Genomic DNA, 55176 nt, shown 5'->3' with positions numbered 1-55176 from the left:
GCTTCCGACGGCCAAGCGAGACGGCTTCAACCTCAAGATCTCGGGTGATGCCTCCACCGTGGCCGACGTCGGCCAGTTATCGGTGCGGGGTGATTATAAGGCAGCGACTTGGGCCGATCTTTTTGAGCGCATAGCAGTCAGCAACCCCTGCATTCACTTCATCGTAACCCCCAGTCGGCGCGAACTGACGTTTACGTCCCGAGATGCAGTCAAGCAGTGCCGCGCCGGGCGGGCGGTTTGTGCCGCAAACTCGTGCTGATGAACTTGACGAGAAAAATGCACGTGAGGACAGAACTGAAGGATCAGGGGTTCTGCTGTGCGCCCGTGGCTGCCGCGCCCAAGCTATGAGCAAATGTTGGTCACTAAGAGTACGAGCCAGCGATCCGGCGGGTCGCTGTCTCAAGGTGATTTAGAAGTACGATTCGCATAAGGAGCAATCGACCTTCCCGATCAGGATATCATATCCGGTCGAGCTGAGGCGGAACATAATACACTCTCCGTCTATCTTTCGGCACTTGCTCTGAGGCTTAGGCGGAGTTCGGGGCTTCACAACTGCCATGGTCTCCATTGCACCTGCCATCATGCTGGAAAGTGCTTTGTTTGCGCGGGACGCTCCCTTCTTCTTAGCCTTCTTGACGGTCTTTGTTGTGGGCCTCTTTGCCTGCTTCCCGGTCTTCTTGGCAGCCTTTTTGGCGGACCGCGCTTTCGATCCCCTCGGGTTGCTCTTCTTCGCAGCTCTTGCCATGTCACTCTCCCTTTAGCGCAGAGGACCGCGAACTGAATTTGCGACTGCAGCGCCAATTCGCGATGCCAATGCGGCATCAGACATGCCGCGTGACGGGCCGGCTGCTCCCTTCCTGGGACCGGTTGCGACGACGTCGGTCGGGCCTAGAGAAATAGTCAAGGTATGCACGCGATTGCGGCTCGCTGACAGAAACGGGCTGCTTGGATTCACGGTCGCGTTTACGAGTTTCCAGGTCGGAGTGAGGTCGCCTCCGGAGGTTATTTCGAACTTCACCTCGTGCGTTAGCACTTTGTCCTTAGACGTGAACGTCGAAAACTCCGAGCTGTTGGTATCTCTTCCGAGAAGGGCGCTGACCAGCCAATCGTAGAGCTTCAGATCATTTTGGAGCAGCCACGGCCCCCCACGGCGCTGTGCGGGAAGGCAAGGCCCGTCAGCTCTGAATTCGGCAACGGTTTTGAAGGATTCAATGGAGTCGGTGCGGGTCGCCTCGGCGGAGCCATTGACGCCCAGACTGGCCGTAAAGATCGCAGTTGCTGGACTGGCCGGCATCAGATCCGCGCTCGGCGCCACCGAGCTTTTCTCGGATACCTGCAGATTGAGAAGCGTGTCCACTCCCCAGTGGTCGAGATAGGTCGGTCCTTTACCCGTCGTTCTGTAAAAGTGCGCGACAGCATCTCTGACTTCGCACTTGATGTTGATCAATATCGAGGCGACCAGCTCGTCGCTATCAACAGCGTTACCTGGAAACTCTGCGATCTCCGGAACGTAGGTGCCGCATCCGCTCAGAAAGGCCGTCAGAGCCACTGGCAAAAGAAGATGCTTCGCGGACATGAGGCCTCACAAAAAAAACTGAATCAAAAATCAGTTGCCATTTTGAGCATAGTACGACCTAAAATAGCAACAAGTGGATGCATGTTGATTGCAAAAGGCGTATTGCGACGCCACAAAAAGTGTCATTCGCGGCTGGCGGGATCGGGTTGACGAACGGTCAGGCCTGGGAGGCAACGGAGCGTTTCCCCGCGTTTGAAAACTAGAGAATGTACGCGAGGACAAAATTGTTGACGACGCACCCGCAATGGAAGAGAGCAATTGTTCGTCTTCCCGCCCAACTAGATAGGATCGACCGCTCCGGCGGAGAGGACAGGATCTGCGAAGCAATTTTCGCGGTGTGGAAGTCACTAGCCTGCGCGCCTTCGCCCATTAAGCACTTATACTCCAATATACCGGAGTCCGATATCTCGGCGACTGCCGCGGCGTGCGACGTCAATTTTCCGAACTTTGGACTTGCTTTCGACGGGAGTGAAGGAGACGCCGATCTTGTTCGAAAGCTTGGGGGATGCCTTCGGGCGCTCGAGAACGAATTTGTGGCGGAGCACTTGGGCGCGCATGGTTGGCGAAGCGATCCCAACGATTGGAAAGTCGGAGGCGGAGCTGCTCATTTCATTCCGATGGGGCGTTTGGGCTGGCGTCCACCCAAGGATCCAGCTGGAGATCGACGGCCGTTCGACCAGCGGGGTTTGCTCCGAGTTCGAATAATTCCGGCCATTGTCGATGGTGCCACTGTTCGTCTCGAACGCCCGGACCATCTTCTGTCGCCCGACGCTGCAAACTTTGGTGCCGTGCTGTTTCCAGGCGCGAAGTTCGACTCCAAAGAGACGACGTCGACATTCTTCATCGAGGCGGTCGAGCTTCCCAAAGGGCGTCAGATTATCGCGACTGCATGCGAGGGGGCGCACCAGCAGTGCTGTCGAGCCGTGGTGTTCCCGGAGCTGACGATCGACCACGGATCTCGCGATTTCATACAGCAGCAACTTCGGAAGAAGCCGTGGGCGAAGGGTGCCCTGCCACCCAGCCCTCATTTCGTGGTCGCCGGCTCATGGCACCAGTTCGAGGGAAGTCATCGATACAACGTCGCCACGGTTTTCGATGGTCACGGTGTCCAGCTGTTCACGCAGCGGAAGCGCTTGGTCTACAAGGATCCCGAAGGACGGGCCGAGGATATCCAACCTGGCAATGAGTTCGTGATCCTCATTCTCGGCGATGCGCTCTACGGCTTCGGTATCTGTCTCGACCTCTGCAACAGGTGCTATGATACCCCTTACGGAGAGCTCGACGTCGATTTTGTGGTCGTTCCCTCCTGCGGGGACGCCAAGACCATGACCAGCCACATGGACGCGGCCAAAGACCTCAACTTTCGCCGAAAAACACGTACTTTCGTGGTCCAACAGGCCTATCCTGCGATCTCCCGAGCGGCCGGCTTTGTCTTGGCGCCGGATGGAAAGCCCGGCGAAGTGCCGGTCAACAAGCTCAAAGTAGCCAAGTCCTGGTCCACCTTCAGCGCCTAGTCATTTTACAACCATTGACTTGTTGCTAATCAATGCCAATGTAAAATGACAACAAACGATGTCCCTGGATAACTCGAATGCCGCCCCCCAGCCGCAAGGCGCTTGAGAGCGCCCTCGATGAAATCGCGCGTGGCGATGCCACCCCGTCAGAGGCCGCGGCCATCATTCGACGTGCGCTGGCTATCGAGCCTCCGCTCGTCCATCGGGTTTATGACGCGCTGCGCGATGTAACTTGGCGCACCCTGACGTCCCGATCGTTCGGCGACGAACTTCGAGATTGGTTCGAGCTCTTTCGACACGCCTCCGCGCTTATTGGCGACGGATCGGCCGTCGCAGAGAAGATTCGAGCATTGGCAGACCTGCTGTCGCAGTCGTCGAGATTTTCCGAGTATCAGCCTCTGGAGGAGGTTCTTGGGCGAAAGCACTCCAAGTCTGTTTTGAAAGCACTGGGCACCGCAGGTAAGGCGCTCAAGAAGAGTGCGCTGAAGAACTTGCTTGGTCTCGAAGATGCAAATCTCTCTCGCGTGACGGGCGCTCTTCAGGGCAGTGGATTGATCGAACGTTCATCGTCCGGGAAGGAGGCAAGCTTCCTCCTGACTGAACTCGGTGAACGATGGGTGCGAAAGTCCAATCTCCTTGTTGAATCGGGCAGTACGAGCAGCGATGGTTGGTGGCTCAAGAGCCCGTTTCCGCTTGCTGTCTGGGATACCGACGGCTCTCCGGTAGGAGCGAATGAAGCTTTCCGATCATTGACCACTCAGAATGCCGAGGGTGATCTCCCGCCTCTTTCGGATTGGCGCCTCGATCTCACCAAGACGGCGAGAGACGAGCGACGAATCTCTGGCAACACGTGGCAGGTAGAGGTTGGCGAAGGCAAGTGGCTCCAGTTCGTCCAGAAGGTGATGGCAGACGGCAGGTACTGCACTCTCGCAGATGATATTTCCGCTCAGATGGAGCTCATACGTAGCCTGGAACACCAGCTCAGGATAGCAGCCGGAGCACAGGCCAGCCTGCAGCAGGAACTCACCGATTCCGAGCGAAGATTGCAGGCATTCCGATCGGCGACGCAAGAGATCAAGGAAGGGCTGGTCAAGGTAGCGGCATCATCGAATGAGCGAATTCGCAATCTGCTGCAGAACTTTGCGCATTCGCCGGGCCAGGCGAGAGTGCCACAGGAGCTGCAAGAGGTGGGTCGGAGCCTTGACGCAATCCAGTATGCAGTTGGCAACGTTATGGCGCCAGTCGACATCGTTAGGCGTGAAGGCCTCCACGTTGGGTGGATGAATGTCGGTCTGACTATACGGCAGAGCGTCAATGCCGCTAACGTGATGTGCGCTGGAGAGATGAAGTATAAAGGGGACAATATTCTGGACGCTCAATCTATTCATGGCCCAGTGTCATCCATGCGAGTTGCTATGGGTCATCTCATATTGGTAGGGGCCAGTCACGGTGGGCAGCTAGTGGATGCCGGCATATCGGGGAAAAAGTTTTTCGCCACTTTGAAGGCCGTGCGACCTGCGGGCCAAGACGCAGTTACCTCCTTCAACTTGAGCTACTGCAAGGAAGTGGCGGACCGAATGGGCGGTTCTCTCATCGTACAAGGTTCGGACAGCGATCGCGAAGTGCTGCTAAAGCTTAATTGTCCCGTCGACAAGGCAGAAGCCCGAGCTAAGACGTAACGGCAGCGACTTTGCTCGCGTGGCGGGGCTATCGGGAGTTTTTCTCAGTAAGCCCTACGGTATCGGACCGCGAAGCAAGGGCGACATACCGCTATGCGAACAGATGGCCGGACGGCGTCAGCAATGAATGCGGCTATGGGACCTTGGTAGGGCGGATCTGCCCAGCCCCGGACAGCTTCCGCGCTAAGATCGACAAGCCGGCCATCGGTGCCTTTGCTCGTTCGAACATGGACGGGATTCTCGGCGATCCATTGCGCCACTTCTCAGGCTCGCAACTCATTCGTTCTGCGCCGTGATATTGTACCCGTCATCGCCCATAACAAGCACTCGGGAGCAGATCGAGCACCTTCTTCGGTGAAGTTCATCGAAGAACGCCGATTGGCGCTCTGCCATCCGGAACGTTGATCAAGCCGCCTGAGCCGAAAATGACCCGCGCGCGGACTTCGCCGGATGCTTACACGGCAAGCAAGAGCGAGCCTGTTTAAGTAGCTCGGCTTGCGCGGCTGCGTTCCCTGTCTGGTTTTGAACGGGCTCCCGACAGGGCGCGCGCCGCAAGCAATCCCTATGGGGCAGGGGGCGGGTCAAAAAGGCCCAGAACGGTCAACCCAAAAACCGACCGGGTGGTTCACGCGCACTCCCGCAATTAAAAGTTTTCAAAAAAACCAGGATTCAATCGATGCCACGAGCACGAACACCGCTCATGAAGGCCGCGGCTACTGGCCGAACCGCTCATGACCCTAAGCGGTTCAAGCTGAGACGCGAACCGGTGGTCACGCAACCTCTCGGCTCGCCACCGAAGTGGATGAAGGGGAAGGGTCAGATTGAAGCATGGAATACGTTCTCGAAGGACCTTCCGTGGCTCAACCGGAGTCACCGCGCATTCGTTTCGATCGCCGCAGAAATGCAGGGCCGCATTATCGCTGGGGAAGAACTTCCAGTTTCTGGCTACAATCTTTTGCGGATTTGCCTCGGGCAGCTCGGAGCTACGCCGACCGATTCAAGTAAGGTGTCTATGCCGCACGACGATTCGACTGGCGAAGACCCCTCCAAGAAGTATTTCTAACTCAACTTAACAACTTCCTTCACCATTTCCGCGGGTACCCCCGACGCCATTGGTGGGCGCGAATAACGACAGGAAGCATCTCTGTCGTGTCGTAAATGGCGTCAATCCAGCGACTATCAAGTTTGGTTCCGCCCCGACAAGTGTGACTGATGGCATCAGCCTGGACGGAGCGAGCGCGGTTGGTGGACAGGGCGGCAGCATTTGGTACCGCGAGTTGGATGCGTCAATCGATGCGATTTTCGCATGGTCGACACTGGGTACGACCGTCAGTGTTGCGCAGAGGACGTGAGTTATGACCCCGAAGCAGAAAGCCGCGCTCGCATACTGGCGCTATGAAGCGGGGACCAACCACGGCGGGCAACTGGAAGAGCAGTTTCGTAATTAGCGCATGTGTCCTAGTGAAATGCCGAGCTTCAGCGCTTTTTGCCGCAGCGACCCCTCGGAGCGCTTTGTAAGCTTTGCAATTCGTGCCACGGGCGTTTTCGCCTTGGAATGAGCGCGAAGCTCTTTGACGTCTGACGTTGTGTACTCACGGCGGACGATCTTTTTAGCTTTCTTGGCCATTACTGCTCCATTGGTTGGAGCGGCGCTTCTACCCGCTAAGCGGGCTTACTTCAACTCATTGATTATCAGAAAGATAGAAACGGATGGAAGGCGATATCGTTCGCAGGGTAACAATCACTGCGACCGGAGAAGGCATCGACAGCACAACGCGTTCTGTTGAGTCACTTGGCGACGCGGTTGGAAGCGTTTCGTCTGCAACCGACTTACTCTCTACTGCACTGGCCGGTTTTGGTGTGCTTGGAACAGCAGCGGGCTTTCTTGCCTACGTTGCGAATGCCAATAAAGAGCTTGCCGACATGGCGACCACGGCTGCGCAAGCTGGGTTGTCAGTTCGCGATTCAGTCGGCGGCGTTCGGAGGGCAGGTAAATGGCCTGAGTCTGGAACAGGTCAACTCCGGACTATCGAAATCAGCTCAGTTGCTGAACGATGCCCAACGCAATGCAAATGCTCTGTCCAAAGAATTTGATGCGAACGGTATCAGCATCAAGAACGCGAACGGGCAACTGATCAGCGAAACGCAGTTGCTGCAGATCGCGGGCGATCTTGTGCGGCGGGCGCAAACGCCACAAGACCAAATCGCGATTGCTCAGATGCTTGGCTATACCAAGGAATGGATTCCGCTCCTTGAGCAAGCCTCACACGGCTTCGACGGCATCAGGGATGCCGCGGAAAGTGCCGGCGCTATCATCAGCGACGAAACGATTGATAAGGCTAAAGAGTTCGACGAACGTTGGCGCAAGTCAAGCGTCGAATGGTCGACTTATATGAAGGCCGCTATTTCTGAGCTTCTGCCGGAAGTCGACAAGTATATTGATAAGGCAGCATCCTTCATTAAGGACGTGCGAGAGCGCTCTAAGGGATCGTCCGATGCGGCTGGTACGGTTGCTCACTCCGCGGCAAGCGAGGCTTTGAAGGCGGCCGGCGTCGACCCCCAGAAGGGAATCGTTATCGACACAAAAGCGCTGACCAAGGCGCAAAAGGACTTTCAGGACTCGTCTATTTTCGCGACCGATACATGGACACCGTTCGGCAAAGCGCTGTGGAACGGCTTTGGCTATATGAGCAAAGAAGAGGCATCCGACCGCATAAAGGGCGTTGCCTCTGGCATGGTGAATGAACCGCGCTATCCGACAGCATCAGAGATGGATGCGGCGTTTGACAAGGCTAATCCGCCAGACCCCGGCTCTAGATCGAAACCGTATCCGGGTCTTTCAGCTTCTGACTACGAGTCGGCCATTCCGTCAAAGGTCGCATCGAAGGATGTTCCAAACAACGCCATCGAAAGGGCCACCGAGTCGATAACGAAGTACTCAAAAACCACGTTAGCAGCGGCAGAATCTGTCGGGACGACCGCGGACAATATCGAACGCCTTAAAGCAATGGCATTGCTTGAGGCTGCAGCCGAGAAGGAAGGTATTGAAGTCACTGGCCAGCGAGCGACGGCATTCCAAGAGCTGGCCCGACAGGCCGGTGACGCAGCATTGGCCTTAGAGAAGGCCAAGGTTGCCAATCAGATCAGTTTCGCCGGACGTACGGCGATGCTATCACCGCAAGATGCGCAAATAGCTGCGACCCTTCAAAAAACCTACCCTGATGTAACTGCCGCCTTGAACAGCACTGAGGCCGCACAAATACGATTGAACAATTCCGTGAAGGAATTCGCTTCTACATCTCAGGACGCGGCGCGAGGTTTCGCACTCGATTTTCAGCACGCTATGGCGCAAGGAAAGAGTTTCTGGGATTCGTTTGCCGCGGCGGGAACTAACGCGCTGAATAAAATAGCAGACAAGCTTACCTCAATGGCCGTCGACAATCTTTGGTCAAAGGCCATGGGCGGCGGCGGTGGCGGGGGCCTTATGGGGTTGTTCGGCGGCGGTGGCGGCGTTAATGCCAACGGATCAATCTCCGGAGCCGTGGGGCCAACGTCTGTTGGCGGGCACCGCTTGTAGGTGCGTTTGCTGGCGGCACTGACGACCATCCCGGTGGTTGGTCGATCGTTGGCGAGAACGGTCCTGAACTGAAATACATTGAGAAGGGCGCGAAGATTCTTCCAAACGGCGTGATGCCGGATGGCGGCTCTATCTCTGCACCCGTGGCAGTCAACATTGACGCAACGGGCGCAGATGCCGCGGGCTTGGCTCGCGTGCAACAGCAGATCGCGGACCTTAAGGCGTCATTGCCGGGAACGATCGTCAGCACGGTGAAGACAGCAAAGCAAAGGCGTGCACTCTAATGGCGATTGAAGAACGGGCGGCAGATTTCGATCAGCCCTAGCAGATGACGAGTTCACAAAATGGCGCTGCCTGAGATGGAGCGCGTCGGGTGACGCCGATGATGCGTAGATTGCGCGCCAATAACGCAGATCGGTCTTGCCGGGGTGGTCTAACCTGACTACCCTATCTGTATTGCTTCAATGGGAGACGGACGTGGCGACGGGTGTTGTAAAATGGTTCAATGCGACCAAGGGATTCGGCTTCATTCAGCCGGATGACGGCGGCCAAGATGTTTTTGTGCACATAAGCGCTGTCGAGCGCGCTGGCCTCTCTGACCTGCGCGAAGGGCAGACAGTCTCTTATGAGGTTAAGGTCGACCCGAAGCGTGGCAAGAGCAGCGCGGAAAATCTGCGTGTCTGATTTGATGTTGTAGGCGCCTGACCCTCAGCCCCCAGCCCAAGTCTGGCGCTTACCTCGGGACGACCCCAGCCGCGTTACGCACTGGGTCGTTTCATTTCTCGCCACTTTTCGACGTTTCGTCCGGTCCGACAGTGGCGTTGTCAGCGTCGGGCGCTTGTCGGTTTCTTTGAACCGCCCAGCCAACCATTCCTGCCAGCACAAAGATGGCTCCTGCCAACATCAACCAATGAGGATAGGACGGTAGCATCGTTATTCCCGCTACTGCCCAACGCTCACCTTCACTGCCCAACGCTCACCTTCGCGCCGCAGCGGCTGGGTAGGCAACCATTTTTAAGGGCAATGGTTTCTGCGACTGCGGGCCTTTGAATCTGAAAGTGCGTCGTCGCTAACCATAGCACTCCGGCAATGCAGAGAGTCGTTAATGCGGAACCTACGACGCTGATCGCGCCTCGCACGAGCAACTGCCCAAATGAGCGCAACATGGTACCTCGCATAGCTGGAAATACTTAATGAATGCTGCAATCGACGAGGGCGGGATAGGTAGTTGCCGGCCCTTCTGATCGCGAACACGCAGCAGTCTCGCCAGATTGGTGCGGCGGTTGAGAGTCTTCGGAACGTGGTCGCATCGGTGAATGGGTGTGCGGAGCCGGCGATAAAGATGATTGAGAGGGGGTGAAGTCGGACTGGGCCCGCTTGACGTTCCATGATGTTCATGTTATGTTCCGTTTTGCCTCTTGGTTGAATCACCAAGTTTCTGCTACTTCGTCTGCATCGGCGTGGTGGGGGGACGGATGGGTCTTTTAGACGAGAGTGTTCTCAATGGCATTTCAATCCAAAGGATGATTTTTCATATCGTCGGCCCGGCCGACGAAGATTTCCAATTGATGGATGAAATAGACGCTGGAGGTTTCGAGAGCTTTTTTCTTGAGCGCATTAGGGAGACCAACATCGGCAACCGGTTCAGATTCATCGGAGAAGACGCTGGAGTACGTCCCTCGCTACGCAGCGTGTCCCAGGACGGCGGCAAGTTCGTCCAGCGCTCCAAGGACCTAACCGAGATGTTCCAAAATGGTCACAAGGGTGCGCCACTCTCGTCCAAAGGGGCGTTCATAGTGGCCCAACTTGGTGGGCTGTCTTCGCCTGCCTTTGCTCTGATCAAGTTCGATGATCAGAAGGTGCTCCGATATCAGCAGACAACGACGGGCGGCCGGGTACGTGCCAAAGTCACAGAGGTCGACAACACGTTTATTGAAGACCGTAAAGCTATGCAGAAGTCAGCACTGATAGTGCTTGATGGCACGGGAGGGAATTTAGCGGTCTATGACAGGGCGAATAAGCGGAACGTCACCGAGTACTTCAAAACATTTTTGGGTGTGAAGAGGCTCTGGACACCTGCTGACGCCACTGAACGCCTAATCAAGTCTCTTTCGGCCAGCGCTGCTCTTTTCAAGCAGTCGATGCCTGAGGAAGTAAAACGGAACTGGAGACGGAATTTACATGACGTGACCCGCTCTCGGGATTCCATCGAGCCGGGTGAGGATCTGAATGTTTTTGGCGGCCAGATTTTCGGTCCGTTTTGGCAGGATCAAAACTTCCGAAAGGACGTGGAGCGAGAGCTCCATAAAAACCGCATATCCGGTGAGACGATTGAGATCGACAAGAGCCGGATTAGATCACCGCAGGTAAGGCGTCTTAGAACTCGCGAAAATATTTGGGTCATCTACCCAAAGCAACTTGATGACGCAGGCACAGCCGTTGTGAAAGTCGACAGAGGTTCCGACGGAAGCGCCACGATAACGATCAGGACGCAGGGCATTATTGATGACGAACTCTCGAACGAAAGTCCTGATGGAGGGGCTGCGCGAACACGCGGAAGGTCCTCCGAATGAAACCTGCGATATATATCAGCAGAATATCTTCGTAAGCGGTCAGCCCTTTTGGCATGCTTTGAAGGACGCGCGGGCGCACTCGGAAGTCATGGGGGTGACCGTCAGTGTTACAGACAGCGATCCGTCTGATGATTACGAGTGGCTTGACGAGGAGATTGATGACTTTTCGGGTCGGTCATTTTCGATCCGGATTGTGAAGATTCCGAATCCTGAGATGTTGAAGTTTTTTTCTGTCGATGGTTTCGAACGTGCGATCGTGGCGGAACCAAATAGATTTGAGGCTGTAAATACAGTAGTTGTCGCCGAGCTTGATTTCCAATGTAAGAGTGCGGGGCTAACGGTCGGACCTTGGTTGGATTCATCCGCAATTGTTTTACCTAAGGGCGACAATCCAACATCTCCTAGGCGTTTGGTCAACGACATGTCCGGAAAGGGGCTAGTGCCAACCGCTGTTGGTACTTGGATCGTGGACGACGCGAGCACGTGGCTGCGTGAGCGGTTTTCGGTGGCGGCGAGCCATCGACTGTCCCTCTGTTTGCCCGATGCCGTGTCCATCGATGCTGAAGGTAACACAATCGCGCACCTGCGCAGCGGTCGCAAGGTGCTCGCTCGCGTCGGCCTGCTCTCGAACTGGAACGATGCTGAGCTTCTTACCACGTTGGAAGAAGTTTGCAGTTGGATATACTTGGAAGGTCGCGATTCAGAAACTCGCCACAGCCTGTTGTCAGCCGAACTAGTTCGGCTTTGGCAGGTTGATGCTACTTGGCAAGACGGTTTGAAAGAAAGCTTAGAGGGAGCTTTTGCCGCGGCCAGAACCGCCTATCGTCTTCATGTCCAATCAAAGGGCGTTGACGCATTCAAGTTAATGTCCGATTTGCGGAAGGGATTAGCCGATGATGTTCGCTCTTTGGCCACGAACACCTCATCCTTGTCGTCTGGTCTTTGGCGGGATGCTGCGGTTGCCTTTGGGGTCATTGCAGTTCGCCTTGCAAATACCGCGGTCGGCGATTGGCTTCTTTGGATGGCCGCAGCGTATCTGCTAGCAAGTTGCGTCTTCTCGTGCGTCGCTGCATCCAGTGCAGTGAATGGAATCATTGAGAACGAAAAAAGCTTCCGGTCCCGCCTGTATGGTCCGTTGCTGCTCGATAAGGAATACGATGAACTTGCAGGCAAGCACTATCGCAAAGCTGAAAGCAACTTCCGTTGGTATCGTCGCTTCATCATCCTAGCGTACCTAATCGCCGTCGCAGTGTTGGTTGGTATCGCACGCTACGGATTGCATCCTGCAGATAATTTCTTCCATTTTGTAGCGGCGCGTTGAGAGAGACGCCCGATGCGTAGCGAAGAGAACACCAGCCGCTCTAGAGCGGCGCGCATCGCTGCTAACTAGAGCCGGCAAGCCCCGTGTGTTCATGCTGGCGACATAAGCGCTCAGAAGATTAGCGATTTGAGCGACACCTCGGGTCTTGTTCGGCGACTTTTGTTCGATCAATCTGTTTCCTGCCGATTCCGGCAACGCGGCAAGCGCAAGGTGCCCACTTCAGATGGTGGCGTCATAGCGACTAGCAGCGTTTACACCGATCGCCTCCGCCCGCGGCCGGCGGCTTTTGCCAAGGCGATAAGCGAAGGCACGGCCTCGGCTCAGGCGGCCATGCAGGCGGGCTACCGCGGATCTCGCATGGCCGCCTCGCGCCTGATGCGCGATCAGCGCGTGCTGGACGAGATCGAGCGATTGAAATTCGTGGTCGCGGAAGTACCGGCCACGTCAGCGGCAGGCCTGCCCGCGACTACCACGGGCGGGCCTGTCCGCCTCAACTCGAGGAGAAGGAAATGACGAGACCGCTTATCGACCTGGGCGCGCTCCAGTCGGCGCTCTTGACCGCTCGCGAAACACACCAGGCCAACGCCAAGATGCTGGCGAAGGCACAGGAGGCGCACGCTCGATCGAAACGAGCCCTCGACGACGCGGCTGCGGCGCTCGACGCCTCGTCGCGTTGCGTGCTCACTAATGGTTAGGGCTCGCACCACCCAGCGGAGGGGAACTGTCCTGAGCACTGTCGTCACCGAACTTCAAAGTGATGCGGACACCTCCAGCGCCGATCAATTCTCGTCGGCGATGGATCGCGGCGGCGACGACCCGACCTGATCCCCGAATGCGAGAAAGCACAGAGGCACAATGACCACTCCAGACAAGAAGACCACCGCAATCATCGCCGCGATCACGGAGGACGGCTCCTGATGAGCGCAAACCCGATCGATCTTATTGGCGGGCTCGCCAGCACGGCCAACGTCTCGAAGACCGATTTCGTCGCGTGGGCCAAGGCGCGCGTTCCGACCGTCATGGCGAGCGTGTCGGAGGTCCGCAATACCGCTCTCTTAGGCCAGATCGTCTTCAAGCTGAAGACCACCGGGGCCTCGTATTATCTCGATACGTCCGACACCACGACGGCGGATGACGGCGTGAGCTGCATCGTTTCGGCGGATGGCTGGCGCTTCAAGATCCAGACCGGCGTGCTGACGCCGTGGCTGACGGCGCTGGGCGGCGTGTTCGCGAAGGCGCCGATTGCTCATCAATTCGTGACCGGTCTCGACGTCACCGGCGCCCTGCAGACGGCACAGCCCGCGCTGGCTGACCTGTCTGACGGCCTCAGCATGGATACGGACGGCACCCTTGCCGCGAACAGCGACACCCGGATTCCGTCGCAAAAGGCTGTCAAGACCTTCCTTGCGGCGCTTGCGGTTAGGCCGGAGGATTATGGAGCGAAGGGCGACGGCGTGGTCTACGCCTCCGGCATGGCGATATCGTCCGGGTCGCACAATCTCGCAATTTCCGGCTACACGCTGGTCCGACGTTCACCCATAACGGCCCGACTTATTTTGCCGTGCGCGACCTGGTCTACGATGGCAATCGAACACGGCGCATTAGTTCCGGGGCGATCTCGGCCGCGGTCTACAGCGAGGCAGGCTTCCTGTGCCTTGGCTGCCAGTTCTTCGAGTTCCGCAACTGCATTGTCAGAAACGCAACGGCGGACGGTTTCTATGTCGGCGGTGATAACGTGACCGGGCGGTCCAGTTCATTCTTTGCCTTTTACAACTGTGTCGCAGAACTGGTCGGGCGCAACGGTTTGCGGTCGTCGGCGCCTCCTATGGCAGCTTCACCGGGTGCGTGGCTCAAAACATCACCTTCGGCGCGGCGCATTCCAACATCAGCACCGGATGGGATTTCGAGCCGGATGGAGCGAGCACCAGCAATGCCAACATCACCTGTAGCCAGTGTATCGCGTCGAACTGCACCAATGTGGGCTTCAACTGCTCGGCTGGCGGCGGCGCCAACAATGGCATCGTTTGGGGCAGCTGCAGGTCTGAGGCATGCGGCATCGGGTTCGCAACCGACAATTCGGCTGGAACGAAAGTCTTTGCAGCGGGCTATGCCGGCAACACGACGAACTTCAGCGGTCTGAGCGAGAAGATCTCTGGCTTCTAAGCCGAGGCGTCATCGCACGCCGAATTGCTTTTCCCTGAGATCGCTGGAGCCACCCACATGCTCGACCTGCGAAAGCACGATAACGGCTGGTGGCCATGCGTGTGATGGAAAGCGCAACTGCTCGTGCTACGGCAATGAAGCCTGCCAGCGTAACCGCGACGCCTCTGGCGGCGGTCCGGCCAGTGGGCGTCGTCGGTGAGCTGAGTTCTTCAGCCCCGCAACGGAGCGGTTTGGAAGGTCCGCTTCTTCAGTGCTCCGAATTGGCTCTCTCAGGGGCAGTGCCGCATTTCGGAAAAGTCCCTCAGCTCGATCGTTGAAGAGCTTCTTACGCCAGAGCGAGCCATTGCCAGAACGCGGCAATGCGCTGGCCAAAGCTAAGGTCGGAGGATCGAACTTTTGTACAGGCCTCGGTGAAGGCCTTTTGTTCTTCCGCGGTTCGTCGATGGACCGGCGTGTTAGCTGCCTTCTTGAGGACATCCGATGCGAAGTCGGAGATCAACGTCGCATCGTTTCCTCGTTGTCGGTAGTATCGTTTTATCGTCGGCATTTTGAGATCGCGATCTGATGCGGGGATGCACCCATGGGTTCAATACTGCTTGCCACAAAAATTGTTATCTCAGCTTCCTGAAACCAGTAAAATTTGAATGATCGCCAATTGTATTCGGCCGCGTGCCTGAGGGTCTTCGCGCCTGGCGCGGCGGACCGGTCGATCACATCGGTTACAAACCTGCGATGATCTTGAAGGCACTGGGCTGTGTAATGATCATGGCTGGCCTGAAGCTGATCGGAGTTTATGAGAACTGTCCACTCCCCTCAGGACGGCGGCGGTTCAATTTCGTTGCGAAGGGTGTCGCGCCTATTGATCAATTCGCGGAGATATTCAGCAGTGCTTTTTCGTGCGATCTGCCAGTTTTCGTGGTCCTCGCGGGTCCAGTTCGGCATCTCCCGCTGCCTCCGCTGCTCATCAATCCGCTCGGCTTCAAGATGGTCGGCAATTTCGCGCTCAACCTGATCGTGCTGCTCTTGGGCCGTCTTCGTCATCATTCCTCCTGCTGGTTCTATGGAAGTAGGCGTCCGGCCATAGCAGAGGTCGTATTTGACTAGGCGTCACGAAGTTGCGAGCCGTCCACTCCCTCAGGGAGGGTGAGGCGCATGCGGGCAGTCGCATCGAGCCGCTTATGCTCGGAGGCCAAGGCGAAATCGCGCCTCGATCGTCCCATGTGACGGGAGTTACTCTTTAGTCGAAGTTCATTTAGCGATCTCGGCGACGGCTTTTACAAAACTGATCATGTCGCCAAACACACGGTCTATCTTATCGTATTCGTGGAGGAGATCCTGAATCGTGAAAGTGACCACCCGTTTAGCTGTTGTCTTGTGGAGTTCGAATCTGCTCTTCGCCGATGATTCCACTTCGACGACTTTGACGATCCTACCGCCGTCGGTTTTCACCCTGATCTGGACGGGCGGAGAGATCTGAACCGGCCGCGCGTGGGCGATCTGGCCACGAACATCAGAGGCGTCCTTGATCCGTCTGAGGATATCCGGGAGGGCTATCCAGGGCGCACCCTTTAAGCCAGTCGCAGCCGCTGCGATGATTTGCAATCGCCGATCCGTTCCTCTCACTGAAGCAAAAATGGCGCTGGATCGTTCACCTGGTCCGCCAAGCACTGCTGCGAAGAGGTCCTCAAGATAATCTTCTACGTGCTGATACCGCAGCACGCAGTGCCCGACTGTCGCGTAAAACTTGCGTTGCGCGCTTAGCAACTCGGTAAGCTCTGTTTCTGAGGGGCCGTCGGTCATCGGCGAAACGATCTCCGGATTGTTGACATGTTGCCCTGAAGTCTTACGCCGCGCCGCCTAGGTAAATCCGATCCGGTAGGGCTTCTCTTCCAGTTTGGGCACTTCGACAAACATCACCGACATCTGGGTGTGGTGCTGCAGCAGTTGCATCGATCGCCCGTCTTGGTCGACACCGTTGAAAATCAGAATGTCCGGATTGGAGACGGTGATCGATCGTAGATGAAAAGCGCCGGCGTTGCCGACTACAAGCAACCCGACCTCGGCCTCATCGGATATTTTCTTTTGAAAGAGCGTCAGCTGGGTACGCAATCGCTCAAGCATGTAGCCAGCGGGGTTGTTCCGCTTTCGCAAGCGATCGTCCATGTCGCGCATTGCTCCCATCATGTCGGGGATTTCAGGCACTTGTGTTCTCCTGATTAGGCCGATCTACGGTCCCACCTGCGTCGCGTCTGCTGCGCAGGTGTCGAAGAATGAACAGCAGCGCGAGAGAGATTGCGAGAACTGCCACTGCGACCTGGCCAAAAAAATATAAACGCTCTTCCTGTTGGGCTTTGCGCTTTGTCTCCTGAACCACAGCGAGGAACATCTCCGGCGTAGGACGAGGACGATCAGCCACCGGCGACAGAATATTCCTGACCACATGGATTTGCTCAATTGTATCTTTTTGATCGCCGTACCGAAGAGCGAACGTGAAGTGTAATTCGACCCCTGGCGTCAAACTATCCGACTTGCCGTCGGTTACTCCGGCCAAGACACCAGTGAGTTTCGCCGTACCTTTCGGGGCGATGGAGCCCATCGATTGGAGGTCGAGCGTAGACGACAGCTTATCGATACTCTGCTGGCGCGTGGAGAGATAAAGTTCGCCGGCGTCAATGGAAGGTTCGACGCGCATGCTGCGTGGAAAGATGTTTGTTTCAGATCGGTTAAGTATCGAGAGCGCGAAGGCCGCCGCGGAAGCACCGCGAGGGGTGATCTGCAGGTCGAAAAGCGGTTGCTTCTCCTGAACCTCCCGTAGCTCTTTGGTGACGCCAAAATCATATGAGAGCTTCGCGACGTAGAGACTGCCTCCCGAAACAATAATGGCGATCGCGGACAGTATGCCAGCGTAATGATCAAGCGCGAATTTTTGCCACCGGTTCAACTGTTTCAACTCCCCTCACTCAGTAATCGTCCTCGTAACGGTGTTCGGCCTGCTGAACGATGGTCTCAACTTGGCGGCCAACTCCAGAGTTTTAGAGGCATGTGCGGCGCGCCTCCCGCCATCATCCCCTTCAGCGTCTTTCCGTACATGCAACGCCATCCATCATCGGTGATGCGCCAACCGCGTTCGTCATAGTACCGCTTTGAAGGACCAGTCTCGGCCAAGCCGAGATCGACCAGCGTTTGCAAGGTGAGAGCTCCAACACCGACCAACTGCCCCTTGATGAGAAAGTCGCGCTGATCCTCGCTGAGCTTTTCGAGGGCTCTGCGCTCGCGTGGTGTGAGGACGTGGCTCATCCAATCCGTCTCTTTTTGTGACGTGTGCTCTGTAGCCCAAATCTAAAGATTGAAGTTTCTCTCTCTGAGTTGCTCGCAAGCACCGTCCAGACCGGGAAACATCGATCCGGCAGTAATGCCCATCAAACTGAGCTCTTGCATGATCTGCGGGCGCTCAGCCACCGGCAGGTCAATCACTTCGAGGTACGGGGTTTTGGAAGAACCTTCGTGGTATTCGATAAAATCCTCGATGTCGTGGACATTGGCGACGATCGAAAGGGCTTGCTGAGGCACCATTCGGAGGTTGTTGATCGCCAGCGGGTTCAGGAAAGAAAAGTGAGGGAGGCAACAGCTTACAAGTTGAGAACGTGGAATGTTTCTTTGCCACTCGCGCTGATCGAAAACGAAGATGCGGGCGAATTCGCCGACGGCCCGCTTTTTGCGGAACGCAAAGTAAGCCGCGATAAAGGGAGACCATGTCCAGTCCAACAGCGGGGTCGGGTATCCATGGTGTTGCACCAGGCTGTAGAACGCGGCATTCTCCAGATTGTTGTCCAGGTTGAACTGGTGCTGCGTGAGACTCGACAGTTGCGCATGCAGCAGGCCGATGTCGCGAGTTACGAATTTGAAAAGATCCGCACGCCCGGCGCGATGAAAAAACGTTCGTAGCCGCCACGCGTTGCTTTCCTGGCCACGAAACACATAACGCTGAGGATCGAGACTGAGTGCGTAGTCTTTGAAGCTTGCCCAACTACTGATCGTCGCCTTCGGTGTTCTCGTCGGCGGTCTGTCTCCGTTCGAAATGCTGAGCAGCGCTTTTCCGGGGCCGCCGGACTTACTTGAGTAGTTGATTTGCAGATGGCCGGCCGCCAAGTCAAACGAGAACGCGGCGTCAAGAGTCGGATCAACGACGACGCCGGGATGGTGCTCCTTAACAGCGTTCCATGGCAGTAGGATGCCCCGCTGCCGATCGACCACGTCAACCTTCAGCTGAAGCGAAAAGTTTGACGATCGGTCGACCGTTCTGATGGCAGCACCAACCGCCGGAAACTGAGGGTCATTCGGAAAGCAGTAAGCCATGCCTTCGAAATGGTCCCCGATATCGTCCAATTCGATTGTAACGGTGCCTTCGTTGTTGCCCTTATAGCTACCCAGCCACTGCCCCTGCATCACTGCCACATTCTGTTCGAATCGAAATCGAGCTCTGCCGCCTTCAGCTCCTTCACGAGCTGCAGCTTCCATCCTTCACCTGGATCGAGCTCTTTGTAGATGACGCCATACAGATCTGAAGGAATCTCGACGTCGCCCTTCCTCAGCAGACAGGTTCGGCCGCGACCAAGCTTGCCGGCGAAATAGCCGAGTTCGAATATTACGTTCTGCCGTGCGCGCATTGCCGATGCGGGCGAGTTGGCTGTCCCCGCAACATCGTCAGGCGTGAGCAGAACCACCGCGAATCCGACCTCACCGGCATAGTGCTCAAACTTTTCGATGATCGTTCTTCCGCCGTCAGGCTGTTCGCTGAGGACGATCGCCTGCAGCTGCAATTGTTCTAAGAAGCGAGCGACAGCGTGGAGCGCAGACCCATCATGACCGTGCACGACGAAGATTGCATTCTTCTGCGGGCTCGGAGCTGGGAGTTCACCCACGACAGGTTCGCCGGCTTCTTCCGGGGGGCGTTCTTCGGAGAGGCTTCGCACTGCCTGGTCGAGAAGGGCAATCGCGCGGTCTTTGCGCTCAGCTATCCCTTGTTGCAACTCACCAACATCATCACTTTGCCTCGACCCATGGTACCCGCCGCGAGCGCCGATCCAATCCGAGCTCACAGTAATCGTCTGGAGTGGCTCAAGGTTTACGGCGGCCCGGTATCGACCAAATTTCGGCGTTTCTTGCCCGAAAATCGACGCGAGAGTGTCCTCAATGCTTGTCTGAAGACTGACGATTTGAGGCGATCGATAGGTGGTGATCGACTGAGGATCGAGCTCCTTCAGCTCTTGGATGCGCTTATTAAGACGTTCGATGCCTTTGCGGGTTTCAGCTGGGCTGAGGTAACGGTCCTCAGGTGCCACTGGAGTTTTCCGACGTGCCATGTCTTTTCCTGCGATTCGCGATTCGGCGCGAGGATGACACGCTGGCGTTGCGCTGCCGATGGATCAGCTAGTTATCCCGACTATTCACAGGCGCTGCGGGCGTGCGAAAGCCGCCCCGAGGGGCTTGGCAATCGATCGCAAATCAGTGAATCATGTCCGTGGGCCTTAGAACCCGGACCTTGAGAAGCACAGAACCGCTTGGCGGCGGATTGTGCTGCGCGATGAGCCTTGGCGGGCTCGGAGCGCAATGGCGGCGCCTTGGCGGGCGCGCTGACCTGGCTGTGACGTATCACGGCCGGGGTGGCGTAGCAATGCCGTAGGCCGCCAAGCCCACGGCTGATGTCCAAGGGGAAACCCCAAAGGCTGCGCCGTGAGTCCTCAAGGCTCATTCTAAGACCCCGGCTTTGCCGTCCGACACGGCAATCGGCCCTTAGAAGCCAAACCTTGAGAGCCCATCTCCATGACCATTGAACGCCCCATGTTCCCGCCTCGGGAAACTGTACCCGCGCGGCACAGTTTCCTCGCTCCCGTCATCGTCAATGCCCGTGGAGCGGCTGCCACACCGCCAAAGCCGGCCCAGATTGCCAGGCGAGGCGTCTTGTGCGGCCTCGTCGCCGTCGCTTCACTGCCGAGCCCGGCCGCTGCGGGCGCGCCTGTGGGCCGCCCCCGCGAGCCCGATCCGGTGTTTGCCGCGATCGAGACATACCGCCAGGCCGAATTGGCTTTCGACCAGGTAACGGCCCACGCTGAAGCGGCTCTCGTCGACGGGGTGCTCACCAACGTTGAACGCTGGGACGCCCAGGACCGCTTTCATGACGATGTTTTTTGGCCACGCCTGCTCGAGCTGATCTCGACACCACCTTCGACGCTGGTCGGCCTGGCTGCGCTGATGGCCTTCGTCCGGGAATCCGGCGGCGTGCTCGATTTCATCGGCGACAACGATGAGAACCCCGCGATCTTCGATCGTGCCATCGAGTGCTCGATCTGCGCGATCGCTGGCCTGCCGGCGCCCGCGCTCAGCATCCACCTTCAGGACATCGAGGGGAGGCGAGCATGCAGCAGCTTGACAATGTCATCGCCTTCCCGAAGGCCGCCGCGGTGTGCGCGGCGCCGGCAGCGTCGACCAGGCCGACGTCAGATGCGTCGATTGTGCGGCTTTCGTCGCCCGATCGGGAGCGTAGGGGCCGGGAGATCATGGCGCGCATCAGCGAAGCCCAGCAGCTAGCCGCGTTGGACGGCGGCGTCTCGGCCGATACTGGGCTGAACGAGAACCTCCGCGAGCTTCGCAAAGACGCATGGAGGCGCGCCGGCGCCAAGGTTCGGTTCTTGCGCGCTACGTTGGAGATGAACGATGCAGCCAGCGGCGCGCAAGGACACGGACTCGCGTTAGCTCGCGGCGCTACAGTCTTAGATCAGGTCGAGCGCTTCAACCTGGTCGAACTCTAGCGCGGCGCCGTGCTTGAACACCTCTTGACGCCGGCACCGACGGCAGGAGATCTGGACTGGAAGCGCCGCAGGGCTGCGGCGTTGGGCCCGTACGACTGGGTCGGCGCGACAACACCAGAGTGCGTCGAGAAAGCCATTGCGGAGGACGAGGCATTCCTCAGGTCGTTCCCAGCGAGGTCGAAGCGCCGGCCGGCCGGCTGAGAAAGCCCATAATCTACGGGGCTGGACGTTCCAGCCCCGTTTCTGCGGGAGCTTGCGAGGGTTTCGGGAAAATCGCCGGTGCGCCTTCTGGAAAGGGGACGGGGGAAACTCCAGAAGAGACCATTGCTTCTTTGACCAAATCAGACCATTTTTGTCTTCGGTCAGGGGATTCGGCGGACGCTCTGGGCAAGCTCCGTTCTTGACCGATACGACGGCCAGCAAATCGACAGGGAAAATCGAGATGTTGGAGTTTCCGAATGAAATCGATGTCGACTGCATCGTCGCCGGAAGTGGCGGCGTTGAGGCCTGCCCGCGCACTCCAAGCTGAAGTCCCTTCTCCATCTCAGAGAACTCGCGGTCCCTCCACGTTTCGGAGAAGGGATTTGGCGATGGCTGTTCGAGCCGTACATGAAGGCGGCGGCGGACAGATCGAAATCACGACTGATGGCAAGATGGTCATTACCGTGGCATCATGTGGTGCTGTTGCCCCCGCACAGTCGGACTTCGATCGACAGCCGGCTGAGATCGAGTGATGGCGGATGTCTCGCCTCGGATGGTTTCCCAACCAAGATTTGCACTTCGTCGCGATGAGGCCGCGGCGGCTCTTTCGATTTCTGCGACGTTATTTGACCGGTGGATCGAAGAAGGCTTCATGCCGAAAGGGCGTAAAAATTCGTGGTGTCGTACTCTGGGACACCGAAGAAATTCGGCAAGCATGGTGCGATCTCCGCGATGCCGATCGTGGCTCCAAAAATCCTTTCGATGGCGTTACGGTATGATCAAGACCCGGCTGAAATACTGCGTCTTTGATCCCGACCCAAACGGGAATGATCGCTACTACGTGCGAAGGCCGGGGCGGCCGAAGGTTCGGATTCGTGAGACATTCGAAGCGGCCGATGGCACGATCACGCCTGAGTTTATGAAAGCCTACTTCGCAGCGCTCCAAAAGATCGAGGGGCAAGCGGCGGCGCCGCCGAAAACCCCGCGCGAGAAAACCTTCTATTGGCTCGTCGACCAATATTTTAGGTCGGGCGAGTTTTTAAAATTCGATCGGCTAACGCAAGCCGACAAGCGGAGCGTGCTCAATCGCTTCTGCGAGACCGCTGGCGAACTTCCTTATTCCGCCTACCGCAAGAAGGACGTTGAGCGCAGCCGCGACAAGCGAGCTGCGACGCCGGGCGCTGCAGACAAGCTAGTGAAATATCTGCGGTCGCTATTTAAGTGGGCGATTGGCAAAGAGCTGGCCTCACTCAATCCGGCCGATGGTGTCGGCAAGATCAATGAAGGCGAAGGCTGGCATACATGGACGCCGGCAGAAGTTGAGAAGTATCGACAGCATCATTGCTTGGGATCGAAGGCCCGTCTCGCGCTCGAGCTCATGATGGCGATCGGCGCGAGGCGCTCAGACGTGTGTCGCGTTGGCCGCCAGCATGAAATCGAAGGCGGCCAATGGCTCTCCTTTGTGGCTCACAAGGGCCGGGGGAAGATCAAGACGGCAAGACGATCGCGGTCCCGATCAAGCCTCTGTTGCGCCAGACGCTGCAGGCGACCGCGTTGGGCGACACAACGTACCTGGTGAACGATCTCGGTAGGGCCTTCACGATCGATGGCTTCGGCAACAAGATGCGAGACTGGTGCGACCAGGCGGGCTTGCGCCATTGTTCCGCGCATGGCCTCCGCAAAGCGTCGGCCGTCGCCTTCGCCGAAGGCGGCGCGAGCGCGCCCGAAATGTGCGCGGTGTTCGGCTGGAGCAAGCTGGAGACTGCCGAGATCTATATTCGCGCAGCCCAACAGAGAGTGATGGCCGAGAACGCTTTCGCGCGGCTTGATCAGTATCGGGCCCGCAAAAGTGTCTCAGTTCTCAAGGCCGGCAACGCTAATGAGACAAATCGAGGAAAAAAGCGTGACTGATCAAACGCGAAATCGCCTAATGGTGGGCCCGGCAGGACTCGAACCTGCAACCAGACCGTTATGAGCGGGAAGGGGCCCCCGGAGGATACTGGAAACGTAGATGAATCCAGCGACGACTGACGGTGTTTGTTCGCGTTTGGTTGCGCCGTAGTATTGGTTATTGATTGGTTGGAGATCGGGTTAGCTAGTAGTCAGCCTCCTACGGAGCCTCTGCACCATTGCGCTGACGGCCTCGATCCCCAGTCTCATACCGCGTGCCTCAACAGCCACGTGAATGTCTTCGCTGACAATGCTTTTCGCGTCTCGGATGAGGCTCTGCTCAATTTCGTCCAACCACGCTCCTGGTCTGTTTCCATGAGCTTCTGCCAACTTGTCGAGAAGTGTCATAACCGATTGGCCCATCGCTGTAATGAGCAATGCAGCCTCCTGCATGTTCTCTGGAGTAGCCATTGAGAACTGCTTCTTTTCTGGATCGTACGGCAAGTTTCGCTCCTGACTTTCTGTGCACATACTACGGTCTGTGCTCATAGTCCGCAACCAGCGTCAGCATCGGACCCCGCAAATACGTTTATTGCCGACCCGGCAGCGCACGCCGGTTTTTTCGTGCGCACAACAGAGAGACTATAGTGAGTCAGAAAATCGATTTTATCACCTATCTCAAATCAACCCTTACTGCCGCTTCCACGAAGCTACTTACCGTCGACCCAAGAAACACCGACATAGCCGGCCGGCTCAATCAGATCGTACGCACGGCAGATGACAATGTGTCGGAAGGGCACTGGCTTCGCATCGCACCGCTCTACGAGCCGTTTGCACCTAAACTTCAACTCGCGGTCATGCACTTGAATGCCGACATCATTGCCGGACAGAGGGCCGCGCCCGACTTTGGCACTTACTTCGGCCTGCTCGCAGCCGACGTGCAGAGTTGATTCCAAATCGCCCGTCGCAATTAGCGGCGGGCCTCCATCGCAAAAACAGAAGCTAAAGATGATGATGTTGAACGAAAAGAATGATTGCATCGAGTCAATTGCCAAGACCTTGGAACGTACATCAGCGTGGCGGAAGTCGCTGACGGTTCGCTGGCCAGATGATCCCCGTAATGCTCGTGCATCCTCGCGGCTCGACCAACTCGCCGCTGACGTTGCCAGCCTCACCGATTATCAGTGGGCCGCGCTGCAGCCTCATTTCAATTGGGCGTCAGAGAATTGGAGAGACGGTCTCAATCAGGCAGCTCGTCAGGTGGGCTTTCACAATCGCAGTGGCGATCTGGACTACTTTATTGAGGCGCTGGTACAAAATCTGTCCGTGTCGACGAGCATTGCCGCGTAAAATGGAATCGACTTTTGAAGATACGCTGCCATCGGCAGATGAAGTACAGCGGGAATTTCTCGAAAAAGCAGGCGACAGAGACTCGGCCATCGCGTGGCTTGCTGATCATGGCATTGAAGCGCCGCAGCACGTTGCGCTGATTCAATATGGCATAGTGTGGACACCCGAAGCTGGCCGCTACAAGTTCGTAATCTACTCGCCGGAGCATGTTGGACCCAAGCACCCGTATGAGCTGGCCGTTCCTATCTTTGAGGATGGCGCGTTCATTGATCTTTTGGTGATAGCCGAAGATCAATCATTCGCGTTGGTGACATGCCGCGCTTCGTGGCTGGGGCGAGAGAACCTAGACCACCCTGTGGTGCGGCTCCACGCACACCCCATGGATTGGCTAGGGGACGGCTGCCGCAGCGTTTGCCATGTCGCGGCGATCAGCCGTAAGGCTCTCAAAGAACTGGCCAAAGCTCGGACGATCGAATGTAACGATATCGCAACCGCGCTAGAAGCTTGGGACTGGGGATTTGGGGCGAGCGAAGACGAACTGGCCCGGTTTGAAATCGACGACACGCCGCACGCTATCCAGTCGTATTATGAACGCGAGGTTCGATGGCACGCCGCGCGTGCCGCCACGAACTTAGAAAGGGGGCGCTCGTGGTGACCCTTGCAGACATACATCCACAATTCAGCACCGCGGTCGAAGTCGCGAAGGCTGAACTTGATGCCTACGCCAAGGTGACGAATGACAATAGGCGAAAGACACTGCAGCTACCTGACGCAGTTAAGGCTGATCTAAAAGAGAGATTTCAAGTAACGTGGTTCGATGACGTAGACCAATCGACAGAGAAGGAAGAAATTCTGAAAGGTGTCTTAGGTGCCGGCGAGTTCAGCTTGTTTGTTGCCAAACCCGGGACTGGGAAAAGCGTGCTAGTCGGTGACATCGGATGCCATATCGCCGCTGGCCGTGAATGGCATGGTCGCAAAGTCAAGCAGGGGCTAGTCGTGTTCTTCGCTGCAGAGCGCAAGAAGCTCACCGAGCGACGGGTGGCAGCATGGCGTAAGACACACGAGGTGTCCGGCATCCCCTTCGTGGTTGTCGGTGGGAAGCTTGATCTTACGTCCGGCGCGATCGATGCCAAGTTGCTGGCAGCGACCATCAAGAGTCTGGAGGAAAAGAGCGGTCACAAGTGCGTCTTGATCGTTCTCGATACCGTCACTCGCACCTTTGGACCCGGCGACCAAAACCAGTCCAAGGATATGCAGCGATACGTTGCCTCTGTTGATGAACTGACGCGGGCCACACTGGCGCATGTGGCCGCTATCCACCATTCCGGCTGGGAAGGCGACAGGGGCAAAGGTGCCATCGATCTTGACGGCGCAATTGACGCGTCGTTCGGCGTCACGGTGAATGGCTCGGGGCCGTCAAAAGTCTTCACCTTGGCTTGCACGGGCCAGAACGACGGGGAGGAAGGGGCGGTGACATCCTTCCGGCTCGAATCGGTTGAACTAGGGACTGATAACGAGGGCAACGTGACCACCGCACCTGTCGTCGTGCAGGCTAATGCCATACCCTGCAAAACTGATGGGTCAAACCTCAAGGGAAACGCGGCGAAGGCTCTGGAGTCGCTTAGGGTCGCTATCGACGCTGACGGCGAAAGCCCGCCAGCGGGCTCGCCCGGCTTCCCAGAGGGCGTTCTAGCCGTAACCCGGGACGCTTGGCGCAATCGCTTTTTTGCCGATGCTTTGGCTAAAGAGCCGAAAGCCGCCGAAGACACCCTTGGCAAGCGCTTTCGACGAGCCGTCGCTGAGCTTACCGAAGGCAATAAGGCCGGCTCATCCGGCCAATGGTTCTGGCTGGACAGCCGGACATCGGCGGACATGTCCGGACATTGAGTTTTTGTCCGGGACCATCCTACCGGACATGTCCGGACAGGTATCTATTACCTGTCCGGATGTCCGGTGGTTTGATTGAGTGTTTTATAGCGCCATAGGTGGAAGCCGGCCGGTGCTGCCACCGGCATCCGGCTTTTCAATCGCAGTATGGACAGGAAGCGAGGTTTCCTGGACTTTGGAACGGACTGAGTCTCTTACCCCTCTCCCTGTGCGCTTCTGCACCCGATCGGATTTTTACATGCTTCCAAGGTCGTTTGCCGAAAAGGAACTGCGGCGATTCCGCAGCATGCCTCGAACGCTATGGGCTGTCCTCGCTGCCGGCGTTGCCTTTCTCATCGCCAATATAGTCAGCCTGCTTTCCATCGGCGGATTGAAGATTGACCCGGGCACGGCAACCCTCTTCGGCGCAGTCATCGGCTTGTGTGTGGTCGCTTGGCAAACCAATCGAGGCTTTCAGAATCTCATTGGATCGCAGGAAAATCAATCGAGGCTTGAGCGCCAAGCTAGGCTGCACAGGTACGAGCTTGACCGCACGAGTGCCCAAGATGATGAAGACAGAGAGAAGCGGCTGTTGCTCGCCGGGCTTCGCGCCGAGATGGTATCTCTTCATACCGCCGCGTACGCGACTGCGCAGACGCATCACAAATTTGCACTGCTCTATAAAGCAATGCACGAGCACAACGCTCCTGCCACAATGAAAGAGTTCGTTATCAACGGGTACAAGGCACCGTTCTACAAAGAAAACATCAGTAAGGTCGGCCTTTTAGGCGTTAGCCTCGCGGCGGACGTCATCCGTGTTTACTCAATGATCTTTGAGGACCGGAAGGTAGCTTGGGAAAAGGCCGCCCCAAACTCCGTGGTGGCGGTAGCGTACGGGACTGGCGCGGTGCTGGCGTATAAATTCAACGCGGACCTATTTCATGTTTGCATGCGGATTAGGTCGATCGAAGAAGGTACGCCCGATCCGGGCACGTTGGCAGCGACCGAGGCCGATCGGCACGCCAAGCTACCAAAGCTAGAGGACATGGTTCCGGCTAAATTAGTCTGAGTGGGGGCAAACATATGACTAAAGCAGAAACCGCCCTTCGCAAACTAACCCGGCAAGATTCCGATGTGCACCACCATCTTGCTTATGTCGAACAGATGGCACCTGAGACTAATCACCGCGGCGCGTGCTTGATGCAAGCGGCCAACGTTGAAACAGCGCTCGACACCGCAATAGAGCAGTTCTTGCAGCTCGACCGGGACTCGAGGCTTCTAGAGGATGAGAATTTCTTTTCCTCATTTGCCCGCAAAATCGAACTCGGTCACGCGCTCTCAATTTATGGGCCGCAAACTAAAACGAATCTGCATACTATGCGCCATATCCGCAATGCGTTTGCTCATGCGAAGATACCCGTCACCTTTGACACCCCCGAAGTTGCCGCTGTCTGCGCTCAGTTTCAAATCCTGCCGATACTGCACCCGAGGGTCATGAGAGAAGAGCCAGCGAAGGAGACACTTACCCCACGCCTCCTCTTCGACGAGGTCGCCACCGCGTTGGCACACAATCTCATCTGGTGGGCATTGGAACCAGTCCAGGCAATTGCGAAGGCTGCATTTCGATTCGAATCTGAACCCCAATATCCTCTTTACTATCGGCGGAAAGCGCCTCTCCCTTAGAGGTCTCCTCCGAATGGAAAGTGGAAGCGGGGTCGATCTTGCTCGGTTTGCGGCTACAGCACCGGGACACGATTAAGAACCGTCAGTCGTTGCCCTGCACAAAAGTGGAAACGGCCTAGCAATTTTTGCTGGAATTCGCTACATATACCGACATTGAAGCTAAATTGATTTTGAGACCACCGCTCAGCGACAGGGACACCATCGAGAGAACTAACCGGCCGGCGCACCCGCGTAAGCGCCTTTGCCGTGCCGGCGACCGGTTTTCCCATTTTGTGGGCGTGCGAGATTTACTGCCCATCGGTCCCTGCCGCTAAGACCCTATACTTTTGGCCACCCCTGATAGGAGACACAACGCCGGCATTGGGTGGCGACGTACTGTGTTTGATTCATTGCGACCCGACTAGCCAGAACGGCAGCGGGAAAAATCATTTCATGTGAGGCTTATTTGACAGAACAGACAATCGCGCCTGAAGCATTCAGGCTGCAGCATTGTGCAGACCCCTTGCTGGGTCCCACTGAGTTTCGAACGTTTTACAATGAGTGGAAGAAAAGCGCGCCCGCCAATGATTCAGACGTAATTCCCGACAAGCCAAAGGTAACGACTGGTCCGCGACACACCGGCCTGTCGGACGATCTAAAGTCAATGTTGCAATGGAAAGCGCACTACGAATCAACGGACCCACTGCAAACTAACTATCTGCAAGCCGGTGAACTCGACTTAATTGCAAACGAGGACGGCAATAAGGAATCGGTGAAACAAGACACCGAAGGCAATTTGAAAGAACAATCCGCCGAAGAAATCATAAAGGCGATGGCTGATGTGGCTTTCAAGAAAAGCTATGACAACGTCATTTGCTACAGCGACTGCGGATTTAAGTTCACATATCTGAGGGAACGTCTCATCCAAGATTTAGACGCTCCGCAGAATAGAGAACTGATCAAATATTGGCACAAAGGTAAGGAACTTGAGCGTGGAAGAATCGGTTTCGGTGAGGAGTACGAGTCTCCCGTCTTCGGTCAAAAATTGAAATCAGTTATCCGTCTCGGGACGGTAACGCTTTCAGACACCGACTTAGACCCGCGCCAACCGCTCGGTTCTGTAACGAGATTCAGTCCGGGGCAGTTCGGTAAGCCTGTCGTACGCAGAACGCCGAAAACGTTGTCAGGCCGTTATCTTCCTCCGCCTGAAACACAACGATACAATCCGCTGGAGCGTTTGATTGTGATGGAAGATGCGGTCGCGGCAAACGACAACCTTGGCCCAAAGCACGCCGCAGTGTTGGAAGCCGCTATAGTGTCTCCCAATTTCGAGACTGTCGGGAGTCGGCTTGGATACACCGGGAAGACGGCCGAACGGCAGGGAAAACGCCTCACTTTGGAAGCGTGCAAGGCATTTTCTGAGTTAAAGCAACAGCTTGCTGCCTAGCTGTCCCTTTTTCCAACTTCAAAGGCCCCATAATTAGAGGGGCCTCACATCCCACTTCGCAACTTCTCCCAGCGCACCGCTCACGCGGTCGCGCTGTTTTTCGGCCCTTGGAGCGGCCAGATGCACACTCACAACGAGGAATTCATGAAGACGTACCCGACCGGCGTTGCTGGAAAGGCGACCGGCACGCCGCTGGCAACGCTGCAAAGGTATCTGCAACGCAATCACATCACTCTGCAGCCCTGTGACGTGCCGTCCCGTGGCTGCGGCGAGAACCGCGGATATTCGCTGCGGCGCATCCTACAAATTGCGCTGACCACCGAATTGACCCGACTCGGAATTAGCCCGTCACGGGCGGCCAAGGCTGCTTTCGAGTTCAGCGACAGAGGCGATGCAGGCCGCCCTGTGGGGGAGCTCTATCCGCTAGGCCAGACGCTCCTTGTCGGGCTCCCAGATGGCAAGAGCAAAATCATCTGCGTCCCGCCCGACAAATCAATCAGCGACGTGCTGTCCAACGATAGTGCGGCATTCATCTGCGACTGCGGGTTCGTCGTCGCCAAGGTTTTATCCCATTTGAGCATGTCATGAAGATTCCCAAACCCACTGAACTCCATCCGCTTATCGCGGAACTCGAAACCAAGCGAAATGCCCTAAGTGCTGAAAAGGCAGCGAAAGTGGCGGAAGCTGCCGCAGTTAGGTCTCGGCTGCAAGAGTCGCCCGACGCCGGCAACGCGTCCGACAATAAGCTGCGAGCGATTTTGGGGCAGCCTCAGGTCCCGGATACAGCGCCGGACACACTACGCCTGCAGGCTCTGCTTGAGGAATTGAATGTTCTCAATCCGACGCTCAACAAATTGGACGGTCTGATCCAGAAGGAGCGCGAACTTGGCTCTCGTCTCGTCTGCGAAGCCGTGCGGCCGGAAGCGACGAAGCGAGCCAAAGCCTTTGCGAACGCTCTGTTAGCGTTCCACGCAGCGCACCTGGAGTACGATCGCTACTTCGATGAGATCGAGAACACCGGGACAAATGTCTCCAGCTTGAACAGAGTATTTCTTACGCACATTGGTTCGCCTCGCGACCCTTGTGGCGGATATCATTATGGGCTGGCCGACTTTGTTGACGCTGGAATAATTTCTAAAAACGACATGCCACAGGCCATCCGTTGAACTATTTAATTGGTATAGATACATCCGTACATGATCGGATGGTTCGTAAGTACGCGCGATATTTTAGAGAGGCGCCGTCCTCCGCATGTGACGTGGACGAGCCGCGGCTGTGCGTTGAAGGACTGGCGGTCGTTTTCGACGAGCCAATCGGAACAAAGACCGGAGATATCCTCGTCATTGAGAGCGGGGCGTTCGATGCCCACTTTGCCAGCGGCGCCCGCACTGAGATGTGGCTAGCTCATGACGCCAAAGAAGTCGTCTGCTCTACGGTCAGTGGATTGGAATTTGTCAAAACGGAGGATGGCCTAGCATTTCGGTTTCCGCTCGATAACAGGCGGTACGCTGACACAATCAGGCGCATGGTAGAGAGCGGCAGGCAAGCGTGCGTGTCTGTGGGCATCACTCGCACTAAAGAGCGGACCGAGACGATTGGCCGTCATAAGGTGACCTTCGTTGAGACTGCGGAACTCCGCGAGTCAAGCCTAGTGGCGGCTGGAGCATGTGATCAAGCATTCGCTCGGCTCATTGACGCGAACCATAGCCCCTCGCTTAGGGAGAGTATTGAGTCGACCCCGTTTAAGATTGAGAGCGGCCTGCATAACGCGAAGACACAACGCGACAAGATCACGGCGCGGATAGAGCGACTGAGCGAACGGCTGGCTGCATTGGATGGAAGGACGGAAACGTTCTCCGCGAGCACAGGGCCAGACATAGGGAGGCCCGCCACAAAGTGGCCCACTCTAGAAGAGTCCAATCGCGCCCAGACGGAAGAGACCGAACGGCTGCAACGGCAAGCGAGAGCGAGCGTCTTAAAGTAGCTCGGCTTGCGCGGCTGCGCTCCCTGTCTGGTTTGACGGGCTCCAGACAGGGGCGGGCCGCAACCAACAATCTACTAGATACGACTCAATCTGTTTTGAATACGACGCCGATGCGAGTCTCACTAGACCAAATGAGACGGCAATCTCTGATGATACGGTCCCTTTCCAACATCATCTTGAACTTGGCACGCATGTGCAGCTTCGTCGGTAATTCGATTCCAGCGCCGTCCTCTGAGATGTTGAACACTCGGCAACGTTGGCTGCCGCCATCTCCGAAAATGTAAGCGACTAAGTCCACGTCCGAACGATCGATCTTTCGGCGGTTCGGCATTTGATTTATCCCTGACGCGGCGAGGTTGGCTCGTGTCCTTCACTGGCCGATGATATTTCAACCAGCCTGAATTGCCTCGCGATCCGCGTGGCCAAATGAGAGCGCTCCTTGGCTAGCTCTCTTCGATACTCAGACACGTCATGGCCGTCCTGCTCAAGAACCTCGATCAGAATAGTTTGATCGTGAACATAGGTCGACTTGTCAGCGATCTCTCGCGCCAACACAGCCAGTTCGTCATCATCATTTGAAGTCATGGCAATCTCATTGAACAATCGGCAGGGCGCGCAAAGGCGTTAGCTTACATGCTTAGTGCTTACAGATAGTTACGTGAGCGCGCCTTCGGCATTGCTACGCCCATCCAGTCCTTGCCAGCTACCGTCGGGCCGTTATTGCGGCGCGAGACAACCATGGGTAGGGGCAGGGTCAAAGTACTCAAATCGGCCAACCCAAAAACCGACCGGGTGGTCCGTACGCGCGCCTGCGATTGGTGCCCCCCCACACATTTTTCTTCTTTTTCAAAGGACATTTCTCAATGGCTCGACCGCGAGTCCCACTCATTAAGGCGGAAACCACCGGGCGTACGCTTCGAAACCCCAAGCGGTTCGCCAGCCGCAAGGAACCACCGTCGCCCGGTCCGCTTGGGGCGCCTCCGAAATGGTTCAAGACCGATGCTCAGAAGGAGGCTTGGGGCACATTTGCGGACGAACTTCCGTGGTTGAATAAATCGCACCGGGCCTTAGTCAGTATCGCTTGCGAACTTCGGGGACGCCAGATTGCTGGCGAGGACGTGGGCGTGAAAGGCATGAACCTTCTGAGAATGATTCTTGGACAGATGGGCGCCACGCCGGCAGATGCTTCAAAAGTAAAGATGCCTGATGAAGCGAAAGAAGACGACCCCAGCAAAAAGTATTTCTAACTGATATTCGAAGGACAGTCACCGTTCGCGGTCGGTTCGGCCTCGGAAACTTCTTTCCGAATGCAGGAAAAACCTTCCGCGAACATTGCTGATAAGGCTTGGAAATCCGATGGAACGAAATGAGACTCTTACTTAGCGAACGTGCCCCAGCGGCATACCAAGCGACATCGCTTTTTGGCGAAGGGACGCTTCCGTCCGCTTCATCGCCTTTGCGATTTTTACAACGGGAGTCTTCGCCTTCGAATGAGCACGAAGCTCTTTTACGTCCGTCTTTGTGTATTCACGGCGCACAGTCTTCTTCAAGTTCTTAGCCATCACTAGTCCTGAGCTTTCAGTTAGTCGGGCTTCTAACACGGAAACACAGGCTCGCAAGGCCGTGTGGGTCGCGGGGTGCAATTCGGTCAAGTGGCCCCTCGCCTCGACTCGCTGGCGTCACTCCGCTGCGAGACACCGGGCCGCTTCAATATTTTCTTTGTGAATGGTGGTCTCTGGCCCGTCGCTTCGATTCACCGGTCGGGCTAACGAACGTCAGGCCGTGCTTTTGTATGACCGCTTCACACTCGCGAATGCGCGCCACTGCAACGCAATAGGACTCGACGGTCGATAGCTCATGGCTAGCAAGGCTGCGGCTCTTCATGAGGGCAGGGACAATGCGCGCCCATTCGGTTGCCGAACTTCGGTAGCCATGCCGGTGCCGGTGGGGCGCTATCTAATGCGCCGGAGAGGGCGGTTATGGTAGGCTTGCGGCCAAACAATTAGTAGATATGCTCACTGTTAGCGAGTGGTGATGTAACTTTACAATGGGAGGATTCATGAGCGAACGAGCAATTAGCTTCGTAGAGAAATGGGTGGACGAAAACGTGCATCCAGAAGCGTACGAGCCTGAGGGCGACACCTCGCGGGCTGAAGCGATGGCCGCTTATTGTCGTGTGGCGGCCAAAGCAGAAGGCATCACGGACGCGGAAATCAATGAATCCTTTGAAGACCTAACCGCTTTTATGGCTGGCCAATTGGAGGAGGCCACCGACCGAGAGGTAGATCGCTTGGTCGACAAGGACCGGAGCTGAGAAGCGTCGCTCCGCGAGGAGTTCTCGAACGGGAAACGCGCTGGGTCTCGTACGATCCCTTCTAAATCGCATTCTGACGGTGGCTGCCCCGACTTGCACGGTGGGGCGGTCAAGCTAGGATACGTGAAACCCTTGGGGGCTGACATGGCGAGGCCAGAAGCAGAGAACGCCTTAAAGTCGTCGATCGAGTCGCAGCGTTCCCTCGGTATCAAGGGTGATCATTGGGAAAACTATGCCATCGCGCGCAACGTGCTGCAGGAAGAGCTAGGGCAACATGGTGACCGGATAAGAGAAGCGTACGGGCTCACACAAGATGTCGCCGACGTGCTGATAGCTCACACTAGGCAAGACGCTGCCCATGCGCTTTGCAATACGAAATCTCTCCTCGATAAGAGCGCGAAAATATCCTCACAGCTTTCGATGATGAACTTTCTCATGCTGCTGACAGTCTGCCTGCTTGGCGCAATTGTTGCTAAGTTATACCCGTGGGTCTTGGGTGGGGTACACTAACGGCAGGGCTTGCTGGGAACGTCGCTTTCAAGATCGCCGTTCATGCGCTTACAAGTCTCATTGCGTTGCCCCCTGCTTGCATCTTCTCTACCTGAGCAATCCTAAAATCTCCAATTCGTGAGAATACCGAACTTCGGACCCATGCGGTCAGGCGCCCCGATGTTAAAAGTTCGCGGGGGGACGCCGTGACGGACTGCCTCGTGCGCACCGAATAGCTTATGGCTCGGATGAGCCCGGGTCGACATCCAACTCGCCCTCAAGCGACAGCGCAACGACAAACGGAATATCGCTTAATTCTCCTCCAAGTGACGCTACTGGCGACATGTTCGTTTGGGAGATGGCAATCCTCGGATCACCGATGGGGCAACGGAATAGCTCAAGGAAAAACCTATAAATGGTCCAATTGCAAAGGTAGCGCACGCTGAAGTCGGTTGTGGCGCCTGCAACCCGCGTAGCCGCTCCGCAGCGCATACCATGCAGGCTATAGTTCAGCACAAATGCTGAGGGAGTGATCCCTAGCATTTGATTACACTGATCCACGAGCGTTTGCCGCCGTGCCGCAGACCAATCATAATAGGTGTCGGCCTTTTTTGCTTGTACCAGCACACCCTTTGAGTACTTTTGCGTCGGCGTGTTCATCGATGCCTGGATGAGCATATCGGCTCCAGTGCGGCTTTCTTCTGCGGCTATACCTCGCCGATGCCGCATAACTTTCGCGCTAAGCGTCATCCCGCCTAGCTGCACGTCGTCAAAGACCGTATTGAGGCTACCAACAAATGCGCCGGTTATGTCGTCCTCATCGTGGATGCGGCCGAGCGCGTAGCTTTTTAAGGTAATGGTAGCCGCACGTTCAGCTTCCTTTGCAGCGAGTTTTGTTACCTCCTTGAACGTAGCTATCGGCCGCCCTGCGACGGTCTTCCCCCATGCCATTTCCTTAAGCCCCCCGCACCAAAGCTACCCGCATTCGTAGCATTGAGGGGACGCTGCACGCTATAGCTTACTTCTGCGCTCTTTGATGTCACTACTTCTTCGGCCTATCGCTTTCGGAATTATCGCAGATTAGCAACCCGACTCCGTCCAGGAGTGGGCACCGCACCCAAAACGGCTTTTCCACATGAGGCGCTACGTCCTGTCCGTATTCGAGCCATTTTCGGTAGTGGCCGCTTTCGATATGAGCATCCGTTCTCCCCTCAAGAACAGCTCGCGGTACGGCAACGCGATGCCCGAACCCGCCATCCTGCTTCGCTGTCTTCCTTGAGTGGCAAGAGTGACAGAGCCAATGCAGGTTGGCCGGGTCATCGTTGCCGCCTGCATTGCGCGCCATCCTGTGGGCGAGGTGATAGCCGGCCTTCCAGGGCCTAGCGCAGGTCGTGCAGGGCGCCTGTGCCACTGAGGCCCTAAGCGCCTGCCAGTCGGTGCCATAGCCTCACTGGCTTGCGCTGGGGCGTGCTGTCTGCCTTTGCTTCTGGCACGCACATAGGGTGCCTCCGGCAACGCGGTGGCCGCATGGGCAGATACGAGCGTGTTTCATGAGACTCGTCTAACTGAGCATCTGCTAATCGGGATGGAAATGACAAATGGCGACGCCTGCAGAAGTGGCTGACTGGATGCTAAGTGAGTTAGTAAGGCGCGAGCCAAATGGCCTTCGTCAGCATGATGCAGCGATAGCCATCGAACAGCGCTTCGGCGAAGAGTATGTCTATCGAAATGCCAACTTCAATCGCGCAATAGAAAAGTCAGTGCTGGCAGCATTCCGGCATATCACGCGGGACACTGTCGTATGGGACCGAACCCGGCGACACTGGCGATTACGACGACCTAACGACACTCCCGGCAGGCGGGAGTATTGAACCGGACGGCCCCCATTCCGTGCGTGGCCAGTCCGTTCCGTATTGGTGGCTAGTGCGGGGATGACGCATTAGCAGTGACCCTGTCGGATAGGAGGTCCGGATACGCAGCAGTCTCGCCAGATTGGTGCGGCGGCTGAGAGTCTTCGTAATGTGGTGGCAACGGTCAACCGTGTGGAGGCGCCACAGATGAAGATGATTGATGGTTGAAGTCTACCTTGCTCACGATGGAGGGGCCGATTGACGAAACTGAAGTTGGGGTGGCTGCAGCTAAGCTGTTGGCGCATAGAAGCTGTCGGTTGGGGAGTGTTTTGTTACGTGACCACCAACCCTACTCTGATGGTTTCATGGGCCAGTGGGCGCCTGCACGTTAGCTTGGGGGACTGGCGCTGGATTGGGGGCCGCAATCACCCCTCTTGCGATTAGGTCGTGCACAAACCAGCGAGACATAGCGGCAAATTCCGCGTGATCTCTGGTTTCTTTTATACGAAGTTCGTCTAGCAGTATCTCTCGGTCACTTGGGTCGGGCTGATCAAGAGCGATTTTCAACATACGATGCAGGCCTTTGAGCCTATTCGTGCGTCGCTCAACCAGAGCATTGCGATTCAGACCTAGTGCTGACTCTGTCACGAAGGCTTGGTTGTTTGCGGGGTCGGCAAGCATCGCCGGACCAGCATGTTGGAAGACAATCTCTGGATCGTCCAAATAGGGATCAACTAACCCTTCTTTGACGCCCTTGTTTGTGTTGCACGTGGAGCACGCGATTGTGAGATTTCCCCAAGCGAAACGAAACCCGATTCCATTTCGCTTGGGGGTGACGTGCTCCACATCACCGGGATAAACGTGCCGGAAGATGCTCTCACAATAGGCGCATTTTTCCTTTGTTTCGCTGAGCAGCACCGACTTGATATCGGGGTGTCCGTAGCGATTTAGGTCGGTCTTAGAAGCCGCCGTTCCAGCTGCTTCATGATTCCGCAAGACTTGCTCCCAAGCAGCGCGGTTGTCTCGCAGTACCTGCGGTTCTAGACCTTTGTTGAGTTTTATCATTGTGGCCGGGCAATTCCAGCTAGCGCGTCAGGGTAATACTCATCAAAGCCCAGCTCGGTCAGTTCGCGTCGTACGGAATCCAGCATTTCAGCCGTCAATTTCTGTCCTCGATAACGGCCAATGATTTTGTCTAGATCATCCTCGACCCATTCAGGCATCGTTGCGGGCACGCCGAGAACCTCGCGCAGAATATCGCCAGCGCTCGCTGCTTTGTTGGTAAGTGGCAATAGTTCGCTAAATACTCGTCGGTTGGCGGATAGCCCGACGTCCGCCGATAATGGAGTCGAGCCAGGTTCGGCACGATAACGCAGGACATAGACGTTCGAGTCGCGCACGGAAGACACCATAAAGGGGCTGTGAGTAGCAATAATGAATTGCGCCTTCGGGAAAGCTGCGAGAAGCCGACGCATCAGCGTTCGTTGCATAGATGGATGAAGATGATTCTCCGGCTCATCCATGAGAACAACAAACTCGGAGCAACCTCTAGAAAACATATAGATCCGCCATGCGACATCGATTAGCGTCATTATCCCGCCCGATGACGCGTCCAACATAAATTCACCTGATTGAGTGACTAAGACAACTTCAGGCGATCTGACAGCAATCCTTTCGAAGCCTAGACTTGATGGCAGCAAATTGCGAAGGACCTCATTGAATCCCAGAAATGTATCCAGCAATCCGCGGTTCGAGCCTCCTAGGGTGTCGTTGCCTTCTCCAAAAATAGCCATTGATATAATGGACTCTTTCATGCGGAATATAGGAGAGTTTCCGCCGGAGTGCCCTTGGTATCTTTGATGCATTTCGTTGTTGTAGTTCGCAAACGACTGAGCAGCTGTCATTGGCTGCAAAGGAATTTGGCCAACCTGAATGTAATGTGGGTTTGGTCGGTGCGAATCAATCAGAAGGCCCTCAACAGCTTGCTGTCCGGCGAAGGCTAACGAGACATGCACGGAGTTCGATTCATTCACAATCAGCATGCATTGCGCTTTGTTGGTGTAATCGATGTACCCGATCGAGTTTGGCTGCTCGTTACGAAAGCCAAATCGCTTCAGGATGTCTGACACAAAGCCGGAGAGATAGGTGAGCGGCCCGTCTTTAGACGTCTTCGGTACGGCCAAGTACGGGCGTGACCAGCCGAAATGCTGGGCCAAGATGCTAAGCAGCGTGCTCTTACCTGATCCGTTTGCGCCTGTGATTACGGTCAATCGAGGATGGAAATCGATGGAAATGGTGTCGAACTGACGCCAGAGGGCGATTTCGAGGTGGCTGAATTGATTATCGGCCATGTAGTGCGAAATTCCTTTCCTCGTATTCACAAGAAGCCAGTCTACCCATAAGAGCGCAACCATGGCGCGAACGCAAGTGAACCGGTTGTAGGCGAAGTTCGGGGAGGGAGACCGGCGTATAAACTTTCTGAGCTGGGGCTGAAGAGGGCGGAGTGCCTCAAGCAGTTAGGCCGCTAGCCCTTCGCCTTTTTCAACCGCACGCCCGCGCCTTCGCCGTTTTCTTCGATGAAGATCGAGCCGGCCGCCCCTAGAGCGGCGCGCATCACTGCTAACTAGAGACGGCAAGCCCCGTGTGTCCGTGCTGGCGACATAAGCGCTCAGAAGATTAGCGATTTGAGCGACACCTCTGATGTTGTTCGACGACTTTTCTTCGAGCAATCTGTTTCATGCCGATTCCGGCAGGCACGGGGAACCGACAATGCAAAGCATCACCACGCAACTAGCTGCGAACAAAGAGCTGCTTTCTGCTTTAATTCAAGAAGGACGTATGGACGCACCGACAGCCGCCAAACACATGGCGGACGCCGAAAGACTGGAAGCAAGCGGCATAGTTCTAGAGCTGCGAGCCGAGCCGCAGCCTCTTCGTGCGTTCAAAGTTGATCTAAGCGGAGTTCTGAGCGTTGAGCCTGGATAGCATGGATGATCGCGATCATCCCTATTGGCCACGTGGGCTGTCGCGAGTACGTGCGGCGGCCTACGTCGGTATTTCGCACGCGATTTGGGATGGGATGGTTGCGGCCGGCGACATGCCCGCGCCAAAGGGGACGTACGGGCGGACCATCTGGGACAAGAGGTAGACAACGCGTTTGATGCCCTTGATGCCGAGAACAGTTCGCTGTTCGATGAATGCAATTATTGATTTCGCGCCGTAGCTCACTTTCTTGGTTGCTCGCTGGGTGGGTCAGAAGGCGGCAGGGCAAGCACGAGTGATTTATCAGGTTCGGGAAAGCGTAGTTGTTGCGCAATAGTTCTAAGCGTCTCGAACGTCTGTGTTTGTTCAGCGGAAGGATGAACTTCGTCGGTGACCGGTGGCGGCAGAAATCGAAGTTCTACAGTCATGCCGCGTTCGACTCTGCCTAGGATCGACTCCAATGCCCAGGCCATGTCATTTCGCTGCTCATGGTGGCGACCTGCTACGTCCGTGGCTGGGATAAGCTCATTGACTTTGTGATCAATGGCGAGGCGAATTTCCTTTTGAATTTTGTTATCAAATATCTCCTCCACCTCCTCTTTGGTGAAGCTCTTCACTTTTTGTGTGTCCGCTCGGATTTTGCGGATTTCTTCGACGTCCTTCCAAGTCTTGAGTGCCCACGTTACCGCGCCGGCAAGCAGTGCGATCGTTGCAGGATCAAGTCCGAAAAAGAAGATAGGGTCGCTTGTTGAGATTTGATGGACTTCAACAGGCTCAGGCCCCCCTACCGCGACTTCAGAGAACGCCCTTATGATGCGGTTGACGGTATGCAGTTCTTTGACGAGGCCGCCAAGTTCGTTGTCAAATAAATCACGAGGCAAAAGGAGGCCAATTTCCGCGCTCTCTGCTTCCAGTTTGTATGGTTCGATACCAACTCCCAAGAGGCTGTCGCGAAGTGAGTTCAGCGTCCGAATGTAGAGTTCCCGTTCGCTTCTGAACGTCTGAAGCTCATCTTGGACTACCGCCGGGGTGATGCCGTTCGCTCTCACCGACGCATCTAGTCGAGATGGGAAATCGTCTACGAAAAACGGAGCGCCGCCGATTTCAGAGATCAGATTTACTTGCGCGGGAGAAAATGAACTCGTCAGGTTGTGCCAATTTGAACGAAACTGGTCGAATTTCTCGGCAAACTGAGTTTGAAAAGGAGCGTGACCTGGATTGGCAATGATTTGCGCTAGATCGCTCACCAAACCCTCCAGGCTAGACTGCACTTCGAATCGTACGTCCATCGTGGTCAACAGATCGGTTAACTCAAGCAGTCTCTCAGCGTTCATTGTGCCCCCCAATATCACGCAGGCAAGATGTCACGACAACCGCTGGTAGATTGTCAATAGCACTATCGTTTGTTGCGCTTTTTCCTCTCCTTAGGCGGCCACTTTCGAAATTCGACGCCTCGTTCTGTAAAGACAATTCCAGCGAGGGCGAGCTCCTGCCTCAACACTTCAACAGTTGTCTCGCGTGGTTCGCGCTTGCCGACCTCTAAATCAACTAGCGTCGCACGGTGGATGTTGGCGACTTGGGCTAAGTAGGCTTGCGACCAACCTAGAAGGCTACGTGCCGCTCTGATCTGGGCCGCTAACAGGGGTAAGTCGCTTCCGATCATCGCGTTTTGTCACACATTGAAATACGACATTTTGTCGGGTATAGCTATTGAGGATTGTATGACAGCAAGTCTATTGCCATTGGCAGCTAACGACAACATCGGTTTGGACACGCCAATGCGTCTGGTAGACGCTGTCCTGCACTGCTTCCCGTGCGGCGGTCTGACCGTCAGCGGCCTTCGTCGCGAAGCCAGAGCGGGCCGGCTAATGGTCGAGCGTATCGCAAACAAAGATTTCACAAGTCTCCGCGCTATCGAGGAAATGAGGAAGCTATGCCGCGTCAAAGCAGAGGGCCGCGCCTTTGGTGGCGAAGGGAGCGCCGCAAAGACGGCAAGCTCACCGCGAAGGGGGCGTGGATCATCGTCGACGGTCGGCAGCATATCGCCACGGGATGCTTTGCAGGCGAAGATAGACAGGCGCAAGAGCGCCTAGCCGCTTACATCGGAGAGAAGTACACGCCGGCACGGCGCCTCAAGGACATTGAGGAAATCGACGTTGCGGACGTGCTTTCTGTTTATGACGATGACCGCCGCGAAACTCAGGCGAACAAATCGAAGTTCGACGAACGGATAGCGCGTCTCAATAAATGGTGGGGCAGCAAAATGCTTTCGGAGGTCAACGGCGCCAATTGCCGGGGCTATGCCAAGTCCCGTGGCAGCAATGGTGGAGCACGGCGTGATCTTGAAGACCTTCGTGCCGCCATTAATCACCACGCCAAAGAAGGCTTTCACCGCGGAATAGTTCGTGTGGTTCTGCCGGAAAAGGGCCTGCCGCGTGAGCGGTGGCTGACCCGTAATGAAGCGGCAAAGTTTCTTTGGGCTTGTTGGCGCTACCGCGAGACGCAAACAGTTCACGTCGGGCCGTTGAAGGGGCAGAAAATCGAGACTGACAAGCGACCGTTGAGACACGTGGCGCGGTTCGCTTTGATTGGCCTTTACACTGGCACGCGAGCCGGTGCGATCGCGACGGCTTCACCCTTCCGTGCGGAAGGCAAATCGTTCGTTGATTTGGAAGCAGGCATCTTCAATCGCCTCGCGATCGGTAAGCGGGCCAGCACAAAGCGTCAGACGCCAGTTCCCTTGCCGGATAGGCTGCTCACTCACCTCCGAAGGTGGGCCCGGCTCGGAATCGCAGGGAGCTATTTTGTGGAATGGAATGGCAAGCCAGTAGCGTCAGTGAAAACCGGCTTTGCTTCTGGCGTGCGACTTGCGGGCCTAGACGTGTCTATCGGCAACGTGACGCCCCACACGTTACGGCATACCGCGGCAACGTGGCTGATGCAGCGCGGCGTTCCCATGTGGCAGGCGGCCGGCTTTCTCGGCATGAGCGAAAAGACCCTTCGGGATACTTACGGCCATCACCATCCCGACTATCTACGCGCCGCCGCGAACGCCATTGGAACGCATTCGCCACCAACGAAGAACGTAGGGTTGGTTATTTCATTGGTTGACGAAAAAACGAGGCGTGGAAAGCCCGGCCAAGCCATTGATACCGTTGGTGGGCCCGGCAGGACTCGAACCTGCAACCAGACCGTTATGAGCGGCCGGCTCTAACCATTGAGCTACAGGCCCCGCCGCCCAAAGGCGGTCGCGCAGGATCGTTTACACATCGGCCAGCATCTCGGCAATCCCATATCGCTCCAGGCCAACTGGGCCAGCTCGCAGTTCGCGTTTAGCTTTGCAGGTGGAAGCTCGCTAGGCGCCGCCAAGGATCAGGATAAGGCGTTGCGTGCTGCCGATGAAATCGAGGGCAGCCAATGATCCAATTGAGATGGTGCATGCGACACAGTTTCGATTGTCCAAACCAAAGATCGCGGCGGTCTCGTGTGGGGGCAGCCGTCGCCGCGTGCTTGCGTGAGAATCGGCCTGGTGTCCCCCAGCCACACACACACGCGACATGCAACGGAGCGATCGCGCTTGAATTCGGCGTTTGGAGGATCTTTTTCGATGAATTCCGCCGCATTGACTGTGCAAAGTTCGGACGCTGTAGAGCAGCAGAGGTGCGCCGCTTCAGAAAGACGTCTGCCCGGCGCCGGATCCGAGAACCGGTCTTCCCGCAGCTGTGGCCCGAGCGTATCTGCCATGTGAGACACGACGATCAAGGTCTTTTTTGAACGTACATGTTGGCCAGTCATTGTGAGAGCCGTACGTTGGCAGTAGCGCCGACATGTAGAGCGGGGCTCGCTCGCAGGCACCTACTTCGGACCACGTCTGTCGGAAGGGGGCGCGTGACGCTTGGACAGGATCAGCCAGGCAATTGTCCCTTTCTCCAGCCTTGTCAGCGCGAACGAGCTTTGAGTATGGTCCTAACATTCGGCGGCACCGCATTTGGCTAAGCAAGCGATTCAGGGCGGGAATGGCTCTGCTGAGAGTCAGGAACTGGTGCGACGATTAACGCTGGAGATCAGAACTCTCAACGTCTGTCTGGAGGATTTTCTTCACGTCCGAGCCGAGGCACTTGGCATTACTGGAACACAATTGGCGATATTGATGGCGTTGACAGACTTAGGCAAGAATGGGGGGGCCCCGGCCGGCGTCCTTGCAAAAGTGATGAAAGTCGATCCATCCTTCATCACGCTACATTCCAAGGCGCTGGAGAAACTCGGATTTATACGGCGTAAGCCCGGCATCAGGGATGCTCGAGTGGTCCAGTTGTCTCTAACGGACAAAGCTCGTAGGCGTCTCGCGAACATCGCTGCGCAACAGCAGGAAATGGATCAGATCGTTTTCGGTGAGCTCGGCAACGAGGAATTGACGAGGCTGTCGAGCCGCCTTGCAGCGCTGAGGAAGCGGCTGGAGAGCGCACGCCTGAAAGCCGAACTGGAAAGCGGCGCGGTGTCTGCCCGAGGGTGGGGCCGACGCTAATGGAGGCGCTTCGGATGATTAGCGGTTGCATGGATGCGAGGCGCTGCATGCCCTCATGTCATGCATATCCAGGCTTGCGGAAGACATCCATGCGGCTCAGGCCAGGAACTCGCGAGCGCAATATTAGGACCCTGGATCACGACTCTGCAACGGGAGCTACCATAAGCGCTTGAATATATCTGCGCCCTTCAACTTGCTCGGTTTACCGTGCGTATCAACGTAGAACAGCGTCCATGACGCAGCCATTTGAGAGCCGTTGAGCTTTGCGACCCAGCGAGTAAAGGAATTGCATTGGGCGAACGTCACCACAAAATACAAGCCGGTTGGACCAACAGCTCCCGATGCAGGATATGGAATGCCCTGGCAGGCGAATCCCCGAGCATGATTTGTGAATGTTCCTTGTATCGCCCCGCTGCTGGCCGACCAAATAAACAATTCCGAACCCCGTTCGTTTTTCCAGTATGAGGGAGCAGGGAGCCCCTGCGCTAAGACCTCGCCGGAAAGGAAGAAAAATTGAGCGATAAGCAGGAAACCCAGAAATTTCTTCATATTGCATTCCCAAAGAGGTCGCTTGAACGTTGCAAAACGGTTCTTGTGCTTAGCGGATACGGCGGCGTTTTTTCCATCTAGAAACATTCTTGGACTGCCCCCTACAACGTGTTCCCAGTAATTCCATGTCGATTGAAGCAAACCTGTAGTCGAGGTCGGGGCGAGTCTCTCTGGTCTGACCTTTACGTTTATCCCTACCTTACGTTCGGCGCCGAGATGCGGCCTATATGCGCCAAATCGCGCCGGATGCCGGCGAAGTCGGGTGTTCGAGGGCCCGCCGCGCCTGTGATGCCGTCAGATGCCCGTCTATTTCCAGCCAAGGCTCGCTCCTCTCGTCCACGTCGTCTGCGGGATGCGGAGACCGGAGGCAGTTGCCCAGACCCGGATGGAGTTGAGCAACCCATTCTGAAGGATCGGATTCCACTCATCGCGATTAGCCGCGCAGCGAGGCGCGTCCGCCGTGTGAAACACGGCTAACGGACGCCGACTCAAATCTCTCCTTGGAAATGACGTTGTGCCTGCACCGGCAATTGTAGGCATCGCGGCGACAGATACTCGATCGTCGCCGACCTGAATGAGGCCGAGCTGCGTTAAGCTTCCTAATCTGTAGAGCTAGAAAACCACGCGTTTCGAGTCTATTATCGCGCCACCGGGGCTGGACTACATATATTCACGATAGCATTTTCAACCCGGAAGGCCGCCGGCCAGATTGTCGGCGGCCTTTTTCAGCGATAAGCGGATAGGGATGGGCCGGCCTAGATGCGATCGGCCTAGCTTTCATAGTCGCAGCTTGGTTATGACGGATTGGCCCGCCAGTGTGGTGGTGCCACACGGGGGCGTTAATGCATGATTGGAAGAGCGAACGCGAGGCCCTGCTCGCTGAAACGATGGAGTTTACCAAATCGCTGAAAATCGAGCGGTCGACGCCTGAGGTGAGAAAGGTGGTTGAGCCGCATGAGCTCAGCTTCCCTGACTATGGCGGCAGCGAGCGCGATGAGATCAGGAAGCGGGTCGAGAGCTTCAAAGTACATCAAGAGCGATTCATGCGCGAGCGCGAGGAACATGCCGAGTCGCTGCTGCGTCGGATCAGGCCGATCACAAAGCCCTAGGAGAGCTCAAAGTCGCTGAATCTTCCTAGGCAGCGCCAGCTCCACTCGAGTCGCTCATCTCGATTGATGCGTGCTCTAACGGCCGGGATATTTCAGCGTTCGAGATAACCGCACCTAGAGATGGCGCACCCCGAACCTATAAGTTGCAACCTCGGAGTGTCTATTTCAGCACGGTTTTTGCTACCCTGACGCGTGAATACTGCGCTGCTTTTGAAGAAGCCGCAGGAATCCTGCTCAAACCGCGGAGCCTCTAACGATCCGAGTTCTTTCAAAGGCGATCGGACAAGCGGTCCACCAAAAGCTTGTGGCATTGACCAAAACTAAAAACATCACATCTAGAGTCTCATCGAAGACCTGACGGAGGCTACAGTCTGATGCGCAACCTTCTCTCTCTTGGTGTGCTTGCACTTCCGATCCTTGCCGGCTTTGGATCACCTTCGCTGGCCGCTTCGCGTGGGCATTCGTACATTCCACCGGCTCGGCAGGACGTTTATTGCTTGCAGGGACGTACCTGGGGATATCCGGGCAACTGCCAATTCTCGACCTATGACCAGTGCATGGCCACGGCCTCCGGTACCTTGGCCTATTGCGGGGTGAATCCAACCTACGCATTCCAGCGACAAGGACGGCAATTGCGCTGATGCGTGATCCGCAAGAGTCATCGAGATATCATCATCATAGAAGTGGATCCGCCGGCTCGCGGCTTAAGTCTTGGGCTTCTGCCCGGTTGACATCCCGCTTGAATACGGTCGCGCTCTCGGTTGCACCGGGACGCAAGCCAGCAATGATGGGGCGATGGCTTATCGGCCTCACATAGCATCTGTTGCCGGCCAGAGTGGGCAGGTTCTTCCAGCCAGGCCTTGACGCGACAGGCGCATGGAAGGATTCCTAGAGGCCTCAGTTCGGTTTGCGTGAAGCGTCCCGCCATCTGCTCGTGGAGCGCCAAAGTTTGTCTGCCGCGGCGACGGTGGCGGTGATCCAGACTAAAAACCTGCTGTTGCCTTGTTTTGTTATTCATTCGCCTGGAGGCGGGAATGAGCAGTCCGTGCTCTATGCCATGCCGTGGAAGTCCCTCACGGGCTGCGGCGAGCGGACATTTTTTGCCCATTGGGTTCTGCCCCGACCGGTCGTGTCCAGTCACTCAGGACATGCTGGCAGGAGACGACTCGGCGCGCGAATCCTCCTGCTTCCGGCGTTTTTTGCCGCGGAGGCGGGGCATTATGGGATGACCTGAGTCACGGCCTCGTCACTGTCCTCTTGCCGGTCTATGGACTTAGGGCAAGGATATGGGGCCGCTGAACAGCTGAAATTTTAAAGGAAATTTTTCAACCCGGCTCTGCCGAACTGCCTGCGGCGGCCGAAAGAGGCAAGGCATGCTTTTCGCGTCCAGGTTCGGGTGACGAGGGTCTCATCGAAATCCATCACGTGCAATGGCCGGTCCGCGCTGCTTAGGCAGATGGCGCTAGCGTGGTTCGGGCGACTCACGGTATCCATATTCCCGATGACTTACCGCACAATGGGAATAAAATGGTTGCAGCCACCCGTGAATTACCGGCCTCTGGTTACGCCCTTGAAGTGGACGGTCGACTCAAGGCCGAGTTTGCGACCAGAGATGGCGCCAAGGCGGGCGGAGAAGAACTGAAGAAGCGTTTTCCTATGCTTCAGATCAGGATCTATGACGCGCAGACCAATGCACGCGAGGAAATCTAGATCTTACGAGTAGCGGTCTCTTCCGCGTGCGCGCGTGCGGCTATCGCCGCATCGGGCTCTCGTGAACCGAGCCGCTTTGCGTCTCGGCCATCCGGCTTCGATCCCTCGCGCAAAGCGACGCAGAGCTCCTCGCCGGGGGCACTCGGAAAAGGGGCTCGCCTGCGGCGACCGCTATCACTGCCCCGTTCCCGGGTGCCGCTATTGAACCGGTCTCGTCGCTGCACTCGGACCCGCGTGCTTCTTCGGGTCGCTATGCTCACGCTCTCCGGGTGCCATTTCCGTCGAGGCGATGCGCCCTGGCGCACGCCTGGTCGGGCCTGCGGCCGTGGGTAGCTCAATGTAAATCCCCATGAAGATCCCTCGAAGGGTGACTGCGTCGCGGCTTTCGCATTCTCTTGGGGAGGGGCGAGAGTCAGAGTGTCGGCCGGGTTTGCCGTGACGGGTTAGCATCTGCGAGAGAGGCTCGCAGTCCCCGTCGCGGAGACCCGCGATGTCCAAACGTTATCCTCGGGCGCGCTCCGGTGAGAACCGGACAAGCCTTTATGACGACATCACCAACAAGATCATCCTCGAGCTGGAGGCTGGCCGAGTACCGTGGGTGCAGCCTTGGGGCACCGCGGCTGCGAAGGCGTCCTTGGCCATGCCGAGAAGCGTGGCGACCGCCCGCCAATACAGCGGCATAAACATCTTAATTCTATGGGCTGCTGCGACCGAACGCGGATTTACAGGGCAGAGCTGGCTTACCTTCCGCCAGGCCCTGTTGCTCGGTGGTCACGTCCGCAAGGGCGAGCGCGGCACGACCGTCGTCTATGCCGACCGCTTTGTGCCGGTCGACGAAAAGCGCCGCGCGAGCGAGAACGGTGAGGAAGCGCAGGCCATTCCGTTCCTCAGGCAATTTACCGTCTTCAACTGTGATCAATGCGACGGCTTGCCTCCAGAGATCGCGACAACAGCGCCGCCCTCTACGCCGGGTCTGATTGAGCCGCAGGTCGAATACCTGATCAAGGCGACCGGCATCGACTTCCGCATCGGCGGCAACCGCGCCTTTTATGCGCCAACAGAAGATTATGTGCAGGTGCCGCCACCGCAAGCCTATTTCGAACCGATCAATTGGCATCGAACGGCCTTGCACGAACTGGCGCATGCCAGCGGACATCCGTCACGCCTCAACCGCGACCTGTCGGGCAGCTTTGGTACCATGAAGTATGCCTTTGAGGAGCTGGTTGCGGAAATCTCGTCTGCGTTCAGTTGCGCCTCGCTCGGTATCGTGCCGACGGTGCGGCACGCGGACTATATCGGCTCCTGGCTGGAGGTGCTGCGCGACGACAATCGCGCGATTATCCGGGCCGCGTCCCAGGCCAGCAAGGTCGCGGACTATCTCCTTGGATTCCTGCCGGAAGTCACTGCCGACATGACGACCGAGAGAGCGGAGCAGGAGGTGGCGTGAGTTTCACCCTGCCGCCTCGAACAAGAGAGTGAGAGGGGAGCGGCGGCTTTCGCGACGGGTTGGAGGCCGAGAGAGAGTCTCCCGGCTGCCCGTCGTGGAGAATCGACATGACGAAGGCTGTTCAGAAGATCACGCTCTCCCCCTCGCGTGACATTCCGTTCAACAAGCTGGTGCTGAGCCAATCCAACGTTCGACATGTGAAAGCGGGCATTTCGATCGAGCAACTCGCCGAAAGCATCGCGCAGCGTACGCTGCTGCAAAGTCTCAACGTGCGGGCGGTTGTGGATCCCGAAGGCCATGAGACCGGCATGTTCGAGGTGCCGGCCGGCGGACGGCGCTATCGCGCGCTGGAGCTTCTCGTCAAGCACAAGCGCATGGCGAAGACGCAGGCCGTTCCTTGTGTCGTGCGCGAGGGCGGCATCGCTGAAGACGACTCGCTTGCCGAGAATGACGAGCGGGTAGGGCTTCATCCGCTCGACCAGTTTCGAGCCTTCCAGACTTTGAGTGGCGTGGGCATGTCCGAGGAGGATATCGCTGCAAGGCACTTCGTGACACCGGCTGTCGTGAAGCAAAGGCTGAGGCTGGCGTCGGTGTCGCCAAAGCTCCACGACGTCTATGCCGAAGACGGCATGACTCTCGAGCAACTCATGGCCTTCTCCGTTACAGCCGATCATGCCAGGCAGGAGCAGGTGTGGGAGAACATCAGCCGATCCGGTTATGACGAGCCCTACCAGATCCGGCGGATGCTCACGGAAAATACCGTGCGCGCGTCCGATCGCCGCGTTCAGTTCATTGGGCTTGATGCTTACGAGCAGGCGGGCGGCGGTGTCCTGCGGGATCTATTCGCGCACGACGATAGCGGCTGGCTTCAGGACGTCGGCTTGCTTGATCGTCTGGTGACAGAAAAGCTTAAAGCCGAGGCTGAGACGATTGCAGCGGAGGGGTGGAAGTGGATTTCGCTCGCCGTCGAATTCCCCTACGGCCACACGGATGGCTTGCGTGAGCTCGAGGGCAAACCGGTCGATCTCTCCCCAGAAGAGCAGGCCACAATCGACGCCCTCAACGCGGAGCGAGCCAAGCTTGAATCCGATTACCAGGATGCCGACGAGCTGCCCGAAGAGGTAGATCAGCGTCTCGGCGAAATCGAGACGGCACTGATGGCGTTTGATGAGCGGCCGATAATTTACAATCCGGCCGAGATCGCCCGTGCCGGCGCCTTCGTCAGCATCGATTTCGAAGGCCGCCTCTCGGTCGATCGGGGTTACGTCCGGCCGGAGGACGACGTCTCGGCAGCCGAGGCCGATGTCGGGGAGGGCGCCGATACACTGTCGATCGAGGGGAAGGCGGCTGGCCCTTCCGTCCAGCGCACGGTAATCGCCGTGGCTAGCGGCGCGACTGACGCGGAAGAAGATGAGGACGCGACAAAACCTCTGCCGGATCGGCTGATCACCGAGCTGACGGCGCATCGCACGCTGGCATTGCGGGATGCGCTGGCAGAAAATCCTGCAATTGCGTTCCAGGCGGTGCTGCACAACTTCGTGCTGACGGCCTTTTACCGGTTGGCATCGTCCGGGAGCTGCCTTGAGGTCGGACTTCGCACACCGACCTTTCCGGCTCAAGCGCCTGGCTTGAGGGAAAGCGTGTCCGCGAAGGCCGTTGAGGCGCGGCATGAGTCCTGGAAGGCACGGTTGCCGAAGGGAGAGGACGATCTCTGGGATGCGCTCACGGCCCTCGACGGCGCCGCACAGGCATCCCTGTTCGCTCACTGTGCGTCATTTGCGGTCAACGCCGTCTATGAGCCGGCCAACCGCTACAATCAGGGCCGCGTCTCCGCCCACGGCGTCCGCACCCGGCTCGACCACGCTGATGTGCTGGCAGGTGCCGTCGGCCTCGACATGGTTCGCTCTGGCTGGAGACCGACCGTCGACAACTATCTCGGCCGCGTCACCAAGCCTCGCATCCTGGAGGCGGTGCGGGAAGCCAAGGGCGAATCCTCCGCGCAACTGATCGACCACCTGAAGAAGGCCGACATGGCCAAGGAAGCCGAGCGTCTCCTCGATGGTTCGGGCTGGTTGCCGGAGCCGCTGCGCCTCGTCGATCCCCATGCGGCGTCAGTGGAACAGGAGAGTGAAGCGGGCCCCCTGCCGGAATTCCTCGACGAGGACGAGGATCGGGACAACGCGAAGGACGATGATCCGCAACAGCTCGACGCGGCTGAGTAACATCGTAGAAGAAACGGCTCCGGCCGTCCGGCAATTGCTTGGGGACCGGTGTTTCGCGCCGGTCCCCATCTTATGGGCCAAGGCTGAGAGGGAGAGCCGGGCCGGCAAGGGTTTGAGCCGTCGGGTCTTAAGGAGAGCGCCTGATGGTTCGACCCATTCCTGCTCTCCGAAAGATTCCTGCCATGACCGAATCTATCGCCGGCGGCGCGGCCGCCGCGCTGCGCTCGATGCGTGCCGCTGCAAGTCTCACGACCGCCGCCGTCAGGGCTGCGCGAAAGCTTCTGACCGATCTGGAACGCGGCCGACGTATCGACGCCGCAGTCCTGCGTAGCGCCATGGAAGCTGCCTTCGGCGCTTCCGACGCGACCGGCGTCTGGAACTGGAAGACCGCCTATGATGTCTGCGAGGCGGCAACCGTTCTGTTCCTTCGCAAGTTTGGCCCGGCTATCCGCCTCAAGGCCGGCTCGACGGCCGCGATGCTGCCGATCCTCGCGAAGATCGCCAGCCTGCCTCCCAACCACACACGCCGCTCGGAGGACAGCCAGGCCTTTCAACAATTCTCGACGCCGATCCCGCTGGGGCTGGCTGCATGCACCGCAGCCGGCGTTACGTCTGCCGATCGCGTTCTGGAGCCCTCCGCGGGGACCGGCTTGCTCGCCATCTTTGCTGAGCTCGCCGGCGGCGCCCTGGTGTTGAACGAGCTTGCCGAGGCCCGCGCGGCCTTGCTCGATCAACTGTTCGCCAAAGTAAAAGTGACGCGGTTCGACGCCGCCCAGATCGATGATCACCTTGATGCTGGTGTCGTACCGAGCGTGGTCCTGATGAACCCGCCATTCTCGGCATTGGCAAACGTGGATCGACGCATGGCGGATGCTGCGCTCCGGCACATCGCCTCTGCCTTGGCGCGTCTTTGCGACGGCGGGCGTCTGGTTGCCATCACCGGCGCAAGCCTTGCGCCGGACAATCCGGCATGGCGAGATGCCTTCGTTCGCCTCCAGCAGCGCGGGCGGGTGGTGTTTTCTGCCGCCATCGACGGCGCGGTCTATGCGAATCACGGAACGCAGACCGACACCAGGCTGCTTGTGATGGACAAGCTGCCCACGGCAGACCCGCAAATCTTCCCGGCCTCGCTGGGCATGGCGAGCGATGTCGCTACCTTGCTTGATTGGGTGACCCAGCATGTGCCTCCAAGGCTGCCTCTTGTCGCGCCCGTCATGGTCGACGTCATCAGGCGCCGTGCGACGTCTCCGCCGTCCGGCGCCTCTGCACCAAGTCCATCGTCCCCTTCGGGAGATGGCGCGCCACAGGGCGTCGAACTTACCTAGGAGATGGTCGAGTGGACGCCTCCGGAAGGCGCTCGACTGACCGACGCGCTTTATGAGGAATACGCGCTGCAGGCAATCCGTATTCCGGACGCGCATGCGCATCCGACCAAACTCGTGCAGTCCGCCGCGATGGCCTCGGTCGCGCCGCCGAAGCCGTCTTACCGGCCCCATCTGCCAGCTAATGTCGTGGCGGATGGCATCCTGTCCGACGCGCAGCTTGAGAGCATCATCTATGCCGGCCAGGCGCATTCCGAGTGTCTTGCGGGCTCCTGGACGGTGGATGCGACCTTTGATGTTGTGGCTGCCACACGCGACGACGCAGAAAATGCCGTGCGTTTTCGTCGCGGCTGGTTCTTGGGCGACGGCACCGGCGCGGGCAAGGGCCGGCAGGTCGCAGGCATCCTTGTCGACAATTGGCTCAAAGGCCGCCGCCGCGCGGTCTGGATCAGCAAATCCGACAAGCTGATCGAGGACGCGCAGCGCGACTGGTCCGCGCTCGGAATGGAGCGATTGCTCGTGACGCCGCTGTCACGTTTCCGGCAGGGCACACCGATCAGGCTTTCGGAAGGCATCCTATTCACCACCTACGCTACGCTGCGCACCGACGAGCGCGGCGAAAAGCTTTCGCGCGTTCGGCAGATCGTTGAATGGTTGGGCTCCGATTTCGACGGAGTGATCGTCTTCGACGAGAGCCACGCGATGCAGAACGCGGCAGGCCAGAAGGGCGAGCGCGGTGACCAGGCGGCGTCACAGCAGGGGCGGGCTGGCCTGAGACTCCAGCACGCCCTGCCGAATGCCCGGGTCGTCTACGTCTCGGCGACCGGCGCCACGACCGTGCACAATCTCGCCTACGCCCAGCGGCTGGGATTGTGGGGTGGCGTCGATTTCCCGTTCGCTACCCGCGCCGAGTTTGTCGAGGCGATCGAGGAGGGCGGCGTCGCGGCCATGGAGGTGCTGGCCCGCGACCTCAAGGCGCTCGGTCTCTACGCGGCCCGCTCGCTCTCTTACGAGGGCGTCGCGTACGAGCTCGTCGAGCACCAGCTCACGCCCGAACAGGTTCGTATCTACGACGCCTATGCCGGAGCGTTCAGCGTCATCCATAACAATCTCGATGCCGCGATGCGGGCCGCCAACATCACCGGCGAGACCGGAACACTGAACGGCCACGCCAAATCGGCCGCGCGATCCGCTTTCGAGAGCGCCAAGCAGCGCTTCTTTGGCCATCTCCTGACTTCGATGAAGACGCCGTCGCTGATCAGCTCGATCGAGCACGATCTTGAGGCCGGCCATGCCGCCGTCATCCAGATTGTCTCGACCGGCGAGGCGCTGATGGAGCGCCGGCTCGCCGAGATCCCGACCGAAGAATGGGGCGACGTCCAGGTCGAGATCACGCCGCGCGAGTATGTCCTCGACTATCTCGCCCATTCCTTTCCGGTCCAGCTCTACGAGCCCTTCACCGACCAGGAAGGCAATCTCTGCTCCCGGCCTGTCTACCGTGACGGCCAACCGGTCGAGAGCCGGGAGGCCGTCGCCCGCCGCGACCGCCTCATCGAGAAGCTTGCCTCGCTGCCGCCGGTGCCTGGGGCATTGGATCAGGTCATCCAGCGTTTCGGCACCGACATGGTCGCGGAGGTGACCGGCCGCTCACGTCGCATCGTTCGCAGGAGCGACCGGCTGGTGGTCGAAAACCGGGCAGCTTCAGCCAATCTCGCTGAGACGTCCGCCTTCATGGACGACGTCAAGCGCATCCTCGTCTTCTCCGACGCGGGCGGCACGGGGAGGAGCTATCATGCCGAGCTGTCGGCGCGGAATCGCCGCCTGCGGGTCCACTATTTGCTCGAGCCCGGCTGGAAGGCGGACGCCGCGATCCAGGGGCTCGGCCGCACCAACCGGACCAACCAGGCGCAGCCGCCGCTGTTTCGCCCGATCGCGACCGATGTGAAGGCCGAAAAGCGCTTTCTCAGCACCATCGCCCGCCGGCTCGACACGTTGGGTGCGATCACGCGTGGCCAGCGCCAGACCGGAGGCCAGGGCCTGTTCCGGCCCGAGGACAATCTGGAAAGCCAGTACGGCCGCGACGCGTTGCGTCAGCTCTACACGCTGCTGGCGCGCGGCAAGGTCGAGGGCTGCTCGCTCGAGAGCTTCGAGGATGCGACCGGCCTGAAGCTGACCGATGCCAATGGGCTCAGGGATGACCTGCCGCCGATCACGACTTTCCTGAACAGGTTGCTCGCGCTCACGATCGATCTTCAGAACATCCTGTTCACCGTCTTCGAGCAGCTCTTGACAGCTCGCATCGAAGGCGCAGTTGCCTCGGGCACCTATGACCTCGGGCTGGAAATGCTCCGCGGCGAGAGCTTTGTCGTCACCGACCGGCGATCAATCTATGCTCATCCCGGCACCGGTGCCGAGACCCGGCTTCTCACGATCACCCAGCGCCTGCGCAATCATCCTGTAAGCCTGGATGACGCTCTTTGTCGTCTTTCTGATGTTCGTGCCGTCCTGCTGATCAATGAACGCTCGGGACGGGCCGCCGTGCAGGTTCCGGCAGCGAGCGCGATGCTCGACGAGGGCAAGATCGAGCGGCGCGTCCGCTTGATCCGGCCCATGGAGCAGCACAGCGTCTCCTTGACCGCCATGGCAGAGAGTCATTGGGTGGAAGTTGATCATGAACGCTTTTCAGTCGCCTGGGCGGCAGAACTCGCCGAGGTGCCCGAGTTCACGGAAAGCACGATCCATGTCGTGGCGGGCCTGCTGCTGCCGATCTGGAAGCGGCTGCCGAACGAATCGCCCCGGGTCTATCGGCTCCAGACCGACGCGGGGGAGCGCATCATCGGCCGCAAGGTCTCGGCGACCTGGGCCGCGAACGTCCTTGCGGCAGACGCACCGGCGCTGACACCGGAGGCAGCGTTCGCCGCGCTGATGGAGGGGCGGACCGTCCTTGAGCTTGCGGAGGGGCTCCAGCTTCGCCGTGTCCGGGTCATGGGCGCTCACCGCATCGAGCTGTCGGGCTTCAACGACACGATGCGCGATCGCTTGCGG

General features: G+C 57.5%; 62 protein-coding genes, 1 tRNA gene and 2 pseudogenes (1 of these 65 only partly in view). 39 read left to right on the top strand and 26 right to left on the bottom strand.

Annotation, left to right across the window (positions count from 1 at the left end; translation table 11 throughout):
• Nucleotides 1-259: the 3' portion of an esterase/lipase family protein gene (locus tag AC0L2J_RS15705; protein WP_473391665.1), read on the top strand. 860 nt of this gene lie to the left of the window's left edge; only the last 259 of its 1119 coding nucleotides appear in the window; its start codon lies off the left edge, out of view; the stop codon is at nt 257-259.
• Nucleotides 260-409: 150 nt separating this feature from the next.
• Here AC0L2J_RS15705 and AC0L2J_RS15700 read toward each other — a convergent pair whose 3' ends face one another.
• Nucleotides 410-745 (bottom strand): hypothetical protein, encoded by a 336-nt coding sequence (locus AC0L2J_RS15700; RefSeq protein WP_473391661.1) that lies wholly within the window; start codon nt 743-745, stop codon nt 410-412.
• A gap of 12 nt (nt 746-757) precedes the next feature.
• Nucleotides 758-1576 carry a hypothetical protein gene (locus tag AC0L2J_RS15695; RefSeq protein ID WP_473391657.1) on the bottom strand — a complete coding sequence of 273 codons (819 nt, stop codon included), beginning with the start codon at nt 1574-1576 and terminating at the stop codon, nt 758-760.
• A gap of 227 nt (nt 1577-1803) precedes the next feature.
• Here AC0L2J_RS15695 and AC0L2J_RS15690 point away from each other — a divergent pair, with 227 nt between their 5' ends.
• Nucleotides 1804-3090, top strand: coding sequence for a carbon-nitrogen hydrolase family protein (locus tag AC0L2J_RS15690; RefSeq protein ID WP_473391653.1), 1287 nt, complete (start codon nt 1804-1806; stop codon nt 3088-3090).
• A 77-nt stretch (nt 3091-3167) separates the two neighbouring features.
• Nucleotides 3168-4769: a hypothetical protein gene (locus AC0L2J_RS15685; RefSeq protein WP_473391650.1), complete on the top strand. Its 1602-nt coding sequence runs from the start codon at nt 3168-3170 to the stop codon at nt 4767-4769.
• Between the two features lie 1444 nt (nt 4770-6213).
• Here the strand turns inward: AC0L2J_RS15685 and AC0L2J_RS15680 are convergent.
• Entirely contained in the window at nt 6214-6396 is a 183-nt protein-coding gene (locus tag AC0L2J_RS15680; protein ID WP_473391648.1) for a hypothetical protein, read from the bottom strand.
• Between the two features lie 177 nt (nt 6397-6573).
• Here AC0L2J_RS15680 and AC0L2J_RS15675 point away from each other — a divergent pair, with 177 nt between their 5' ends.
• The 8 genes from AC0L2J_RS15675 to AC0L2J_RS15640 all read left to right on the top strand — a co-directional run bounded on the left by AC0L2J_RS15675 (nt 6574) and on the right by AC0L2J_RS15640 (nt 14403).
• Entirely contained in the window at nt 6574-8346 is a 1773-nt protein-coding gene (locus tag AC0L2J_RS15675) for a hypothetical protein (protein ID WP_473391646.1), read from the top strand.
• A gap of 477 nt (nt 8347-8823) precedes the next feature.
• Nucleotides 8824-9030 carry a cold-shock protein gene (locus AC0L2J_RS15670; RefSeq protein ID WP_007591169.1) on the top strand — a complete coding sequence of 69 codons (207 nt, stop codon included), beginning with the start codon at nt 8824-8826 and terminating at the stop codon, nt 9028-9030.
• A gap of 791 nt (nt 9031-9821) precedes the next feature.
• Complete coding sequence (locus AC0L2J_RS15665; RefSeq protein ID WP_473391643.1) at nt 9822-10919, top strand: nucleoid-associated protein; 1098 nt, start codon at nt 9822-9824, stop codon at nt 10917-10919.
• On the top strand, nt 10879-12240 hold the full coding sequence (locus AC0L2J_RS15660) for a hypothetical protein (protein WP_473391641.1): 1362 nt from the start codon (nt 10879-10881) through the stop codon (nt 12238-12240). Before AC0L2J_RS15665 ends, AC0L2J_RS15660 begins: the two co-directional genes overlap by 41 nt.
• A 126-nt stretch (nt 12241-12366) precedes the next feature.
• Nucleotides 12367-12753, top strand: a complete 387-nt coding sequence (locus AC0L2J_RS15655; protein ID WP_473391638.1) for a terminase small subunit — start codon at nt 12367-12369, stop codon at nt 12751-12753.
• Nucleotides 12750-12935: a hypothetical protein gene (locus AC0L2J_RS15650; RefSeq protein ID WP_473391635.1), complete on the top strand. Its 186-nt coding sequence runs from the start codon at nt 12750-12752 to the stop codon at nt 12933-12935. Before AC0L2J_RS15655 ends, AC0L2J_RS15650 begins: the two co-directional genes overlap by 4 nt.
• Before the next feature lie 222 nt (nt 12936-13157).
• Nucleotides 13158-13979: a hypothetical protein gene (locus AC0L2J_RS15645; RefSeq protein WP_473391632.1), complete on the top strand. Its 822-nt coding sequence runs from the start codon at nt 13158-13160 to the stop codon at nt 13977-13979.
• Between the two features lie 106 nt (nt 13980-14085).
• Nucleotides 14086-14403, top strand: coding sequence for a hypothetical protein (locus AC0L2J_RS15640; protein WP_473391630.1), 318 nt, complete (start codon nt 14086-14088; stop codon nt 14401-14403).
• Between the two features lie 325 nt (nt 14404-14728).
• Here AC0L2J_RS15640 and AC0L2J_RS15635 read toward each other — a convergent pair whose 3' ends face one another.
• The 9 genes from AC0L2J_RS15635 to AC0L2J_RS15595 all read right to left on the bottom strand — a co-directional run bounded on the left by AC0L2J_RS15635 (nt 14729) and on the right by AC0L2J_RS15595 (nt 20793).
• Nucleotides 14729-14950 (bottom strand): hypothetical protein, encoded by a 222-nt coding sequence (locus tag AC0L2J_RS15635; RefSeq protein WP_473391627.1) that lies wholly within the window; start codon nt 14948-14950, stop codon nt 14729-14731.
• A 266-nt stretch (nt 14951-15216) separates the two neighbouring features.
• Nucleotides 15217-15444 (bottom strand): hypothetical protein, encoded by a 228-nt coding sequence (locus tag AC0L2J_RS15630; RefSeq protein WP_473391624.1) that lies wholly within the window; start codon nt 15442-15444, stop codon nt 15217-15219.
• Between the two features lie 207 nt (nt 15445-15651).
• Complete coding sequence (locus AC0L2J_RS15625) at nt 15652-16203, bottom strand: hypothetical protein (protein ID WP_473391620.1); 552 nt, start codon at nt 16201-16203, stop codon at nt 15652-15654.
• A gap of 57 nt (nt 16204-16260) precedes the next feature.
• On the bottom strand, nt 16261-16605 hold the full coding sequence (locus tag AC0L2J_RS15620; RefSeq protein ID WP_473391617.1) for a hypothetical protein: 345 nt from the start codon (nt 16603-16605) through the stop codon (nt 16261-16263).
• Complete coding sequence (locus AC0L2J_RS15615) at nt 16598-17353, bottom strand: hypothetical protein (protein WP_473391615.1); 756 nt, start codon at nt 17351-17353, stop codon at nt 16598-16600. Before AC0L2J_RS15615 ends, AC0L2J_RS15620 begins: the two co-directional genes overlap by 8 nt.
• Before the next feature lie 56 nt (nt 17354-17409).
• The gene (locus AC0L2J_RS15610; protein ID WP_473391613.1) at nt 17410-17700 is read right to left on the bottom strand and encodes a hypothetical protein; all 291 of its coding nucleotides are present in this window, start codon (nt 17698-17700) and stop codon (nt 17410-17412) included.
• 42 nt (nt 17701-17742) lie between these two features.
• Nucleotides 17743-18849: an FRG domain-containing protein gene (locus tag AC0L2J_RS15605; RefSeq protein WP_473391867.1), complete on the bottom strand. Its 1107-nt coding sequence runs from the start codon at nt 18847-18849 to the stop codon at nt 17743-17745.
• Nucleotides 18849-19766: a TIR domain-containing protein gene (locus tag AC0L2J_RS15600; RefSeq protein WP_473391610.1), complete on the bottom strand. Its 918-nt coding sequence runs from the start codon at nt 19764-19766 to the stop codon at nt 18849-18851. The genes AC0L2J_RS15605 and AC0L2J_RS15600 overlap by 1 nt, the downstream gene beginning before the upstream one ends.
• A gap of 622 nt (nt 19767-20388) precedes the next feature.
• Nucleotides 20389-20793, bottom strand: coding sequence for a hypothetical protein (locus AC0L2J_RS15595; RefSeq protein ID WP_473391607.1), 405 nt, complete (start codon nt 20791-20793; stop codon nt 20389-20391).
• 26 nt (nt 20794-20819) lie between these two features.
• Here AC0L2J_RS15595 and AC0L2J_RS15590 point away from each other — a divergent pair, with 26 nt between their 5' ends.
• From AC0L2J_RS15590 to AC0L2J_RS15570, 5 genes are all read left to right on the top strand, one after another.
• Nucleotides 20820-21212 (top strand): hypothetical protein, encoded by a 393-nt coding sequence (locus AC0L2J_RS15590; protein WP_473391603.1) that lies wholly within the window; start codon nt 20820-20822, stop codon nt 21210-21212.
• A 400-nt stretch (nt 21213-21612) separates the two neighbouring features.
• Nucleotides 21613-21741 (top strand): hypothetical protein, encoded by a 129-nt coding sequence (locus AC0L2J_RS15585; RefSeq protein WP_473391600.1) that lies wholly within the window; start codon nt 21613-21615, stop codon nt 21739-21741.
• Nucleotides 21742-21802: 61 nt separating this feature from the next.
• The gene (locus tag AC0L2J_RS15580; RefSeq protein ID WP_473391596.1) at nt 21803-21946 is read left to right on the top strand and encodes a hypothetical protein; all 144 of its coding nucleotides are present in this window, start codon (nt 21803-21805) and stop codon (nt 21944-21946) included.
• A gap of 242 nt (nt 21947-22188) precedes the next feature.
• Entirely contained in the window at nt 22189-22992 is an 804-nt protein-coding gene (locus tag AC0L2J_RS15575; protein ID WP_473391593.1) for a site-specific integrase, read from the top strand.
• A complete protein-coding gene (locus AC0L2J_RS15570; RefSeq protein WP_473391590.1) occupies nt 22968-23324 on the top strand; it encodes a tyrosine-type recombinase/integrase in 357 nt (118 codons plus the stop codon). Before AC0L2J_RS15575 ends, AC0L2J_RS15570 begins: the two co-directional genes overlap by 25 nt.
• 180 nt (nt 23325-23504) lie before the next feature.
• Here the strand turns inward: AC0L2J_RS15570 and AC0L2J_RS15565 are convergent, their stop codons facing one another.
• The gene (locus tag AC0L2J_RS15565) at nt 23505-23807 is read right to left on the bottom strand and encodes a hypothetical protein (RefSeq protein ID WP_473391587.1); all 303 of its coding nucleotides are present in this window, start codon (nt 23805-23807) and stop codon (nt 23505-23507) included.
• A gap of 143 nt (nt 23808-23950) precedes the next feature.
• Here AC0L2J_RS15565 and AC0L2J_RS15560 point away from each other — a divergent pair, with 143 nt between their 5' ends.
• The 10 genes from AC0L2J_RS15560 to AC0L2J_RS15515 all read left to right on the top strand — a co-directional run bounded on the left by AC0L2J_RS15560 (nt 23951) and on the right by AC0L2J_RS15515 (nt 31612).
• Nucleotides 23951-24253, top strand: a complete 303-nt coding sequence (locus AC0L2J_RS15560; protein ID WP_473391584.1) for a hypothetical protein — start codon at nt 23951-23953, stop codon at nt 24251-24253.
• Between the two features lie 58 nt (nt 24254-24311).
• Entirely contained in the window at nt 24312-24653 is a 342-nt protein-coding gene (locus AC0L2J_RS15555; protein WP_473391582.1) for a hypothetical protein, read from the top strand.
• Nucleotide 24654: 1 nt separating this feature from the next.
• Nucleotides 24655-25308 (top strand): hypothetical protein, encoded by a 654-nt coding sequence (locus AC0L2J_RS15550; RefSeq protein ID WP_473391580.1) that lies wholly within the window; start codon nt 24655-24657, stop codon nt 25306-25308.
• Nucleotides 25302-26540: an AAA family ATPase gene (locus tag AC0L2J_RS15545; protein WP_473391577.1), complete on the top strand. Its 1239-nt coding sequence runs from the start codon at nt 25302-25304 to the stop codon at nt 26538-26540. Before AC0L2J_RS15550 ends, AC0L2J_RS15545 begins: the two co-directional genes overlap by 7 nt.
• Before the next feature lie 238 nt (nt 26541-26778).
• On the top strand, nt 26779-27588 hold the full coding sequence (locus tag AC0L2J_RS15540; protein WP_473391574.1) for a hypothetical protein: 810 nt from the start codon (nt 26779-26781) through the stop codon (nt 27586-27588).
• 14 nt (nt 27589-27602) lie between these two features.
• The gene (locus AC0L2J_RS15535; protein WP_473391572.1) at nt 27603-28202 is read left to right on the top strand and encodes a DUF4145 domain-containing protein; all 600 of its coding nucleotides are present in this window, start codon (nt 27603-27605) and stop codon (nt 28200-28202) included.
• 445 nt (nt 28203-28647) lie between these two features.
• On the top strand, nt 28648-29628 hold the full coding sequence (locus AC0L2J_RS15530) for a hypothetical protein (RefSeq protein WP_473391569.1): 981 nt from the start codon (nt 28648-28650) through the stop codon (nt 29626-29628).
• Nucleotides 29629-29748: 120 nt separating this feature from the next.
• Nucleotides 29749-30216, top strand: a complete 468-nt coding sequence (locus AC0L2J_RS15525; RefSeq protein ID WP_473391565.1) for a MerR family transcriptional regulator — start codon at nt 29749-29751, stop codon at nt 30214-30216.
• Entirely contained in the window at nt 30213-30794 is a 582-nt protein-coding gene (locus AC0L2J_RS15520) for a hypothetical protein (protein WP_473391562.1), read from the top strand. Before AC0L2J_RS15525 ends, AC0L2J_RS15520 begins: the two co-directional genes overlap by 4 nt.
• Nucleotides 30795-30832: 38 nt before the next feature.
• Nucleotides 30833-31612, top strand: a complete 780-nt coding sequence (locus AC0L2J_RS15515; protein ID WP_473391865.1) for an HK97 family phage prohead protease — start codon at nt 30833-30835, stop codon at nt 31610-31612.
• Nucleotides 31613-31697: 85 nt separating this feature from the next.
• Here the strand turns inward: AC0L2J_RS15515 and AC0L2J_RS15510 are convergent, their stop codons facing one another.
• Both AC0L2J_RS15510 and AC0L2J_RS15505 read right to left on the bottom strand, forming a co-directional pair.
• Nucleotides 31698-31943 (bottom strand): PilZ domain-containing protein, encoded by a 246-nt coding sequence (locus AC0L2J_RS15510; protein WP_473391559.1) that lies wholly within the window; start codon nt 31941-31943, stop codon nt 31698-31700.
• 5 nt (nt 31944-31948) lie between these two features.
• Complete coding sequence (locus AC0L2J_RS15505) at nt 31949-32197, bottom strand: hypothetical protein (RefSeq protein ID WP_473391555.1); 249 nt, start codon at nt 32195-32197, stop codon at nt 31949-31951.
• Between the two features lie 278 nt (nt 32198-32475).
• Here AC0L2J_RS15505 and AC0L2J_RS15500 point away from each other — a divergent pair, with 278 nt between their 5' ends.
• Nucleotides 32476-32859, top strand: coding sequence for a hypothetical protein (locus AC0L2J_RS15500; RefSeq protein ID WP_473391552.1), 384 nt, complete (start codon nt 32476-32478; stop codon nt 32857-32859).
• 132 nt (nt 32860-32991) lie between these two features.
• Here the strand turns inward: AC0L2J_RS15500 and AC0L2J_RS15495 are convergent, their stop codons facing one another.
• Nucleotides 32992-33174, bottom strand: coding sequence for a hypothetical protein (locus AC0L2J_RS15495; protein ID WP_473391549.1), 183 nt, complete (start codon nt 33172-33174; stop codon nt 32992-32994).
• Nucleotides 33175-33319: 145 nt separating this feature from the next.
• On the bottom strand, nt 33320-33568 hold the full coding sequence (locus AC0L2J_RS15490) for a P27 family phage terminase small subunit (RefSeq protein WP_473391861.1): 249 nt from the start codon (nt 33566-33568) through the stop codon (nt 33320-33322).
• Nucleotides 33569-33671: 103 nt separating this feature from the next.
• On the opposite strand from AC0L2J_RS15490, the gene AC0L2J_RS15485 reads away from it, so the two are divergent.
• Both AC0L2J_RS15485 and AC0L2J_RS15480 read left to right on the top strand, forming a co-directional pair.
• Nucleotides 33672-33926 carry a hypothetical protein gene (locus AC0L2J_RS15485; RefSeq protein WP_473391547.1) on the top strand — a complete coding sequence of 85 codons (255 nt, stop codon included), beginning with the start codon at nt 33672-33674 and terminating at the stop codon, nt 33924-33926.
• 144 nt (nt 33927-34070) lie between these two features.
• Nucleotides 34071-34436, top strand: a complete 366-nt coding sequence (locus tag AC0L2J_RS15480) for a hypothetical protein (RefSeq protein WP_473391545.1) — start codon at nt 34071-34073, stop codon at nt 34434-34436.
• Nucleotides 34437-34652: 216 nt separating this feature from the next.
• Here AC0L2J_RS15480 and AC0L2J_RS15475 read toward each other — a convergent pair whose 3' ends face one another.
• Nucleotides 34653-35366, bottom strand: a complete 714-nt coding sequence (locus AC0L2J_RS15475; protein ID WP_473391544.1) for a hypothetical protein — start codon at nt 35364-35366, stop codon at nt 34653-34655.
• A gap of 91 nt (nt 35367-35457) precedes the next feature.
• Nucleotides 35458-35826 (bottom strand): HNH endonuclease, encoded by a 369-nt coding sequence (locus tag AC0L2J_RS15470; protein ID WP_473391541.1) that lies wholly within the window; start codon nt 35824-35826, stop codon nt 35458-35460.
• A gap of 187 nt (nt 35827-36013) precedes the next feature.
• Between AC0L2J_RS15470 and AC0L2J_RS15465 the strand changes: the two genes are divergently transcribed.
• Nucleotides 36014-36286: a DUF6953 family protein gene (locus AC0L2J_RS15465; protein ID WP_473391538.1), complete on the top strand. Its 273-nt coding sequence runs from the start codon at nt 36014-36016 to the stop codon at nt 36284-36286.
• A gap of 342 nt (nt 36287-36628) precedes the next feature.
• Here AC0L2J_RS15465 and AC0L2J_RS15460 read toward each other — a convergent pair whose 3' ends face one another.
• Nucleotides 36629-37330: an HNH endonuclease gene (locus AC0L2J_RS15460; protein WP_473391535.1), complete on the bottom strand. Its 702-nt coding sequence runs from the start codon at nt 37328-37330 to the stop codon at nt 36629-36631.
• Nucleotides 37327-38616 (bottom strand): AAA family ATPase, encoded by a 1290-nt coding sequence (locus AC0L2J_RS15455; protein ID WP_473391533.1) that lies wholly within the window; start codon nt 38614-38616, stop codon nt 37327-37329. The genes AC0L2J_RS15460 and AC0L2J_RS15455 overlap by 4 nt, the downstream gene beginning before the upstream one ends.
• Before the next feature lie 349 nt (nt 38617-38965).
• On the opposite strand from AC0L2J_RS15455, the gene AC0L2J_RS15450 reads away from it, so the two are divergent.
• Complete coding sequence (locus AC0L2J_RS15450) at nt 38966-39250, top strand: hypothetical protein (protein WP_473391529.1); 285 nt, start codon at nt 38966-38968, stop codon at nt 39248-39250.
• Nucleotides 39251-39489: 239 nt separating this feature from the next.
• Here AC0L2J_RS15450 and AC0L2J_RS15445 read toward each other — a convergent pair whose 3' ends face one another.
• The 3 genes from AC0L2J_RS15445 to AC0L2J_RS15435 form a co-directional block, all read right to left on the bottom strand.
• Nucleotides 39490-40581 carry a hypothetical protein gene (locus AC0L2J_RS15445; RefSeq protein ID WP_473391526.1) on the bottom strand — a complete coding sequence of 364 codons (1092 nt, stop codon included), beginning with the start codon at nt 40579-40581 and terminating at the stop codon, nt 39490-39492.
• 62 nt (nt 40582-40643) lie between these two features.
• Nucleotides 40644-40910, bottom strand: coding sequence for a helix-turn-helix domain-containing protein (locus AC0L2J_RS15440; RefSeq protein WP_473391522.1), 267 nt, complete (start codon nt 40908-40910; stop codon nt 40644-40646).
• A gap of 426 nt (nt 40911-41336) precedes the next feature.
• Nucleotides 41337-41639, bottom strand: coding sequence for a hypothetical protein (locus tag AC0L2J_RS15435; RefSeq protein WP_473391519.1), 303 nt, complete (start codon nt 41637-41639; stop codon nt 41337-41339).
• A 15-nt stretch (nt 41640-41654) separates the two neighbouring features.
• Here AC0L2J_RS15435 and AC0L2J_RS15430 point away from each other — a divergent pair.
• A pseudogene (locus AC0L2J_RS15430) lies at nt 41655-42257 on the top strand (site-specific integrase); the annotation flags it as partial.
• A 146-nt stretch (nt 42258-42403) separates the two neighbouring features.
• On the opposite strand, the gene AC0L2J_RS15425 reads toward AC0L2J_RS15430, so the two are convergent.
• A tRNA-Ile gene (locus AC0L2J_RS15425) sits at nt 42404-42479 on the bottom strand.
• 756 nt (nt 42480-43235) lie between these two features.
• Here AC0L2J_RS15425 and AC0L2J_RS15420 point away from each other — a divergent pair.
• On the top strand, nt 43236-43772 hold the full coding sequence (locus tag AC0L2J_RS15420; RefSeq protein WP_473391516.1) for a MarR family winged helix-turn-helix transcriptional regulator: 537 nt from the start codon (nt 43236-43238) through the stop codon (nt 43770-43772).
• A 156-nt stretch (nt 43773-43928) separates the two neighbouring features.
• On the opposite strand, the gene AC0L2J_RS15415 is transcribed toward AC0L2J_RS15420, so the two are convergent.
• Entirely contained in the window at nt 43929-44321 is a 393-nt protein-coding gene (locus AC0L2J_RS15415; protein WP_473391513.1) for an avidin/streptavidin family protein, read from the bottom strand.
• An 842-nt stretch (nt 44322-45163) separates the two neighbouring features.
• Here AC0L2J_RS15415 and AC0L2J_RS15410 point away from each other — a divergent pair.
• From AC0L2J_RS15410 to AC0L2J_RS15385, 6 genes and pseudogenes are all read left to right on the top strand, one after another.
• Nucleotides 45164-45430 carry a hypothetical protein gene (locus AC0L2J_RS15410; RefSeq protein ID WP_473391509.1) on the top strand — a complete coding sequence of 89 codons (267 nt, stop codon included), beginning with the start codon at nt 45164-45166 and terminating at the stop codon, nt 45428-45430.
• Between the two features lie 374 nt (nt 45431-45804).
• Nucleotides 45805-46071 carry a DUF3551 domain-containing protein gene (locus AC0L2J_RS15405; protein ID WP_473391506.1) on the top strand — a complete coding sequence of 89 codons (267 nt, stop codon included), beginning with the start codon at nt 45805-45807 and terminating at the stop codon, nt 46069-46071.
• An 886-nt stretch (nt 46072-46957) separates the two neighbouring features.
• Complete coding sequence (locus tag AC0L2J_RS15400; RefSeq protein WP_219685460.1) at nt 46958-47140, top strand: hypothetical protein; 183 nt, start codon at nt 46958-46960, stop codon at nt 47138-47140.
• Nucleotides 47141-47630: 490 nt separating this feature from the next.
• Complete coding sequence (locus tag AC0L2J_RS15395) at nt 47631-48587, top strand: ArdC family protein (RefSeq protein WP_473391502.1); 957 nt, start codon at nt 47631-47633, stop codon at nt 48585-48587.
• Nucleotides 48588-48694: 107 nt separating this feature from the next.
• Nucleotides 48695-50809 carry a ParB/RepB/Spo0J family partition protein gene (locus tag AC0L2J_RS15390; protein WP_473391497.1) on the top strand — a complete coding sequence of 705 codons (2115 nt, stop codon included), beginning with the start codon at nt 48695-48697 and terminating at the stop codon, nt 50807-50809.
• A 182-nt stretch (nt 50810-50991) separates the two neighbouring features.
• Nucleotides 50992-55176, top strand: a pseudogene (locus AC0L2J_RS15385) (strawberry notch-like NTP hydrolase domain-containing protein); the annotation flags it as partial.

Source organism: Bradyrhizobium sp. MV1.5, from assembly GCF_055807615.1.
This window is presented reverse-complemented; position numbering and strand designations above follow the sequence as displayed.

Excerpts from the sequence above, each read along its gene's own strand:
- AC0L2J_RS15660 (WP_473391641.1), top strand. The coding sequence starts at position 10,879 with ATGGAGGGGCTGCGCGAACACGCGGAAGGTCCTCCGAATGAAACCTGC.
- AC0L2J_RS15440 (WP_473391522.1), bottom strand. The coding sequence starts at position 40,910 with ATGATCGGAAGCGACTTACCCCTGTTAGCGGCCCAGATCAGAGCGGCA.
- AC0L2J_RS15650 (WP_473391635.1), top strand. The coding sequence starts at position 12,750 with ATGACGAGACCGCTTATCGACCTGGGCGCGCTCCAGTCGGCGCTCTTG.
- AC0L2J_RS15390 (WP_473391497.1), top strand. The coding sequence starts at position 48,695 with ATGACGAAGGCTGTTCAGAAGATCACGCTCTCCCCCTCGCGTGACATT.
- AC0L2J_RS15450 (WP_473391529.1), top strand. The coding sequence starts at position 38,966 with ATGTTGTTCGACGACTTTTCTTCGAGCAATCTGTTTCATGCCGATTCC.
- AC0L2J_RS15415 (WP_473391513.1), bottom strand. The coding sequence starts at position 44,321 with ATGAAGAAATTTCTGGGTTTCCTGCTTATCGCTCAATTTTTCTTCCTT.
- AC0L2J_RS15455 (WP_473391533.1), bottom strand. The coding sequence starts at position 38,616 with ATGGCCGATAATCAATTCAGCCACCTCGAAATCGCCCTCTGGCGTCAG.
- AC0L2J_RS15395 (WP_473391502.1), top strand. The coding sequence starts at position 47,631 with ATGTCCAAACGTTATCCTCGGGCGCGCTCCGGTGAGAACCGGACAAGC.
- AC0L2J_RS15635 (WP_473391627.1), bottom strand. The coding sequence starts at position 14,950 with ATGCCGACGATAAAACGATACTACCGACAACGAGGAAACGATGCGACG.
- AC0L2J_RS15580 (WP_473391596.1), top strand. The coding sequence starts at position 21,803 with ATGGCTGTTCGAGCCGTACATGAAGGCGGCGGCGGACAGATCGAAATC.
- AC0L2J_RS15515 (WP_473391865.1), top strand. The coding sequence starts at position 30,833 with ATGGTTCGTAAGTACGCGCGATATTTTAGAGAGGCGCCGTCCTCCGCA.
- AC0L2J_RS15645 (WP_473391632.1), top strand. The coding sequence starts at position 13,158 with ATGAGCGCAAACCCGATCGATCTTATTGGCGGGCTCGCCAGCACGGCC.
- AC0L2J_RS15665 (WP_473391643.1), top strand. The coding sequence starts at position 9,822 with ATGGGTCTTTTAGACGAGAGTGTTCTCAATGGCATTTCAATCCAAAGG.
- AC0L2J_RS15555 (WP_473391582.1), top strand. The coding sequence starts at position 24,312 with ATGATGATGTTGAACGAAAAGAATGATTGCATCGAGTCAATTGCCAAG.
- AC0L2J_RS15410 (WP_473391509.1), top strand. The coding sequence starts at position 45,164 with ATGCATGATTGGAAGAGCGAACGCGAGGCCCTGCTCGCTGAAACGATG.
- AC0L2J_RS15505 (WP_473391555.1), bottom strand. The coding sequence starts at position 32,197 with ATGACTTCAAATGATGATGACGAACTGGCTGTGTTGGCGCGAGAGATC.
- AC0L2J_RS15520 (WP_473391562.1), top strand. The coding sequence starts at position 30,213 with ATGAAGATTCCCAAACCCACTGAACTCCATCCGCTTATCGCGGAACTC.
- AC0L2J_RS15630 (WP_473391624.1), bottom strand. The coding sequence starts at position 15,444 with ATGACGAAGACGGCCCAAGAGCAGCACGATCAGGTTGAGCGCGAAATT.
- AC0L2J_RS15600 (WP_473391610.1), bottom strand. The coding sequence starts at position 19,766 with ATGGCACGTCGGAAAACTCCAGTGGCACCTGAGGACCGTTACCTCAGC.
- AC0L2J_RS15550 (WP_473391580.1), top strand. The coding sequence starts at position 24,655 with ATGGAATCGACTTTTGAAGATACGCTGCCATCGGCAGATGAAGTACAG.
- AC0L2J_RS15700 (WP_473391661.1), bottom strand. The coding sequence starts at position 745 with ATGGCAAGAGCTGCGAAGAAGAGCAACCCGAGGGGATCGAAAGCGCGG.
- AC0L2J_RS15605 (WP_473391867.1), bottom strand. The coding sequence starts at position 18,849 with ATGCAGGGGCAGTGGCTGGGTAGCTATAAGGGCAACAACGAAGGCACC.
- AC0L2J_RS15485 (WP_473391547.1), top strand. The coding sequence starts at position 33,672 with ATGAGCGAACGAGCAATTAGCTTCGTAGAGAAATGGGTGGACGAAAAC.
- AC0L2J_RS15400 (WP_219685460.1), top strand. The coding sequence starts at position 46,958 with ATGGTTGCAGCCACCCGTGAATTACCGGCCTCTGGTTACGCCCTTGAA.
- AC0L2J_RS15465 (WP_473391538.1), top strand. The coding sequence starts at position 36,014 with ATGGCGACGCCTGCAGAAGTGGCTGACTGGATGCTAAGTGAGTTAGTA.
- AC0L2J_RS15445 (WP_473391526.1), bottom strand. The coding sequence starts at position 40,581 with ATGAACGCTGAGAGACTGCTTGAGTTAACCGATCTGTTGACCACGATG.
- AC0L2J_RS15575 (WP_473391593.1), top strand. The coding sequence starts at position 22,189 with ATGATCAAGACCCGGCTGAAATACTGCGTCTTTGATCCCGACCCAAAC.
- AC0L2J_RS15460 (WP_473391535.1), bottom strand. The coding sequence starts at position 37,330 with ATGATAAAACTCAACAAAGGTCTAGAACCGCAGGTACTGCGAGACAAC.
- AC0L2J_RS15500 (WP_473391552.1), top strand. The coding sequence starts at position 32,476 with ATGGCTCGACCGCGAGTCCCACTCATTAAGGCGGAAACCACCGGGCGT.
- AC0L2J_RS15495 (WP_473391549.1), bottom strand. The coding sequence starts at position 33,174 with ATGGCTAAGAACTTGAAGAAGACTGTGCGCCGTGAATACACAAAGACG.
- AC0L2J_RS15535 (WP_473391572.1), top strand. The coding sequence starts at position 27,603 with ATGACTAAAGCAGAAACCGCCCTTCGCAAACTAACCCGGCAAGATTCC.
- AC0L2J_RS15610 (WP_473391613.1), bottom strand. The coding sequence starts at position 17,700 with ATGAGCCACGTCCTCACACCACGCGAGCGCAGAGCCCTCGAAAAGCTC.
- AC0L2J_RS15540 (WP_473391574.1), top strand. The coding sequence starts at position 26,779 with ATGCTTCCAAGGTCGTTTGCCGAAAAGGAACTGCGGCGATTCCGCAGC.
- AC0L2J_RS15475 (WP_473391544.1), bottom strand. The coding sequence starts at position 35,366 with ATGGCATGGGGGAAGACCGTCGCAGGGCGGCCGATAGCTACGTTCAAG.
- AC0L2J_RS15625 (WP_473391620.1), bottom strand. The coding sequence starts at position 16,203 with ATGACCGACGGCCCCTCAGAAACAGAGCTTACCGAGTTGCTAAGCGCG.
- AC0L2J_RS15525 (WP_473391565.1), top strand. The coding sequence starts at position 29,749 with ATGCACACTCACAACGAGGAATTCATGAAGACGTACCCGACCGGCGTT.
- AC0L2J_RS15510 (WP_473391559.1), bottom strand. The coding sequence starts at position 31,943 with ATGCCGAACCGCCGAAAGATCGATCGTTCGGACGTGGACTTAGTCGCT.
- AC0L2J_RS15685 (WP_473391650.1), top strand. The coding sequence starts at position 3,168 with ATGCCGCCCCCCAGCCGCAAGGCGCTTGAGAGCGCCCTCGATGAAATC.
- AC0L2J_RS15590 (WP_473391603.1), top strand. The coding sequence starts at position 20,820 with ATGCAGCAGCTTGACAATGTCATCGCCTTCCCGAAGGCCGCCGCGGTG.
- AC0L2J_RS15695 (WP_473391657.1), bottom strand. The coding sequence starts at position 1,576 with ATGTCCGCGAAGCATCTTCTTTTGCCAGTGGCTCTGACGGCCTTTCTG.
- AC0L2J_RS15680 (WP_473391648.1), bottom strand. The coding sequence starts at position 6,396 with ATGGCCAAGAAAGCTAAAAAGATCGTCCGCCGTGAGTACACAACGTCA.
- AC0L2J_RS15405 (WP_473391506.1), top strand. The coding sequence starts at position 45,805 with ATGCGCAACCTTCTCTCTCTTGGTGTGCTTGCACTTCCGATCCTTGCC.
- AC0L2J_RS15480 (WP_473391545.1), top strand. The coding sequence starts at position 34,071 with ATGGCGAGGCCAGAAGCAGAGAACGCCTTAAAGTCGTCGATCGAGTCG.